Source organism: Streptomyces sp. NPDC051921 (assembly GCF_040680975.1).
GTDB lineage: Bacteria > Actinomycetota > Actinomycetes > Streptomycetales > Streptomycetaceae > Streptomyces.
On record NZ_JBFAXU010000012.1, the window covers coordinates 56,057 to 113,727 of the forward strand.

A 57,671-nucleotide genomic window follows, 5' to 3' on the forward strand; every position below is an offset into this window, starting at 1 on the left:
GGCCCACGAGCAGGGCGGCGAGCTCGTCCGCCCTGGGCGCGACGAAGTCCGGGCCGTCGGTCTGCCGGGTGTCCTTGCCGGTGGTCGTGACGGTGGTCATCCCGTCGTTCCCTTCCGCTCGTCCCCCCGGCTCCCCTGGTCCCCCTGGCCCCCTTGGCCCCCGTCGCTCCCCCGGTCTCTCTGGCTCCCCTGGCTTCCGTGGCTTCCGTGGCTCCTCTGGCTTCCGTGGCTTCCCTGGCTCCTCTGGCTTCCGTGGCTTCCCTGGCTCCTCTGGCTTCCGTGGCTTCCCTGGCTCCTCTGGCTCCCTTGGTCTCCCTCGCTCCTCCGGCTCCCCTTGCTCCTCTGACTCCCGTCGTTCCCGCCGTCCTGCCCGTCCCGCCCGCTCTCCCGCCCGCCGTCCGCCGGTCTGTCCGTCAGTGCCAGGAACACCTCGTCCAGGCTCGGCTGCCCCAGCGCGAAGTCGTCGACCGTGATCCCGGCCCGCGCCAGCTCCGCCAGCGCCCGCGCCGCCTGCTCGGAGGCGCCGAGCTCGGTGCCGTGGCCGTCGACGGTGGCGGTGAGCGCCACCGGGTCCGGGTCGAGCTGGACCGCCGCCCCGTCGAGGACGCCCGCCAGGACCCGCTCGGCCGCCGGGCGCTGTCCGGGGTCGCGGAGCCGTACGTGCACCGAGCCCGCGCCCACCGAGGACTTCAGCTCGCCCTTGGTGCCCTCCGCGATGACCCTGCCGTGGTCGATGACGGCGATACGGGAGGCCAGACGGTCGGCCTCGTCGAGGTACTGGGTGGTGAGCAGGACCGTCGTGCCCTGCCCGACGACCGCGCGGACGATGTCCCAGACCTGGTTCCGGCTGCGCGGGTCGAGGCCGGTCGTCGGCTCGTCGAGGAAGAGCAGGTCGGGGGTGTTGAGGATGGACGCGGCGATGTCGATGCGACGCCGCATGCCGCCCGAGTAGTTCTTGACCTGCCGGTCGGCCGCCTCCGCGAGGCCGAACGCCGCCAGCAGCTGCGCCGAGCGCTCCCGGGCGGCCGGGCGCCCGTGCCCGAGCAGCCGGCCCAGCAGGACCAGGTTCTCGGTGCCGGTGAGGTCCTCGTCGACGGACGCGTACTGGCCGGTCAGGCTGACTCGGCCGCGTACGGCGTCGGCGTCCTGGACGACGTCCTTCCCGAACACCCGGGCATGACCGCCGTCGGGTCTGAGGAGGGTCGCGAGCATCTTCACCGTCGTGGTCTTGCCGGCGCCGTTCGGGCCCAGGACCCCGTAGACGGTGCCCGCGGGAACACGCAGGTCGACGCCGTCCACGGCACGGTTCGTGCCGAAGACCTTGACCAGGCCCTCGGTCTCGATGGCGAGGTCGGTGGCGAGGTCGGTCATGCGCGTGTCCTCCCGGCGGGCGGGGTCGGGTCCGCTCCCACCAGTCTCCGACGGGTGGGAGCGCGGTGCCAGAGGAAGGCGCCGGAGCGACAGGGCCGGACGGACAGGGCCGGGGAGCCGCGGCAGCGCCGGGGCGTCGGGAGGAGGGCGGCTCCCCCGCGCGGCGGAGGCGGACCGGCCGTCACGCCGACGCGGCCGACCCGGCCGGCCGCGAGGCTGGGGCCATGCTGAAGACGAACGCTCTTCCCACCGTGCCCCGTTGGGCCGTGCTCGCCGCCCATGCCGTGCCGCTCGCCGTGCTGCCGTCGGGGCTGTGGCGGCTCGCGCTCGTCGCCGGACTGCCGGTCACCCAGGACGCCGGCGACGGCACGATCGGGCTCGGCGCATCCCTGTACGTGGTGTCCCTGAGCCTGGTCTCCGAGCTGCTCGCCTTCCTGACGCTGGGGCTCGTCCGCGCCTGGGGCGAGGTGTTCCCGCGGTGGATGCCGTTCCTCGGCGGACGCCGGGTGAACCCCGCCGCCGCGACCGCGGCCGCCCTCGCCGGAGTGGCCGGGCTGTGCGCGATCGCGGCGTGGGGTGTGTACGCCGAGTACGCCGGGCTCGGCCCGGGCATCCCGGCCTCACCGGCCCAGGAGGCCGTGCTCGTCGCCTGTTACGCGCCGCTGGTCCTCTGGCCGCCGCTGCTCGCGGCGGTGGCCGTCGCCTACCACCGCCGCCGCACCGGCCGCGGTCAGTACGGCGCGGGGTGCCCGACGGCGTCCTCGTGCGTGTAGAAGAGGTAGTAGGCGGCACCCCCGTTGACGCCGGCGACGATCAGACCCAGCACGACCGAGGAGTAGATGCTCGCGCCGGTGAGGCTGTAGAGGAAGCCGATCGCGATGCCGGCGAGAGCGCCCCAGGCGGCGGCGCGAAGCTCGCGCCACAGGTGCCGTCCAAACCGGTGCAGGGCCCACACGGAGACGGCGACGACGACGCCGCTGATGACGCCGACCCAGAAGTCGCCCCAGGTCGTCGTGGAGCCCTGGCGGGCGTTGGTCGCGGCGTAGAGGCCGTACGCGATGCCGAGGGTGACGGGCACCCCCCAGCCGTGCGTGCTGAACTGCCTGCGGGCGGGTACCGCTGCGTGTGCGGCCATGTCGGAGGCTCCTTTCCCGCGCCTTCAGGTGCACCCTCCAGGGCACACCCGGGCCGTACCCGCCGCAAGTGGATCAGTCGGGGTGCCGAGGATCACGCCTCACCCGTACGGCTCAGCAGAAGATTCGGAACCGAACAGGCGCTCAGACGATGAGGCCATGAGTCAGAACACCGCACCTCCGCGCAAGTCAACGCAGCGGGCGGCCGGCGGCGGCTGGGCCGCCGGCGGCACCCTCTTCGCCGGTGTCCTGATGCTGGTCACCGGCATCATGGACGTCTTCCAGGGCATCGCCGGCATCGCCGAGGACAACGTCTACGCCCGGGTCGGCGACTACGTGTACAGGTTCAACCTGACCACGTGGGGCGTGATCCACCTCTGCCTCGGCGTCGTCGTCGCCATCGCCGGCATCGGGATCCTGAAGGGCGCCGGGTGGGGCCGGATCGCGGGCATCTCGCTCGCCTCGCTCAACATCGTCGCCCAGTTCCTGTTCCTGCCGTACCAGCCGTGGTGGGCGCTGTTCTCGATGGCCGTGTCCGTCTTCGTCGTCTGGGCGCTCGCGTCGGACGACTCGTACGGGAGCGAGGGCGTATGACGCGCCGCCGCAGCCGCCGTGCCGCGTCCGTGGCCGCCGCCCTGCTCGCCGTCACCGCGTTCGGATCCGCCCTCACCGGGTGCGACGAGGCGCAGCAGGCGGCGGGGGACATCGTCTCGTCCGCCACCGCGGCGGCCGCCTCGGCCGCGCAGCAGAAGATGGACGAGGTCAAGGACGGGGCGACCGCCACCGCCGACGTCAAGGCGGGGCCGACCTCCGTCGACGGCGACCGGACGGTCGCCGAGATCACGGCGACCAACCCCAAGGACAAGAACGCCGACTACACGATCCTGGTCAACTTCCGTGACACGGAGGGCAATCTGCTCGACGCGGTCGTGCTGAACATCAACGGGGTCGAACCGGGGAAGTCCAAGTCCGGTACGGCCCGCAGCAACCGCTCGCTGTCCGGCGCCACGAAGGCGGAGATCTCCCAGGCGCTGCGCCACTGACGGCATCGGCGAGGGGAGCGACGACGGTGCCCTGCCCCCGGCCCCCTCGACCTGCGGGCCGGGCACCGATCGGCCACGCTGGAAGGCATGGACAACGACGAGATCCTCGAGAACATCGGCGCCCTCGTCGAGGAGGAGCGCGCCCTGCGGCAGCGCACGGGCGGCCTCCTGGACGAGGAGCGCTCCCGCCTCGCCGAGGTGGAGGTGCAGCTCGACCAGTGCTGGGACCTGCTGCGCCAGCGGCGCGCGAAGACCGAGTTCGGCGAGGACCCGGACACGGCGGCCCTCCGCCCCGCCGCGGAGGTGGAGAACTACCGCAGCTGACCGCAGCTGCCCCGGCCCCCGGCCCGCTCCCGCCGCCGGGCCACCACGGCCGGCGTCCCGGCCCGCAGCCGCCCGCCGGCACCGTGACCGGCCACGACGACCGCGACTGGCTCCGGCACCCGCAGCCCACCTGGGCAGCCACCGCCACCACGGGAGGCACCCCCGCCCCCGGCCTCCACCCCGCGCCTTCCCACGCCGCCCCCGCGGTCGTGCTCGCCCCGCCCCGCCCCGCCCGGCCCGCCCCACCGCCTACGTTGGTCGCATGGCGAAACGCCCCCGGTTGTCCCCGCCGTCCTGGCTCACCGCCGGGCTCCGGCCGCAGCCCACGCCCGTTCCGTGGCCCGCGGTGGTCCGTGCCGCCGTCGCGCTCGCCGCACCGCTCGCCGTCGGGCTGGCCACCGGCCACGTGGAGTACGGGGCGCTCGTGTCGATGGGGGCGCTGTCCGGGGTCATCGGGGACACGGCCGACGCCTACCGGATGCGGGTCCTCAACATCGCGGTGCCGCAGCTGTTCGGCGCGCTCGGCGTCACGCTGGGCACGCTCGTGTTCGGGCAGGGCTGGCTCGCGGTCGTCGTGCTCACGCTCGTCGCGCTCGTGTCGGGAATGATCTCGTCGATCGGCGCCGTCGCCTCCGTCTCCGGGCTGCTCCTGCTCCTCAACGCCGTCGTCGGTGCCGGCCTTCCCATGCCCGAGCCCTGGTGGAAGGCGCCGGTGCTGCTGACCCTCGGCGGAGTGGTCGTGCTCGTGCTGACCCTGCTCGGGTGGCCGCTGCGCGGTGCCCAGCCCGAGCGCGCGGCCGTCGCGGGGACCTACCGGGCGGTCGCCGAACTCTTCGAGGCCACCGGCTCCGACGCGTACGACGAACGCCGACAGGCCGTCACCGCCTCCCTCAACCAGGCGTACGACCTCGTGCTCGCCCGCCGCGCCCGCCACCACGGACGGGCGCCCACCCTGGTGCGCCTGCTGTCCCAGCTGAACGCGCTGATCCCCCTCGTGGAGGCCGCCCCGGCCGCCCATCTCGCCGCCCGCCGCTTCCACCGGCCGCTGCCGCCGCAGATCCCCGCCGCCGTCCGCGCGCTCGCCGACGCCGTGGAGGAGGACCGCACCGGCAAGCCCGACGTGGACCTCCCCGAGGCCCGCCGCCCGTCCGAGAAGGCGGTCGACGAGGCCGTGCGCCACGCCGCGACCGTCGTGCACGGGGCCGAGCCCCGCCCGTACAACGTCGACGACCGCCTCGGCCGCCCCGCCGCCCTGCGCGTGCGCGGCCGCCGCGCCGCCCGCGGCGTCCTGCTGTCCGGCGCCTCCTGGCGCTACGGCCTCCGCCTCGCCCTCTGCATCGGCCTCGCCCAGGCCCTCGTCTCGCTCGTCGCCGTACCCCGCTCGTACTGGGTCGCGCTCACCGTCACCTTCGTCCTGAAGCCGGACTTCGGCTCGGTGTTCTCCCGGGCCGTGCTCCGCGCCCTGGGCACCGCCGGGGGACTGCTGCTCGCCGCCCCGGTGCTCGCCGCGGTGCCGCGCGGCTGGTGGGACGTGCCGGTGATGATGGTGCTCGCGGCGCTCATCCCGGCCTTCTCGGCGAAGGGTTACGCCTTCCAGACCGCGGCCATCACCCCGGTCATCCTGCTCCTCTCCGACCTGCTGAACCACCAGGGTTTCCACCTGGTCCTGCCGCGCCTGTACGACTCCCTGATCGGCTGCGCGATCGCCCTGGTCGCCGGGTACCTGCTGTGGCCGGAGTCCTGGCACACGCGAGTCGCCGACCGGCTCGCCGACGCCGTCGCCGACACCGCCGGCTACCTCGACCTGGCCTTCGCGCCCGGCGCGGTCGGCGCCGACCCGGGGGCCCGGCACCGGGCCCGGCGCAAGCTGTACCGGGACATGTCGACCGTACGGTCGGAGTTCCAACGCGCCCTGACGGAGCCGCCGCCCGCCGGCGACCTGGCCGCCGCCTGGTGGCCCCTCGCCATCGCGGTGGAACGCGTCGTCGACGCCACCACCGCCGCCCGCATCCGCGTCGACCACGGCGCGCCCGCTCCCGAACCGGCCGAGGTCGCCGCCGTGGGACGGCAGTTGCGCGAGCTCGCCGACGGACTGCGGTCCAGCGACGTGCTCGTGGAGGTGCGCGTGGACCTCGGCGGCGACGAGGAGGGGGTGCTCGCCGCACTGCGGCAGGAGGTGCGGGCGGCCCGCGCGATCGCCTCGCCCTGAGCGTCGCCGAACCCCGCAGGGACGGCCCGGAACAGAGCGGGGACGGCCCGGAACCCACCGGGGAGGCCCCGAACCAACCGGGGATCCGCAAACCCGCCGGACATCCGCGAACCCCGCGGGGGATCCCGCGAACCCTGCGGGGAATCCCGAGGATCCAGAGAATCCAGAGAATCCAGAGCATCCCGAACGGGCATCCCGAACGGGTATCCCGCGGGGAAGTCCACGCGCACGCACGCTCGTAAACCTCGCCAATGGGGCGTACAGGAGCCTTTACCGGCGGTAGCGGAACCCAACCCTCCCACCGCCGTTACCGGAACCCACAGGTACGACTACGATGCGCACGAATTCACCGTGATCGGCGTCTCCTCCCTGCCACAAGCGCCCTGGCGGCACGGTCACTTCCCCCCCCCGCCCCGCACGCCCGCCTCCGCACGTCCCCCCACCTGTTCCTCTCCCTCCCCCGAGGACACCGCCATGCGCACGACTTCCGGCAGAGCATCCGGCAGACCTCCCGGCAGGGGCCTCCAGCCCAATGCCCTCGGTACGTTCGACACCATCGTGATGGCCGTGGCCGGCAGCGCTCCCGCGTACTCGCTCGCCGCCACCACCGCCGTGCTCTTCGGTGCGGTCGGCCTGGCCGGGCCGGCCGCGCTGCTCTACTGCGCGATACCCATGCTCGGCATCGTCCTCGCGTACGCCCGCCTGGGCCGCATCGACGTCAACGCGGGCGCCGGCTACTCGTGGGTGGGCCGCACCCTCCACCCGTTCCTCGGCTTCCTCTCCGGCTGGGCGCTGGTCTTCGCCGCCACCGTCTTCATGGTCGCCGGCTCGCTCCCCGCCGGGACCCTCACGCTCTCCCTCATCGCCCCCGAGCACGCCGACGACACCGCGCTGTCCTGCGCGGTCGGCGCCGGCTGGTTCCTGATGATGCTGCTCGTCGTCCTGGGCGGCGCGCGGCTGACCGTACGGGCCCAACTCCTCATGTCGGGCGCCGAGCTGTTCCTCATGGTGGTCTTCGTCCTGGGCGCGCTGATCCACCGCGGCGGCGCCACCGCCTTCGACTGGTCCTGGTTCGGATTCGGGCACTTCGGCGGCACCTCCGGCTTCGCATCCGGCGCGCTGATCGCCGCCTTCTACTACTGGGGCTGGGACGTCACCAGCAACCTCAGCGAGGAGACCCGCGACAGCCGCCGCACCGCCGGGCTCGCCGCCCTCGTCGGCATCGGCGTGGTGTTCCTGCTCTTCGAGGCGTTCACGGTGGCCGTCAACGTGCTGCTGAGCCCCGAACAGATCGAGAACGCCGGCGCGAACGTCCTCGCCGTGCTCGGGCAGGAGATCTGGCCGGGCGTCGGCGGCAAGCTGCTGATCCTCGCGGTGCTCCTGTCCACCGTCGCCACCCTGGAGACCACCCTCATCCAGGTCACCCGCTCGCTCTTCGCGATGGGCCGCGACCGCACCCTGCCGGCCGCCCTCGGCACCGTCCACCGCCGCTGGAACACCCCGTGGGTCGCGGTCCTCGCGGTCGGCGCCGCCGCGCTGGTCATGTTCGCGGCCTCGGCCGCCGCCGGATCGGTCGGCGAGGTCCTCGGCGACGCGGTCAGCGCGATCGGTCTGCAGATCGCCTTCTACTACGGCCTCGCGGGCATCGCCGCGGTCGTCGCGTACAAGAAGTTGCTGCTCGCCTCCGTACGGGACTTCGTCCTGGGCGGGGTGTGGCCGCTGCTGGGCTCGGCCTTCATGCTGTGGGTGTTCGTCGAGTCGCTCGGCGAGCTGTCGACTGCCTCCCGCGCGATCGGCCTCGGCGGCCTCGCCGTCGGCGTCGTGCCGATGCTCGTGTACTGGAAGAAGGGCAGCGCCTACTACCGCCCGGCCCGCCTCGACGCCGGCCGCGCGCTGGCCGCCGCCGAGCCCTACGCCTCGCCGGACTCGCCGCGCGCCCGGCGGGCGGACGAGTCGCTCGCCACCGACTTCTGATCCCGTACGAGCCGAACGAGCCCTGCACGCCCTGCACGCCCCACAAGCCCTGCACGTACCGCCGGATCCGCTGGTTCCCGCCGGTCCCGCCGGTCCCGCCGGTTCCATCGGTTCCATCGGTTCCATCGGTTCCATCGGTTCCATCGGTTCCGCTTACGAGGGAGGTACCCGGATGGCCGCTCTGCGCCGCCCGTCGCGTTCGGGCCGGTCCTCGCGCGTCGCGCGCTTCACCCCGGACTTCGACCCGGACTTCGGCGACCGCGCACTCACCGAGGCCCGGCACGACATGGTCATCGGCCGTTGGCAGGGCGTACGGGACCTGCTGGCGGCGACCGGTGACGACTGGTCGCGCCGGACCCACCGGCTGCGCCTCCTCTCGCACGCCGCCGCGGGCAGCTCGACCGTCGAGGCCTGGCGGGCGGCCGAGCCGGGCAACCCGGACGCGGCGGTGCTGCGGGCGGCGACCGAGGTGGTGCGGGTCTTCGACACGGCCATCGCGGCCGGCCGTGGCAGCGCCGTCGACCGGGGCCGGATCGACGCGTCCGTGGACGCCTGCCTCATGGCGGCGGACGCGGCGCCGGCGGACCCCATGCCGTGGGTCTCGCTGCTCTCGGTCGCCCGGCTGTACGAGGGTGGGGTACCGCGTCGCCAACTGCGGCACTGGTTCGACGAGTTGCGGCGCCGGGACCCGTACAACACCGAGGGCCACACGCAGGTGCTGCGCTACTGGTCGGCGCGCTGGCACGGCACGCACGGGGCCATGTACGACTTCGCGCGGGACGCGGCGGGCGTGGCGCCGCCCGGTTCGCCGCTGCCCATCCTCGTGCAGGTCGCGCGGGTCGAGGAGTACCGCTACATCGCCGACGGCGCGCTGGGCCGCGGCCCGGTGCGCGGCTTCGACCAGCACTGGAAGCACGAGCTCGCGGTGACGGAGCTGCGGCGTACCCACGCGCGCTGGATCGGCGGGCGCGAGCCGGGCGGTCCGGTGGCACCCGAAGAGGTGGCCGACCTCAACTACCTGGCCCACGCGGCGTGCTACGCGGGCCAGGTGGAGGTGGCGCGGGAACTGCTCGGACTCCTGGGCGCGCGAGCGGCCTGGGTGCCGTGGGTGTACACGGGCGAGCCGGAGGAGCAGTTCGTGAGGTTCCGGGAGGGGCTGGGGGTGGACTGACGTCCACCCCCGGCTGAGGAGCGGCTCCCGGCTCAGACGCCGATGTCGCGGCCGTCGGCGCGCCAGACGGAGACCACGGCCGGGCGGACGATCCTGCCCGGGCCGTCGGGCCACACGGAGGCCGGCTTCTCGACGGAGGCGCCGTCGATCTCGCCCGGGTGCTGAACAGCGACCAGGACGCGGCGGTCCTGGACGATCGGACCGCAGGTCTCGGCACCGCGCGGAACGGTCAGGAACTGCTTGAGCTCACCGCGCCGCTCGCCGCGCGTGGCGACACCGAACAGACCGTCGTGGGAGCCGAGCTGGTTGCCGTCCGTGGAGATCCACAGGTTGCCGTGCGGGTCGAAGGCGACGTTGTCCGGGCAGGAGATCGGGGAGACCTTGTCCTTCGGGAAGCCGGAGAAGTAGGTCGCCGGGTCGTTCGGGTCGCCCGCCACGAGGAACAGGCGCCAGGCGAAGCCGTCGGAGGACGGGTCGTCCCAGTGCTCGGCGAGCTCCAGGATCTGCCCGTGCTTGTTGAGGTTGCGCGGGTTGGCCTCGTCGGCGCCCGGGTTGGTGCCCTTGCCGCGGTTGGTGTTGTTGGTGAGCGCGACGTAGACGCGGCCGGTGCGGGGGGAGGGCTCGATGTCCTCGGGGCGGTCCATCTTCGTGGCGCCGACCTTGTCACCGGCGAGGCGCGTGAAGACGAACACCTCCTCGGCGGTCATGCCGGGGACGTGCGAGACGTTGCCGTCGGGGCCGGCCGTGGCGAGCGGGATCCACACGCCGGAGCCGTCGAACTCGCCGTCGGAGGGGTGCTTGCCGGTGCCGTCGATCTCGGCGGCCGGGCTGTCACCGGTCAGCTTGGCGACGTAGAGGGTGCCCTCGTCGAGCAGCGTGAGGTTGTGCGCGTGCGCGGCCCGCGACGAACCCTTCTTCATCCGCTTGCTCGACACGAACTTGTAGAAGTAGTCGAAGCGCTCGTCGTCACCCATGTAGACGACGGGCCGCCCGTCCTCGGTGAGGCGGGGCTGCGCGGCCTCGTGCTTGAAGCGGCCGAGTGCGGTGCGCTTGCGGGGGGTCGACTCCGGGTCGTACGGGTCGAGCTCGACGACCCAGCCGAAGCGGTGCGCCTCGTTGGGCTCCTGCTTGAGGTCGAAGCGCTTGTCGAAGCGCTCCCACTTGCGCTCGGTGGCGCCGGTGCCGATGCCGTAGCGCTTGTCGGTGGCGCTGGAGGCGTTGGCGAAGTACTGGTTGAAGTTCTCCTCGCCGTGGAGGGTGGTGCCCCACGGGGTGGTGCCGCCGGAGCAGTTGTTGAGCGTGCCGAGGACGATGCGGCCCTCGGGGTCGGCGGACGTCTTCACCAGGTCGCTGCCGGCGGCGGGGCCGGTGAGCTCGAACTCGCTGGTGGCGGTGAGGCGCCGGTTGAGGTGGTGGCGCGTGACGGCGGTCAGCTTGCCGGTGCGGTGCTCCTCCTGGACCACGACGACACCGAGGCCGTGCGCGGCCCAGGCGATCTCGACCTGCTCGCGGGTCGGGTTCTCGGGGTCGTAGCCCCGGAACATCAGGACCTCGTCGGTGTACTCGTGGTTGGCCACGAGCACCTGGCGGTGCGGCTCGCCGCGGAGCGGGAGGAGGGAGAGGAAGTCGTTGTTGTAGCCGAACTGGCCGGCCTGGGCGGCGGCGGTCTGCTTCTCCGGGTCGAAGGCCGGCGCGCCGCGGAGGATGGGCTCGCCCCAGCGGATCACGACGTTCTGGGCGTAGCCCTCGGGGACGGTGACCTGGTCGGCCGTGTTGGGCGCGACCGGGGTGAACCGGAGGCCGCGGGCACCGGTGGCCCTGGTCCCGCCGTGGCCCCCGTGGCCGCCGTGCGCCTCGGCGGCGGGCGCGTTGCCGAGGGCGACGGCACCGCCGGCGGCGGAGGCGACGGTGACGACGGCGGCCGCCCGCATGACGGAGCGACGCGAGAGCGCGCCGGCTATGACGTCGCCGACGTACTCGTTGGCGCTGGTGTTGGGCACCTCCTGGAAGCAGGCGTCACCGCACCGGAACCGGCACGTCATGGCGGAACGACCGCCTCCGTGTGAGTGGTTGCTCAGCATCGGCAGCAGTTTGCGCACTTCGTCCTCCATGGCTCGGCTCTGGTCCGCGGTGACGTTATGTGCACACCTCTGCACACTGGCGGCGATGGAGTGAACGCGCGATGAATGCACGGCAACCGGGGGCGCCCGGGTCGTAGGGCGCGGGGAGGGCGGCCGCTAACCTTACGTGTCCGCCCTGGCCAGGGATGAAGGACGCATACCGCACCCAACTCATGCGAAGGGGTTCGCCCATGGGTATTCGGAGCTTGCTGAACAAGGTATTCGGCCGCAACCGCGCGCACGACGCCGAGCCCGACGTCCCGGCAACCTCCGTCCCGGCCCAGGGGGCGGCGCCTGAGACGGAGACGACGACGGAGACGGAGACCACGGCGGGGCCGGAGGCCACGGCGGAGCCGGTCGAGGCGGCGGACGCGCCCGCCGCGGCGGAGGCGTCCGCGCCGACCGCGGACGCGGCTCCGTCCGAGCCGAAGGCCGCCGAGGAGACCGCCCCGGCGGAGACCGCCGCGGAGCGCGCGGCGGCGGACCTGGTGGCCGCGAGTTTCGACAACCCGCAGATCCCGGCCGCACGACGGGCTCCGTCGGAGACGGACGTCGCGGGTGCGGGTGCGGGTGCGGCTGACGCCGAGGCCGTGGCCGTGACCGAGAAGCCTCAGGCGGCCGCGTCCGAGACGGAGTCCGCGGCTGACGCCGAGGCCTCGCCGGAGCAGCCGCAGGCCGAGGCGGAGCCGGTCGCCGACGAGGCGGCCGACAGCCAGGCGGAGCCGGTCGCCGACGAGGCGGAGCAGCAGACGGACGGCGTCGAGCCGGCGGCCCAGGAGCTCGCCGCGGAGGCGTCCTCCGACAGCGCGGCTCCCGCCGAGCAGACGCCCGATGCCGACGACGCCGCGCCGCAGGCCGCCGAGGCCGAGACGGAGACCACCGCACCGCAGGCCGCCGAGGCCGAGGCGGAGGCCACCGCACCGCAGGCCGCCGAGGCCGAGGCGCCCGTCGAGGCGCCCGCGGAGCAGGAGCCCGCTCCGGCGGAGGACGCGACGAGCACCGAGACGGCGGCGGAGAGCGCCCCGGCCTCCGAGGACGCAACCGCCGCCACGGACACCGAGCCGCAGGCTGCCGCTGACACGACCGAGGAGCCGGCCGCAACCGAGGAGCCGAGCGCGCAGGCGCCGGACGACAGCGCGGCCGAGGCGGAGACCCCCGTCGCAGCGGCCGCGGAGACGGACCAGGAGCCGGAGGCGGCGGCCCCGGCCACCGTCGAGACCCCGACCCCGGCAACCGCCCCGGCCCCGGCCCCCGAGCCGGAGGCGGAGTCGGCAGCCCCGGCCGACGCGGACACCCCGGCCGACGCGGACACCCCGGCCGACGCGGACACCGCGGCCGGCGTGGAGACCCCGGCCGACGCGGACACCCCGGCCGACGCGGACACCGCGGCCGGCGTGGAGACCCCGGCCGGCCCGGCCCTCGCCCTCCCCCGCCTCAAGGCCGACGCCCCGCACCTCGTGGACGCCTACAAGGCGGCCGGCGCGGTCCTGAAGAAGCAGGGGCTGACGGGCGCGCGGGCGGCGGTGTACCTCGTGGTGGACCGCTCCGGGTCGATGCGGCCGTACTTCAAGGACGGCTCCGTGCAGCGCCTGGCGGAGCAGACGGTGGCACTCGCCGCGCACCTCTCCGAGGAGGCGGCCGTCACCGCCGTCTTCTTCTCGACGGAGATCGACGGCACGGCCGAGCTGCGTCCCGCCGACACCACCCCCGACCGCGTCGAGGAGATCAACGCGACCCTCGGCCGGATGGGCCGGACCAACTACGACCGCGCGGTCGAGGAGGTCCTCGCCCTGCACGGCAAGAGCGCGGACCCGGCCCTCCCCGCCCTGGTCGTCTTCCAGACGGACGGCGCTCCGGAGTCGAAGACGGCGGCGACCCAGGCACTGACGGAGGCGGCGGCCGACGGCAAGACCCCGGTGCACTGGCGCTTCACGGTGTGGGGCGAGGAGGACAACAAGGCCTTCGACTACCTCCGTAAGCTCGCGACCCCCCGCACGGGCGTCCACTTCGCCGGTCCGGCCCCGGTGGAGACCCCGCACGCGGCGTTCTACAAGGGCCTCCTCGCGGACTGGTCGCTGTAAGGACCCGCGCGAAGCCCAGGCACCACCACCTCCGGGGGCCCGGCACCGCACGCAGCACGCGCGCGGCCGGGCCCCCGGCGTGTGCGGGGCCCCCGCCCCGGCGGGGGCAGCGTCTCCCGGCCGTTAAAATTCGCACCATGGCGGCCACTGGATCCGAGAAGCAGGGCTCGAAGGCGTTCTACGTCTCGACCCCCATCTACTACGTCAACGACGCTCCTCACCTGGGCCACGCCTACACGACCGTCGCAGGCGACGTGCTCACCCGCTGGCACCGCCAGCGCGGTGAGAAGGTGTGGTACCTCACCGGCACGGACGAGCACGGTCAGAAGATCATGCGCACCGCGGAGGCGAACGGCGTCACGCCCCAGGAGTGGTGCGACAAGCTCGTCGAGGAGGCCTGGAAGCCCCTCTGGGAGCACCTGGACATCGCGAACGACGACTTCATCCGCACCACCCAGAAGCGTCACACCGACCGCGTCCAGGAGTTCGTGCAGGACCTGTACGACAAGGGCGAGATCTACAAGGGCGGCTACGAGGGCCCGTACTGCGTGGGTTGCGAGGAGTACAAGCTCCCGGGCGATCTCATCGAGGCCGAGGACGGCACGAAGCTGTGCCCGATCCACAAGAAGCCGGTGGAGATCCTCAAGGAGGAGAACTACTTCTTCAAGCTGAGCGAGTACGGCCCGAAGCTGCTGGAGTTCTACGAGGCGAACCCGGGCTTCGTCCAGCCCGAGTCGGCCCGCAACGAGGTCGTGAACTTCGTCAAGCAGGGTCTGCAGGACCTGTCGATCTCCCGCTCGACCTTCGACTGGGGCATCCCGATCCCGTGGGACGACAAGCACGTGATCTACGTGTGGGTCGACGCGCTCCTGAACTACGCGACGGCGGTCGGCTACAACGAGAACCCGGCGAAGTTCGAGGAGACCTTCCCGGCGAACGTGCACCTGGTCGGCAAGGACATCCTGCGGTTCCACGCGGTGATCTGGCCGGCGATGCTGATGGCGCAGGGCCTGCCGGTCCCGGGCCGGGTGGCGGCCAACGGCTGGCTGATGGTCGGCGGCGAGAAGATGTCGAAGTCGAACCTGACCGGCATCAAGCCGCAGGACCTGACCTCGCACTTCGGCGTGGACGCGTACCGCTGGTACTTCCTGCGGGCGATCGCCTTCGGCAGCGACGGCTCGTTCTCGTGGGAGGACTTCACCGCCCGCTACACGTCCGAGCTGGCCAACGACTACGGCAACCTCGCCTCGCGCGTGGCGGCGATGGTCGGCAAGTACTTCGGCGGCGAGCTGCCGGCGGCGACGGCGGACGGCGACGCGGAGAAGGCTGTCCACGAGGGCCTGGCGAAGGCCGTGGCGACGGCCGACGCGAAGATCGGCGAGGAGCTGGACTTCCAGGGCGGCATCCTGGCGATCTTCGACTTCGTGAAGCAGGTCAACGGCTACATCACGGAGCAGGAGCCGTGGAAGGTCGCGAAGGACGAGTCCGAGGAGGGCCGCGCCCGCCTCGCCACGATCCTGTACACGGCCGCCGAGTCCCTCCGCGCCGTCGCCGTGCTCCTGAACCCGATCATGCCGGAGACCTCGCAGGCCCTCTGGGAGTCCCTGGGCGCCGAGGCGTCCCTGGGCGCCCTGGCCGCCCAGCCGGTCCAGGACGCGGGCGAGTGGGGCAAGCTCCCCGCCGGCACGACGGTCACGAAGGGCGCGATCCTCTTCCCGCGCCTGGAGGACCCGAAGAAGGACTGACGCCCACCGGGCCGCGCACGAACCGAAGGCCGCCGCCCCTGCCCGGGGCGGCGGCCTTCGCCGTGCCCACGAGCCACGGGCAACCCGCACGGGTGAAGGCTCCGCATCCCCACCCCCTCGGCCGCCGGCATATGCCGGCGTCGCCACGTGGCGACAGCGACGAATCCGTCCGCGTGGACGGACGAACCCGTAGCGTGGGAGGCACCACCGATCCCGGAGGAGGCCGCCGTGGAGGCAGTCGAGCAGCGGACCCGCGCCATGACCCAGGAGCTCTTCGAGCCGCTCAAGCAATGGGTCGGCTGAACCGCCCATTTCCGACCGACTCGACGGCAGTTGCCGGCCGACCGGCATGACAGGAATCGGCCGTTTGTTCGTTGCTTGTGGGAATGATCGCATGGCAGCATGCGTGAGTGACTGACAACGGGGACGACATATCGAAGCCTCAACGGGTCTCCAGACTCGTTGATTTGGCGACCGCGTCGGTTCCGGCGACGCAGCCGACTACCGCATCCGAGACGGTCCAGGCGACATCGCAGACTCCGGCGGAGAAGGCGTCGGGCGGGGAGCCGGCGAAGGGGACCGAGGCGGCGCGCCGAGAGTTTGCGCGTTTGCTCGGCGAGTTCCGCCGTACCGCTGTGCTGGTGCCGTTCGACGAGTTCGGGAGCCTGTGGACTGCGGACTTCAACGGCGTGCGGTGGATCTGCGCGTTCTCGGACGAGGAGGCGCTGGCCCGGTTCGCCGCGGCACGGGGCGAGGCGGGCCGTGAGTGGACGTACCGGACGGTGCTGGGTGCGCGACTGCTTGACGTGATGGTGCCGATGCTGCCGGGACCGGGTGGGGTGGCCCTGGACGCGGGCAGTGCGGACGGGATGGTGTTTCCGCCGGTGGCGGGCATCGTCCCGGACGAGGTGGCAGTGGATCTCGGGGGAACGGGGAAGCAGTGAGCGGGAACGAACCGGAGCTCGTGGTGCCGCCGGCGGCACTGGCGGAGATAGCGAAGGGCATCGATCTGGCGCATGCCGAGCTGAAGGACCTCGGAATGATCGGCCAGGCGTCGATGGGGCGGGGCTTCTCCGAGCTGGCCCTGTCCGGGCTGGAGTTGGGCCACGGCGGCCTGACCTCGGAGTTCGAGACCTTCTGCAACCGCTGGGAGTGGGGCGTGCGGGCGTTGGCGATGCGGGGCAACGGCTTCGCCCAGGGGGTCGGCCTGTCGGCGGGCTCGTTCGCGGAGCAGGAGCAGTACGTCAAGGACACGTTCAAGATCGGTGTGAACTCGCTGAACGGCAATCCGCACCTGTCCGAGGACGAGGTCAAGCAGATGCGCTGGGAGACCATCCGCGACCAGAACACGTGGGACGGCGCGGACTGGAGCCCGGAATCGTTCTCCAAGGCCCACGACGAGGTCAAGCAGACCTGGAAGAACACCGGTTACGACGTGATGGACGCGGAGCTGGACTCGATGGAGCGCTCCGGGCTGATCGACCCGGCGGACCGCGACCTCGTGGACGCGAAGCTCAAGGAGAAGCTCGCCCCTGATCAGGCGACGATCGACCAGGCCGAGCAGCCGCGGTGGGGGGAGAGCCGCTGATGGTCGACTGGAAGGGGTGGGGCGACAAGATCGTCGACGGTGTCGACCGCGGGATCGACAAGGGCAAGGAGCTGGTCGGCGAGGGCGTCGACTACGTCACCGACAAGACCGGCGAGGCCCTCGACAAGGCCGGTGCGCACGACTGGGCGGACGCGGTCGAGGACTGGGGCGACGAAGCCGCCTCCTCGCTCGGTGCGGAGGTCGGCGAGCAGCAGCTCGGGCAGACCGAGCAGGCCGACGAGCTGGTCCACGGCAAGCCGGACAGGATCACGGCCGCGGTGAAGAACCTGCGGGACTTCCAGAAGGCCTTCGACCTGGTCGGCGGCGGCATGAAGAAGCTGGACTCCGCGCACTGGAAGGGCGCCGCGGCCGACACCTTCCGGGAGGAGTTCCAGACCCTGCCGACCGACTGGCTGCACGCGGCGGACGCGATGGAGAACGCGGCCAAGGCGCTGGAGACGTACGGGCACGCGGTCGTGAGCGCGCAGGGCAAGGCGCGTGAGGCGATCGCCCTGTACAAGGAGGGCGACAAGGACTCCAAGGAAGCGGCGGACGCCTACAAGAAGAAGGCCGACGCCTACGAAGCGGCCCGCCACAGCGACAGCCCGCTGCCCCATCCCGGGGACTTCTCCGACCCAGGCGACGCGAAGCGGAAGCGCGCCCAGGAAATCCTGAACGACGCCCGGAAGGCACGGAACGAGGCGGGGGAGACCGCGAAGAACGCGGTCCGCGCCGCACTCGCGCACGCGCCCAAGGAGCCGACGGGCCTGGAGAAGGCCAAGCTGGAGCTGGTGGACTACGGCGTGGGCCAGGGCTTCGAGCTGGCCCACTTCGGCGGCGGCATCGTCAAGGGCACGGCGGGCCTGCTCAACTTCGTCCGCTCGCTCGACCCGATGGACCCGTACAACCTGACCCACCCGGCGGAGTACTACAAGGGCGTCAACACCACCCTCGCCGGCCTCGTCTCCACCGCCGCCAACCCGGACCGTGCCCTGAAGAACGCCTGGGACGCGGCCAAGGGCGACCCCTCGGAGTTCCTCGGCCGCCTCGTCCCCGAGCTGATCGGCACGAAGGGCGCGGGCGGCCTGAAGTCACTGACGCGGCTCAAGCACCTGGACGACGTGCCCACGAAGCCGGGCGGCGCCAAGGGCCCGGCCCGCGACGCCCACACGGAAGACCCTCACGGCAAGGGCCAGGAGCCGAAGGAGAAGTGCGACTGCGGCGACCCCGTGGACATGGCCACGGGACGGGTCTTCCTGCCCCAGACGGACCTCGCCCTGCCGGGCACCCTGCCGGTGGTGCTCCGCCGGCACTACGAGTCCTCCTACCGTGCGGGCCGCTGGTTCGGGCCGTCGTGGGCGAGCACGATCGACCAGCGCCTGGAGATCGACGCGGAGGGCGTGCTCCTGCTCTGCGAGGACGGCAGCATCCTGGCCTACCCGCATCCGGCGCCCGGCGTCCCGGTGCTGCCGACCCACGGCACCCGCCGCTGGCGGCTGGACCGGGACACGTCGGACGGCACGTACACGGTCACAGACCCGGAGACGGGCGTAGTCCGCCACTTCGCCACTGTCGGCGACGGGGACGGAGACGAAGCCGCCCTCGTCCAGATCGACGACCGCAACGGCAACTGGATCACCCTGGGGTACGACGCGGAGGGTGCGCCCGCCGAGCTCGCCCACCACGGCGGGTACCGGGTCCGCCTGACCACGGACGGATCCCGGATCACGGCCCTGCACCTGGGCGACCAGGAGGTCCGGCGCTACGGCTACACCGACGGCCATCTGACCTCGGTCGCCGACTCCGCGGGCCGCCCGCTGTGCTTCGGCTACGACGAGCGGGGCCGGATGACGTCCTGGACCGACAGCAACGGGCACCGCTACGCCTACGTCTACGACGAGCGGGACCGCTGCGTGTCCCAGTCGGGCCGCGACGGCGTCATGGCCGGCCGCTTCACCTGGGGCGACGGCGAGACGACGTACACGGACGCACTCGGCCGGACGACCCGCTTCGAGGTGAACGACCAGGCGAGGATCACCGCCCAGACAGAGCCAGACGGTGGGGTCACCCGGTCCACGTACGACGCCCGAGGCCGTCTGCTGTCCCGTACGGATCCCTTGGGCCACACGACCCTCTTCGCCTACGACGAGGAGGGCCGGCTCACGACCGTCACCCGCCCCGACGGGCGGACCACGACCGCCGAATACGACACACTCGGGCTGCCGGTGAGGGTGCGGCGCCCGGACGGCACGACGGTCCGGCAGACGTACGACGAGCGCGGCAATCGCACATCGGCCACGAGCCCCTCTGGCGCGCGCACGGAGTTCAGCTACGACGACCGGGGACGGCTCACGACCGTCACGGACCCGCTCGGTGCGGTCGCCCGGGTCCGCACCGACGACGTGGGGCTTCCGATCGCGGTCACCGACCCGCTCGGTGCGACGACCTCGTACGGCTACGACGTCTTCGGCCGTACGGTCCGGGTCACCGACCCGCTGGGCGCGGAGACTCGGCTGGAATGGACGCCCGAAGGCCGGCTCAGCCGCCGGGTGAACCCGGACGGTGCCGTCGAGTCCTGGACGTACGACGGCGAGGGCAACTGTCTGACGCACACGGACGCCATCGGCGGCACCACGGTCTTCACTTACGGCGACTTCGACGTCCTCGCGACCCGCACCACCCCGGACGGGACGCGCTACTCCTTCACCCACGACGCGGCGCTCCAGCTGACGGGCGTCACGAACCCGCAGGGCCTGACCTGGGCATACGCCTACGACGCGGCGGGCCGAACGGCGTCCGAGACGGACTTCGACGGCCGGACCGTGACGTACGCGTACGACGCGGCGGGACGCTTGGAATCGCGGACCAACGGCGCCGGTGAAACGATCCGCTTCGAGCGGAACCCTCTCGGCCAGGTGCTCCGCAAGGACGCGGGCGGTGCGGTCACCACCTACGAGTACGACGTCTTCGACGAGCTGGCGATGGCGGTGAGCCCGGACGCGACGCTGACGCGTCTGCGGGACCGGTACGGCCACCTCATGTCGGAGACGATCAACGGACGGACGCTCGCGTTCTCCTACGACGAGGTGGGCCGGCGAACGGGCCGCACGACGCCGGGCGGGGCGGTGAGCGCGTGGTCCTACGACGCGGCGGGCCGCCGCACGGAGCTGACCACGTCCGGCCGGACGATGTCCTTCACGCACGACGCCGTGGGCCGCGAACTGACCCGCGCGGTCGGCGACTTCGCACAGTTGACCTCCGCCTTCGACGAGGCGGGCCGGCTGACCGCGCACAAGGTGACGAGCCGCGGTGGCCGGCGCCTGCAGCACCGGGCGTACCACTACCGCCCGGACGGAAACCTGGTCGGCATCGACGACCACCTCGCCGGCCCGCGCCGTTTCGACCTGGACGCGGCGGGCCGGGTGACGGCGGTACGCGCCGACCAGTGGACGGAGCGGTACGCATACGACGAGGCCGGCAACCAGACGGAAGCCGTGTGGCCCCGCGACACGGAGGCGACGGGCCCTCGCACCTACACCGGCACCCGCATCACCCGCGCGGGCGGCGTCCGCTACGAACACGACGCCCAAGGCCGGACCGTCCTCCGCCAGAAGACCCGCCTGTCGAGGAAGCCGGACACCTGGCACTACGCCTGGGACGCGGAGGACCGCCTGACGTCCGTCATCACGCCCGACGGCACCGAATGGCGCTACGTCTACGACCCGCTGGGCCGCCGCATCGCGAAGCACTCGCCCACGGAAACCATCCGCTTCACGTGGGACGGCACGACCCTGTGCGAACAGTCGACGGAAACCCTCACCCTCACCTGGGACCACGCGGGCCTGCGCCCCCTGGCCCAGACAGAACACCGCCACGACACCGACGAGATCCGCTTCTTCGCGATCGTCTCCGACCTGATCGGCACCCCGACCGAACTCGTCGACGAGACGGGCGAACTGGCCTGGCGCTCCCGCACCACCCTCTGGGGCACGACCTCCTGGACAAGGACGTCCACGGCGTACACCCCGCTCCGATTCCCGGGCCAGTACTTCGACCCGGAATCGGGCCTCCACTACAACTTCTTCCGCTACTACGACCCCGAATCGGCCCGCTACCTGACCCAGGACCCCCTGGGCCTGGCCCCCGCCCCGAACCCGGCGACGTACGTCCACAACCCACACACGTGGAGCGACCCGCTGGGGCTGGCGCCGTGCGAAGACCCGCCAACACACAAGAAGCTGGAGAGTCGTAGCGCCGCGTTCAGGGAAGCCAAGCGAGACCTGGGTATACCCATGTCCCAACAACCCTACGAACTGCGCAGAGTTCCTATGACGACACGAGACGGTCAGCAGATCATGACGGACGATCACCGTCCTGTGATCACACGTGAATACCTCTTCGAGCGGGAAGACGGAAGCCGAGTCATCATCCAGGACCACTCCTTTGGCCACTACTACGGAGAGGGCGGCGTCGGTGATCAAGGGCCACACCTCAACGTGAGACCCTTTGAGAACCCGCGCAACGGGCATGTGCCGGGAACGGCATTGCACTACGAGTATTGACAGGTGAGCTCTATGACGTGGGTTTCTCTGCTCGCGGACAGCGGTGGCCTCGACCGCATCTACGGCGGCCGTCCTCCTGCGCTCACCTCTGTCCGGCTGCACGCCGTGGAGGTCGGCCGCGAGGGCCCGTCTCTGAACCTGCGGTTCGACCTCGACGTGTACCCAGAACAGCCCCCGGCGAAATGGGCTGCGCAGGGGTACAACACCGTGCAGGTGACACTCTCCCTCGGTGGGCTGCGGGACGTGACGATGAACGGCTTCGGGACTGATCCGGTCGTCGACATCTCCGTCGAAGGGACTGACGGGGTGACCTTGGACATCCACTCGGACGAGGTCCAGTTGCACGCAGTAGCGGACGCTGCGTATGTCAGCCGGATCTCTGCCTATGCCTCCGCCGGCTGAGCAACCAACCCATCCCGCGGGGGGACTACGAGCGCGCGCTGCGGCTTTCCAACGAGTGAGAAAAAATCTTGAGAATAAGCGGCGAGTACAAAATGCCGTCCCCCTGGGGGCGACGTTGAACGCGAAAGACGAACCCGCCTCGCAAGGCAGAAGCAGACGGGCCAGGCAGGTGTTGCAGGGATTCGATCAGGTCGTCTGGTTCAGGTCACCAACGGAGCGACACCCGCTCGAAGGGCATCTCCAAGTGACCTTCTTGGCATGGCGCTTCGCGTATCCACGCGACGAATTCAAGGCACTTTTTGAGGAGGTGGTGCGTTCGGGACCCGAGAAGACAAAATGGGAGTTCAGGCCGGGGGAGAAGAACTGGATGATCGTCCCCGTTCGACTGATCGAGGAGTCCGGACCCGACACAGAACACTTCAATGAGGCCGTTGCCTCGATCTCGAAGAACGACCAAGCGTTCTGCGCCGACACGGCAGTGGATCTCGAAAGCATACTGAACGCCCTGGCAAAGGCCTCAGACCGCCTTCCCGAACGACCGACGCGGTCGGCGGACAGCTCTGAGGACTGAATCCGCATTTCCGCGCGGGCCCGGAGACGGGCCGCTGTCGACCCGATCCTAATGCTGACTACGAGCGCTCCATCAGGATCCCGACCCCCGGGAAGAACCTACTGGCTACCGACCGGGCACCAAGGGCCAGGCCCGGCTGGACGGGCAGCGGCCACGGCTGCCAGCCACGTCCGGTGGCTACCACCGCTTCTTCTCCAACGAGGGCTGGGAAAAATGAAAAATGAGCACGCGGAAGACTCCAGGTTGATCGAGTCTCTTAGATCGCACGGCTTGGAAGCGACCACCGGAGCAATTCCCCACGGTGCGCCAGATATCCAGAAGGCGATACTCGCTGTGACCGGAATCTACGTGCAACCGACGTCATCGATTCCCCACACAAATCCGGATGCGCGCGATCAGGTGGACTTTCGCTGGCACGCAGAGGCAGAGCGCATACGGATCTACGACCAGGACGCAGAGTTTCTGCTGCTCACCTCGAACCCTGGAAGTGAAAGGAGAGGCTGGCTCCGAGTGAGGGACACGATCCGGAATCGGCTCCCCTCTCGTCTTGCCGACTCAACTGGATTCCGCGAGTTCATCGCCGTTTCCGTGGACGGACGGTCACTTTGCGCAGTTTCGGTCGAAGATGATGACGACTGGATTGTCACCCACCGCTTCGAGTGACGCGGGCATCCAGATGACGTTCACAGTCCGCCCCGACCAAGGTGAACCCGGCGACTTCGACCTCGGGGACATCACCTGCGAAGGGGACTGCGCGTCCGTGGGGTCGGCGGGCCATGCCCCCGACCGAGGAATGATGATCTATCTGTCAGTCCCCCTGCTTCTCGACTCGCTTCGGCCTCTCATCACCGGGGAGAAGAAGGCTGTTTCGTTCGTGGGCACCGACACGTCGTTCGGGCTTGACTTCAAGCGCGATCGAAAGGGAGCCGTCCCGGTTTCCGCAAAGGGGACGTTGCTGGGGAACTGCACGGCCGAAGAGCTCGCGCAAGCGGTTCTCCAGGCCACGCGAGAGCTTGAGGGCAAGTCTCGTTCGACTCTTCCCCCAGGGGGCGGTGCACGAGGTGATCTCGCCGGCTCCCTGGAGAGGTTCCGCGCGTCGATCGAGTGATGGTCCCCAAGAAGTGCCAAGGGCTCGTCTGTGGAGGTTCCCCGCGCGGCAACTGTGCGAGGTCGGCGGAGACATGAGATGGATGCGCATCAGGAGGACTGAAGGGACTTCGGTTGGCACCTCACCCGACGGTGGCCAGTCGGTTTGGCCGGTGGACGTCTCGACGACATCCTCTCGCCTTTGCTGGAACAGCTCCCTGGCACGGTCCGTGCGCTGGAACGCGGCGAAGGCGCCTCTGTCGACCTGTGCGGGCAGGGCGGGAGGGGCGGCTCGGCTTCTCGCCGGCCGACGGGGCGGTAACGATCTGCTGCGCCTCCGGAACGGAGCTGGATCTCGCCGGTTCACCGGAGTTCGGAAAAGCGGGTTCCGGTGGCTCGGGTGGCCCCAAGTGCCAAGTACTAGAGGGGAAATGACCCCACCAAACCCACCCTTTCCCTCCCACGGCGACGCCGTCACCCATGCAGGTGAAATATGCCAACTGGGCTGGCGCCGGGCCCGGTTGCTTGATCTACGCTCAGCGCGACCGACACAACCGCAGACATGCGTCGGCCCTCGCCGGGACGGCAATCCCAGTGCGAGGGCCTGACCATCCAGGAAGCGAGACCTTCCCGATGGATAGCCAGAACACTAGCGTGCGCCCATACCCCCCGTCCCGTAACGGCGGCAAGAACCACCCTCACCGGCGTACGAGTGGCGGCGTCATCCACGAGAACACGCGCCACACCGAGCGCTTCACCATCATCGGCAACGACCTCCTCCAGCACGAGGAGTTGTCGGGGCTGGCCCGCGCCATCGGCGCGTACATCCAGTCGGTGCCCGCCGGCGCGCCCGTCGACATCAAGACCATGTCCCGGAAGATGCGCGAGGGCACCACCCGGACCGCCGCCGCCATGCGCGAGCTGGTGGCCTTCGGCTATCTGCGGCGGGAGCGCGTACGCCTGCCGAACGGGCGGATCGTGACGCGGACGGTGTTCTGCAACCAGCCGGGCCGCAGCAGGACCAACAACGCACCCCCGCAGCCGAAGCCAGATCGGAAGCCTGCGTCCCGGTCCGAGCCGCCGCGTCGCCGCGCCCTGCCCGCTGTGCCGCAGCCCGCGCATCCCGCCCCTGACCTGCTGCTGACCGCCGCGGAGCTCCTCGCCGGGCTCCGACTCCCAGATCCCCGACTCCTCCTCACCGCCGCCGAAACCGAGCACCTGGCCCCGGGCGTCGCCGCCTGGCTGGAGCGGGACGTCACCCCGGACGCCGTACGGCAGGCCCTGGCCTCAGATCTCTCGGACCCCCTGTGGCGCCCCGCAGCCCTCCTGGCCCACCGGCTGTCCGAACGGCTTCCGGCCCCGCCCCCGTTCCGAGCGCCCCGGCAGCACCCGCTCCAGACCTGCGACGGCTGCGAACGCCCTTTCCGGGCCGCCGCCCCCGGCCGCTGCAGAGACTGCCGCACCAGTGCGGAAGTCGGTCACTCACGCGAGTGAACCAGCCCGCCCTGCCATGACCGCACCACTAGGAAACCCATGGTCAGCTCACCCCATGAAGCGATGCACCGCATCTTCCAGCACGATCTCCACCTCTTCAGCCGCCTGTCCGAACTGCTCGGGTTACCCCTTCCCCCTCCGGTCGAGGTGACCGTCCTGCCCAACGACCTCACCGAAGCAAGCCCCGTCGAGCGTCGGGTGGACACCCTCCTGCGCCTCGACAGCGCGGAGGACGGGTCCCTCCTCCTCGCCATCGAGGCGCAGGGGAAAAAGGACCCGGCCAAGCCGGCGAGCTGGGCGTACTACACCGCGTACCTGTGGACGAAGTACCGGCTGCCGACAGCTCTGCTGGTCGTCTGCCAGGACCGGTCCACCGCCGACTGGGCCGGGCGTCCGGTGACCAGCGGGCCGCCGCACATAGAGCTCTGGAGGAACCTGGTGGCCGTGGACCTCTCCTTCTACAAGTCGGTCATCTCCGAGGAGATCCGGGACGAAGGCCGTGCTCAGGGCCGTGCCCAGGGCAGTGCCGACGCCATACTGATCGTCCTGGAGCAGCGCGGTCTCGACGTGTCCGACGACGCCCGTCAGCGCATCACCGGATGCGCCGACCCGGAGGTACTGCGCCGCTGGGTCGCCCGTGCCGTCACCGTCTCCTCCGCCGAGGAGATCTTCGCCGACGAGGACGAGTAGTCCGTTCCAGCACACACGAAAGGGGCCCGGAACCGTACGAGACGGTTCCGGGCCCCTCAGAGCCGAAGGCTCAAGCGCTCAGACGGTTCAGCCGCGCGCCGCGTCCGGGTGGACCGACTCGGTGATCGGGCGGTCCTCCGTGACCTTCTTCTCGACCGGCTTGCGGAGCTGGATGTTCAGCTCGCGCAGGCGGGACTCGTCGAGCTCGGTCGGGGCGCCCATCAGGAGGTCCTGGCCGTTGCCGTTGAGCGGGAAGGCGATGATCTCGCGGATGTTCGGCTCGTCGGCGAGGAGCATCACGATGCGGTCGACACCCGGGGCGATGCCACCGTGCGGCGGGGCGCCGAACTCGAAGGCGCGGAGCATGCCGGCGAACTCGGTCTCGACCGTCTCGCGCGAGTAGCCCGCGATCTCGAAGGCCTTGAACATGATCTCGGGCTCGTGGTTCCGGATCGCGCCGGAGGAGAGCTCGATGCCGTTGCAGACGATGTCGTACTGCCAGCCCAGGACGTCCAGCGGGTCCTTGGCCTCCAGGGCCTCCAGGCCGCCCTGCGGCATGGAGAAGGGGTTGTGCGAGAAGTCGATCTTGCCGGTCTCCTCGTCCTTCTCGTACATCGGGAAGTCGACGATCCACGCGAAGCGGAAGACGTTCTCCTCGAACTGGCCCGCGCGCTTGGCGGCCTCGACCCGGACCGGGCCCATGATCTTGGAGACCTCGTCGAACTCGCCGGCGCCGAAGAACACCGCGTGGCCGGGCTTCAGGCCCAGACGCTCGGTGAGGACCTTGACGTTCTCCTCGGTGAGGAACTTGGCGATCGGGCCGGTCAGCGCGTTCTCCTCGCCGACGCGGACCCAGGCGAGGCCCTTCGCGCCGAGGGAGACGGCGAAGTCGCCCAGGCCGTCGAAGAACTTGCGCGGCTGGTCACCGGTGTCCGGGACGGCGAGCGCGCGGACGTGCTTGCCGGCGAAGGCCTTGAACTCCGAGTTCTCGAAGACGTCGGTGATGTCGACGAGTTCGAGGTCGGTGCGCAGGTCCGGCTTGTCGTTGCCGTACTTGAGCATCGACTCGCGGAACGGGATCCGCGGGAACGGGGAGGTGACGTGGCGGCCGCCGCCGAACTCCTCGAAGAGCTCGGTCATCAGCTTCTCGATCGGCTGGAAGACGTCCTCCTGCTCGACGAAGCTCATCTCGACGTCGAGCTGGTAGAACTCGCCCGGCGAGCGGTCGGCGCGGGCGTCCTCGTCGCGGAAGCAGGGCGCGATCTGGAAGTAGCGGTCGAAGCCGGAGATCATCAGCAGCTGCTTGAACTGCTGCGGCGCCTGCGGCAGCGCGTAGAACTTGCCCGGGTTCAGACGGGACGGGACGACGAAGTCGCGGGCGCCCTCGGGGGAGGTCGCGGCGAGGATCGGGGTCGCCATCTCGTTGAAGCCGAGGGCCACCATCTTGGAGCGGATGGCGGCGATGACGGCCGAGCGCAGCATGATGTTGCGGTGCATGCGCTCGCGGCGCAGGTCGAGGAAGCGGTACTCCAGGCGCCGCTCCTCGTTGACGCCGTCGTCGGCGTTGATCGTGAACGGGATCTGCTTGGCGGCGCCGAGGACCTCGACGTCCGCGGCCTCGATCTCGATCTCGCCGGTGGCGAGCTCGGGGTTCACGTTGTCGGCACCGCGGGAGACGACCTTGCCGTCGACGCGGACGACCGTCTCCTTGGTCAGCTTGTCGAGGACCTCGGCCGCCGGCGTGCCGGGGCGGGCGACCAGCTGCGTGATGCCGTAGTGGTCGCGGAGATCGATGAAGAGGATGCCGCCCAGGTCGCGCCGATTGTGCAGCCAGCCGCTCAGCCGGACGTCGGTGCCGACGTCAGAGGCGCGGAGCTCGCCGCAGGTGTGGGACCTGTACCGATGCATCGTCGTTCATCCAGTTCTTCGGGATCCTTGGTGGATGCCGGACACACACGTCCAGCCGTCCCAGGGTACCGGCCCACCCAAGATCGCGATTCGAATACTCTCAGTGGCGACCTGCTGTCCGATATTCATAAAGTGGGGCAATGCGCACCGAGGACGTCCTGGCCGCGATCGCGACCGGCCTGTGGCGCTGGGACAACGCGTCCGGGGTGGTCACCCTCGACGCCGAGGCGGCCCGGCTGCTCGGGCTGCCCGCCGAACCCGTGCAGCTCACCGAGGCGGCCGTGCGCTCCCGCTTTCATCCGGTGGACTGGAACGAGATCGACGGGGTCGTCGCCCTCGCCGTCGCCGAGGGCACCCTCGCCGAGGCCCGGCTGCGGATCATGGACGGGCGCGGGCGGGTGCTCCGTACCGTACGGAGCAGGTCGAAGCCGCTGATCGAGGGGAACGACTACCAGCTGGTCGGCACCCTCCAGGAGGTCGCCGAGCCGCAGCCCGGCACCGCCGCCCGCACCCCCGTCACGGGCGACTGGCGCCGCTCCCGCGAGGCCTTCCTGCTCGACGCGGGGCGGGCGCTCGCCGAGGCGCGGTCGACGGCCGAGGTGCTGCGGGTGGCGGCGTCGCTGTCGATGCCGGGCTTCTCCCCGGACGGGCTCGCCGTCTTCGGCATGTCGGGCGAGCGGCTCACGGTCATCGGCCATCACGGGCACGGCGACGGCGACGAGGGCCCGTTCACCTCGATGACGCTGGACACCGACTATCCGGCGGCCGAGGTGGTGCGGACGGGGCGGGCGATCTACCTGCCGACCGCGGAGGAGTACGCGCGCCGCTTCCCGATGACCTGGCCGCTGGCCCAGCGTTTCGGCCGGCGCTCCTGGGCCTTCGTCCCGCTCGTGGTCGCCGGGCGCACGATGGGCGCGTGGATGGCCGCGTTCGAGCATCCGGTGGCGTTCACGCCGGACGAGCGGAGCGTCCTGACGACGGTCGCCCGGATGCTGGCGCAGGCCCTGGCCCGGGCCGGGGTGGCCGAGTCGGAGCGGGAGCTGTCGCTGGGCCTGCAGCGGACGATGATGCCGGTGCTCGGGCCGGGGATCCCGGGCATCGCGGTGGCCGCGCGGTACGTGCCCACGGGCGGCGGACTCCAGGTCGGCGGCGACTGGTACGACATGATCCGGCTGCCCGGAGGGGCGGGCGCGGGCAGGATCGCCCTGGTCATCGGCGACGTGCAGGGGCATGACGTCCGCGCGGCGGGGCTCATGGGCCAGCTGCGGATCGCGCTCCGGGCGTACGCCTCCGAGGGGCACCGCCCGGACGCCGTGCTGTCGCGGGCCTCGCGCTTCCTCTACGGCATCAACGACGGCGACGACGGCGACGAGGGCGACGGCGAGAAGGAGTACGGCGGGCCCCGGTTCGCCACCTGCCTCTATCTGGAGGTCGACCTGGACTCCGGCGTGGTGGAGATCGCGCGGGCCGGTCATCCGGACCCGGCGGTGCGGATGACCGACGGAACGGTCCTCCTCAGGCCCACGGCCGGCGGCCTGCCCCTCGGCATCGACCCCGACACCGACTACCCGACCACCCGGCTCACCCTGGAGCCCGGCGAGACCCTGATGATCTGCACCGACGGACTCCTGGAGACCGGCGGCCACGACCTCGACAGCGGCTGGGAACGGGTCAGGAAGCTCCTGGAGGCCGACGGCGGCGAGGACCTGGAGGCGCTCGCCGACCGCCTCGTCGAGGCCGTCCACGGCCCCGGCTCCCACCACACCACCGGTCCGCTCGCCGACCGCCGTGAGGACGACATCGCGGTCCTGCTCCTGTCCCGCCAGGGCACGGCCGTACGGGAGGCCCCGCGCCGCACGATGATGACCGTCGCCCAGGCCGAGCCGGAACGCATCGCCGCCGCCCGCGAGCAGGTACGGCAGCTGCTGCACGACTGGTCGGACGAGGACCAGGTCGACTCGGCGGTCCTGATGGTCTCCGAGATGGTCACCAACGTCCTCGTCCACACGGACGGCGACGCCCTGCTCGTGGCCGAGGTCCTGTGCCTGGAGGACGCCCGGCGGCTGCGCGTCGAGGTCGCCGACAGCAGCGACGAGCTCCCGCACAAGCGCCACCCGGGCGAGATGGCGTCCAGCGGACGCGGTCTGATCCTGATGGAGATGCTCGCGGACACCTGGGGCGTGGACCCGCAGGGCGAGGGCAAGGCGATCTGGTTCGAGCTGCACGAGCGGGCGGCGGGGAACGGGGGCTGCGGCTGACGGTCACCGCACCGCTCGGCCGGCCTTCCCACGCCCTTCCCGCGGCCTCCCGCGCCCGCGACGCCCCCGACCCCGCAGGTCCACGGATCGGGTCACCGGCCCGCCCGCCGGGCGGCTCCCCGGCCCCCGGCGGACACTGGTGGGGTACGGCCGCCGGGGGGACCACGGAGCCCGTCATGGATACGCACAAGGTCGGCAGCGACACCACCGTCATCAGCGACAGCCTCGACATCCCGGGCGTCGGCCACATCCCCGTCAACGCCTACGTCCTCACCGCCCGCGAACCCGTCGTGGTGGACACCGGGCTCTCGATCGCCGACCGGGACTTCGTCGCCGCGCTCGGCGGCGTGATCGACCCGGCCGACGTGCGCTGGATCTGGCTCACCCACCCCGACCGCGACCACACCGGCGGCATCTTCGACCTGCTCGACGCGGCCCCGGACGCGAAGGTGGTGACCACGTTCGTCGGCGCCGGGATCATGACCACCGAGCGCCCCCTGCCCATGGACCGGCTCTACTTCCTCAACCCCGCTCAGTCCCTCGACGTCGGCGACCGCGTCCTCGACGCCTTCCGGCCCCCGCTCTTCGACAACCCGGCCACCGTCGGCTTCTACGACGAGAGGACCCGCATCTGCTTCAGCTCCGACTGCTTCGGCGGGCCCATGCCGACCGCCGAACTCGCCGAGAGCGGCCACGCCAACGACCTCAAGCCGGAGGAACTGCGGGCCGCGCAGCTGCTGTGGGCGACGTTGGACAGCCCGTGGGTGCAGATCGTGGACCCGCTGAAGTACGGGATGTGGGTGGACCAGATCCGGGAGATGAACCCGGAGATCGTGCTGGGTACCCATCTCCCGCCGGCGGTACGGATGACCGGCCGCATGATCGAGACGATCACGATGGCCCCGGACGCCGACCCCTTCGTCGGCCCGGACCAGGCGGCCCTGGAGCAGATGCTGCGCTCCTTCGAGCCGGGCGGCCTGACGCCCGCCTAGGAGCTGTCCCCCGTCCCGTCCGGCAGGTCCGGCAGGACCGGAGCCACGCCCTCGCCGTACCGGCCGCGCAGCTCCCCCAGGACTCCGAAGAAGGCGGCGGTCAGCGGTACGGCGAGGAGCATGCCGAGGATGCCGGCGACGGACGCCCCGGCGGTGATGGCCAGCATGACCACCGCCGGGTGCATCTGCACGGTCCGGCTCTGCACCATCGGCTGGAGCACGTTGCCCTCGATGACCTGGACGGCGAGGACGACCCCGAGCACCCACAGGGCGATGACGAAGCCCCGGTCGGCGAGGGCGACGAGGACGGCGACGGCACCGGAGAGGAAGGCGCCGAGGTACGGGATGTAGGCCGTGACGAACACCAGCGCGGCGAGACCCACCGCGCCGGGCACCTGCAGGACCAGCAGGCCGATCCCGATGAGGACCGCGTCGACCAGGGCCACGAAGGTGGTGCCGCGCATGAAGCCCTCGACGGCCTCGAAGGCGCGCCGGCCCATGGCCTCCACCATGTCGCCGGTGGAGCGGGGAGCGAGCGAGCGCAGCACGTCGGCGGCGCGGTCGGAGTCCCGTAGGAAGAAGAAGATGAGGAGCAGGGCGAGGATGGCGGTGGCGAGTGCCTCGCCGACGACGCTGAGCCCGGAGATCACTCCGGAGGCGGCCGTCCCGCCGAACTTCTCCAGGAGCTTCTGGGCGTTCTTGGCGAGGTCGTCGAGGGACGTGCCGGCCGCGCCGAAGTGCTGGGCGATGTCGACGGCGGCCTGCCGCAGCGAGGCGACGATCTGGTCGCCGGTCTCGACGATCGCGGCGACCACGATGTACGTGGCGCCGCCGACGACCGCGAGCACGGCGAGGACGGTGAGCCCGGCGGCGAGCGACTTCTGCACCTTCATGCGGAGCAGGCGGCGGTAGAGGGGGCCGAGCAGCGCGGTGCCGAGGAGGGCGAGCAGGACGGGGGTGACGGCCGTCTTGAAGGCGACGCACAGCCAGACGAAGACCGCCGCGACGCCGGCGACCAGCAGCGCGACCACGCACCAGGCGGCCGTGCGGCGGACTCCTTCGGGGAGCAGCGGGCGGCCGGCGGCGGGGCGCTCGGCGGCGGGGCGGTCGGTGGACACGCCTCCACCGGACCACGCCGTACGGCGTGTCGTCGCGCGCTCGGCGCCGTACGAGTGACGCCTCGTCAGTGCGGGCCGGGGGTCGGTCGCGGCCCGCTCCCGTGACCCGCGTCACATTATGTAAGACCGTCCGGCTCCCCGGTGTCCTGTGACCGAGCCTGGGCCCGCACCCGGCCGGCGCCGGACGGACGGCGTGACCAGGTGTCAGCCGCGAAGGAGACAGCGAGACATGACCGGCCGAGCCATCGACCCGACCGACCGGACCGACCGGACCGACGACCCGACCGATGACCGGGCCGATGACCGGGCGGGCGACCGGGCCGGCGACGCGAGCGACCGCACCGAACCGACCGACCGGATCGAGCCCGTGGAACCGGCCGACCCGGCGACGGAGACCTTCGTCGCGCACCGCAACCTGCTCTTCACGGTCGCCTACGAGATGCTCGGCTCGGCCGCCGACGCCGAGGACGTGCTGCAGGAGACGTGGCTCCGCTGGGTGAAGGTCGACCTGGCGGGGGTGGCGGACCGGCGCGCGTACCTGGTCCGGATCACCACCCGGCAGGCGCTCAACCGGCTGCGCAGCCTGCAGCGCCGCAAGGAGGCGTACGTGGGGCAGTGGCTGCCCGAGCCGCTGCTGACCGCGCCGGACGTGGCCGAGGACGTCGAGCTGGCCGACAGCCTCTCGATGGCGATGATGCTCGTCCTCGAACGCCTCTCGCCGACCGAGCGCGCCGTCTTCGTGCTCCGCGAGGTCTTCGACGTCGGCTACGACGAGATCGCCGTGGCCGTCAGGAAGACGCCCGCCGCCGTCCACCAGATCGCCCACCGCGCCCGCAGACACGTCGAGGCCGGCCGTCCGCGCGGAGCGGTCTCCCCGGCCGCCGCCCGGGCCGCCGTGGAGTCGTTCCGGCGCGCGCTGGAGACCGGGGACCCGCAGGCCCTGCTGGACGTGCTCGCCCCGCAGGTCGTCCTGGTCAGCGACGGCGGCGGGGTGAAGCGGGCGGCGCTGCGACCCATCGTCGGCGCCGAGAACCTGGCCCGCTTCTACCTCGGCGGCTCGCAGAAGTTCGGCATCGCGGTCACCTCCGAGCCGACCGTGATCAACGGCCGGCCGGCCCTCGTGATGCACCGGGACGGCGAGCTCGACGGCGTCATGGCCTTCCGCGTCGAGGACGGCCTCATCACCGGGCTCTATTACGTCCGCAATCCCCAGAAGCTGACGCGGGTCGCGTCGGAGACCCCGCTCACCCTGCGCTGAACGTCCGCACCGCGTCACACCGGACCCGAGCACCGGACCCCGAGCACCGGACCCGAGCACCGAAACCCGAGCACCGGACCCGCGCACACCGAAACCCGAGCACCGGACCCGCGCACACCGAAACCCGAGCACGGACACGAGGAGACGACACCATGGCCGGACGGACGACGACCGGGCGGACGGCGGCAGCGGCCCAGGGGCGCGGCGCCGCGTTCCTGAGGATCTCGGTCGCCCTGCAGACGCTGTCCCTCTTCTTCCAGGCGACCACCGCCGGAGCGCTGCTGACCTCCGCGGTCGGCGAGACGCTGCACGGCGTCGGCGCACGGGTCATGTACGGCGCGTCGATGCTGTACGTGCTGGCCGCGGTGCTCGCGTGGCGGCCGGGCGGCGGATCGCCGCGCTCGGTCCTGTACGCGACCGGCTTCCTGGTGCTCGCCTCGGTCCAGGTCGTGCTGGGCATCGCGCACGTGCCGGCCGCGCACGTCCCGCTGGGCGTCCTGATGTTCGGCCTCAGCGTCCTGGACCTGGGCCGGCTGCTGACCGTGCGTCCGACGCCGGTCAGCAGCCTCCCGTAGCGACGGGCGTCCGGCCCTGCTACTCGCCCATCCCGTGCACCGCCGGGATGGTGCCGAGGCGGCCCGCCTGGAAGTCCTCGAAGGCCTGGCGGAGTTCGGCCTGGGTGTTCATGACGAACGGGCCGTAGTGCGCCATCGGCTCGCGGATCGGCCGGCCGCCCAGGAGGACGACCTCCAGGTCCGGGGTGTGCCCGTCCTGCTTCTCGTCGGCGCGGACGGTGAGCGCCCCTCCCTTGCCGAAGACGGCGGTCTGCCCGGTGTGGACGGGCCGCCGCTCCTGGCCGACCGTGCCGCGTCCGGCCAGGACGTACGCGAGGCCGTTGAAGTCCTCGCGCCACGGCAGCTCGATCTCGGCCCCGGGGCGCAGGGTGGCGTGGAGCATCGTGATCGGGGTGTGGGTGATGCCCGGCCCCTGGTGCCCGTCGAGCTCGCCGGCGATGACGCGGAGCAGCGCGCCGCCGTCGGGCGTGGTGAGCAGCTGGACCTGGCCGCCGCGGATGTCCTGGTAGCGGGGCGCCATCATCTTGTCGGAGGCGGGCAGGTTCACCCACAGCTGGAGGCCGTGGAAGAGGCCGCCGCTGACGACGAGGTGCTCCGGCGGGGCCTCGATGTGGAGGAGGCCGGAGCCCGCGGTCATCCACTGGGTGTCGCCGTTGGTGATGGTGCCGCCACCGCCGTTGGAGTCCTTGTGGTCGAAGATCCCGTCGATGATGTACGTGACGGTCTCGAAGCCGCGGTGGGGGTGCCAGGGCGTGCCCTTGGGCTCGCCGGGGGCGTACTCCACCTCGCCCATCTGGTCCATCATGATGAACGGGTCGAGGTACTGGTAGTTGATGCCGGCGAAGGCCCGGCGCACCGGGAAGCCCTCGCCTTCGAAGCCCTGGGGTGCCGTGGTCACGGCGAGCACGGGGCGGGCGACGGCGTCGGCGGGCGCGGCCACGCGGGGCAGGGTGAGCGGGTTCTCGACAGTCACAGCAGGCATCGGGGGGACCTCCTTGTGCGACCAGGTTAGTTGAATTCTGAACTTCCTGCCACCCGGAACGCGGAACGCCCGGGAGGAATTCCTCCCGGGCGCTCTCCCTGTGCCTCCAGCCTGCGTCAGCCGTACATCCGCCGCATCGCGTAGTCGACCATCTGCTCCACGGCCTTCGCGTCGAACACCATCCGGTGGTCGCCCTCCATGTCGAGGACGAAGCCGTAGCCGGTCGGCAGCAGGTCGATCACCTCGGCGCCGGTGATCACGAAGTACTTGGACTCCTTGCCCGCGTACCGCCGCAGCTCCTTGAGCGAGGTGAACATCGGGATCACCGGCTGCTGGGTGTTGTGCAGGGCCAGGAAGCCCGGGTTGTCACCGCGCGGGCAGTAGACCTTCGAGGTCGCGAAGATCTGCTGGAAGTCCTCCGCGGCGAGCGTGCCGGTCGTGAAGGCCCGCACGGCGTCGGCGAGCGAGGGCGGCGACGGCTCGGGGTAGAGCGGCGGCTGCTGGGCGTAGCCGCCCTGCATGCCGCCGGCCTGCATGCCCGGCTGCATGCCGGGGTGCATGCCGCCCGGCATCCCCTGCTGCGGAGGCGGGCCGTACTGCTGCTGGGCACCCGGATTCTGCTCGTAGCCGTACATGCGGGCCAGCCTATCGAGGCCCGGGCGGGGGCTGCGGCCCGCGTCACAGATGTCCGGATAGGGGTTGCCTTTATTACCGGTGGGTAGCATCATCGTAGAGAGCGTGAGCTACTCACGGGTAGTAGTACGTCTACGAGGACATCCCCTCCCCGATCCTTACGGAGCCGTCGCCATGGGGCACTACAAGTCGAATCTCCGCGACATCGAGTTCAACCTCTTCGAGGTGCTCGGCCGCGACAAGGTGTACGGCACCGGTCCGTTCGAGGAGATGGACGTCGAGACCGCCAAGAGCATCCTCGACGAGATCCGCCGCCTCGCCGAGAACGAGCTGGCCGAGTCCTTCGCCGACGCCGACCGCAACCCGCCGGTCTTCGACCCCGAGACCAACACCGCCCCGGTCCCGGCCTCCTTCAAGAACTCGTACAACGCCTTCATGGAGTCCGAGTACTGGCGCCTGGGCATCCCGGAGGAGATCGGCGGCACCGTCTCCCCGCGCTCGCTCATCTGGGCCTACGCGGAGCTGCTGCTCGGCTCGAACCCGGCCATCTGGATGTACTCCTCCGGCCCGGCGTTCGCCGGCATCCTCTTCCACGAGGGCAACGAGGCGCAGAAGAAGGTCGCGCAGATCGCCGTCGAGAAGCGCTGGGGCTCCACCATGGTGCTCACCGAGCCCGACGCGGGCTCGGACGTCGGCGCCGGCCGCACCAAGGCCGTCCAGCAGGAGGACGGCTCCTGGCACATCGAGGGCGTCAAGCGCTTCATCACGTCCGGTGAGCACGACATGGAGGAGAACATCCTCCACTACGTCCTCGCCCGCCCCGAGGGTGCCGGCCCCGGCACCAAGGGCCTCTCCCTCTTCCTCGTCCCGAAGTACGAGTTCGACTGGGAGACCGGCGAGCTCGGCGCCCGCAACGGCGTCTACGCCACCAACGTCGAGCACAAGATGGGCCTCAAGGCCTCCAACACGTGCGAGATGACCTTCGGCGACAAGCACCCCGCCAAGGGCTGGCTGATCGGCGACAAGCACGACGGCATCCGCCAGATGTTCCTCATCATCGAGTTCGCCCGGATGATGGTCGGCACGAAGGCGATCTCAACCCTCTCCACGGGCTACCTCAACGCCCTGGAGTACGCCAAGGAGCGCGTCCAGGGCACCGACCTGGCGAACTTCATGGACAAGAACGCCCCCAAGGTCACCATCACGCACCACCCCGACGTCCGCCGCTCGCTGATGACGCAGAAGGCGTACGCCGAGGGCATGCGCTCCCTCGTCCTCTACACGGCCTCCGTCCAGGACGCGATCCAGCTCAAGGAGGCGGCGGGCGAGGACGCCAAGGCCCTGCACGGCCTGAACGACCTGCTCCTCCCGATCGTCAAGGGCTACGGCTCCGAGAAGGGCTACGAGCAGCTCGCCCAGTCGCTGCAGACCTTCGGCGGCTCCGGCTTCCTGCAGGAGTACCCGATCGAGCAGTACATCCGGGACTCCAAGATCGACACCCTCTACGAGGGCACCACGGCCATCCAGGGCCAGGACTTCTTCTTCCGCAAGATCGTCCGCGACCAGGGCGCCTCCCTGAACGCGCTGGCCGAGGAGATCAAGAAGTTCCTCGCGGTCGAGACCGGCGGCGAGGAGCTGGCCGGCGCCCGCGACGCGCTCGCCAAGGCGGCCGTCGACCTGGAGGGCATCGTCGGCGCGATGCTCACCGACCTCACCGCCACCGGCGAGGACCTCAAGAACATCTACAAGGTGGGCCTCAACACCACCCGCCTGCTCATGGCGTCCGGCGACGTCGTCATCGGCTACCTGCTCCTCAAGGGCGCGGCCGTGGCCGCCGAGAAGCTGGCCGCCGGCGCCTCCGGCAAGGACGTCGCCTTCTACCAGGGCAAGATCGCGGCCGCGAAGTTCTTCGCCGCCACCGTCCTGCCGGGCGTCTCCACCGAGCGCCTCCTCGCCGAAGGCGTGGATGGCTCGCTGATGGACCTGGACGAGGCCGCGTTCTAAGTACCGCACAGGTACGCGCCACGTCCGCATCAGGAACGGCTCGCTCCCGGGGAGGGGAGCGGGCCGTTCCCTCTTTGTCGGCCGCTTCGCGCGGCCGTCCGCCGCTTCACGCGGTTGTCCACAGGCGTTGTCCACAGGTGTTCGACGCCCACACGTCCGTATTCCGAGATCTGCGTAAGGTGAGGCCATGAGTAGCGCACCCGTCCGCTTCGACCGCGGCCACACCGATGACCTCATGACCTTCCTGACGGCCTCGCCGACGCCGTACCACGTGGTGGCCGACGCGGCCGAGCGACTGGAGAAGGCGGGCTTCCGCAAGGTCGAGGAGACCGCCGCCTGGGACGGCACGACCGGCGGGAAGTACGTGATCCGCGGCGGCGCGATCATCGCCTGGTTCGTGCCCGAGGGCGCCTCCCCGCACACCCCCTTCCGGATCGTCGGCGCCCACACCGACTCCCCGAACCTGCGGGTCAAGCCGCAGCCGGACTTCGGCCGCGAGGGCTGGCGCCAGGTCGCCGTCGAGATCTACGGCGGACCGCTGCTCAACAGCTGGCTCGACCGGGACCTCGGCCTGGCCGGCCGGCTCACCCTGCGCGACGGCTCCCACCACCTGGTGAACGTGGACCGGCCGCTGCTGCGCGTGCCGCAGCTCGCCATCCACCTGGACCGCCAGGTCAACGAGGGCATGAAGCTGGAGCGCCAGCGCCACATGCAGCCGATCTGGGGCCTCGGCGACGTCCACGAAGGCGACCTGATCGCCTTCCTCGCCGCGGAGGCCGGACTCGACGCCGACGACGTCGCCGGCTGGGACCTCATGGTGCACGCCGTCGAGGCCCCCGCCTACCTGGGCCGCGACCGCGAGCTGCTGGCCGGCCCGCGCATGGACAACCTGATCTCCGTGCACGCCTGCGTCGCCGCCCTCGCCGCCACGGCCGCGCACGGCGACGACCTGCCGTACATCCCCGTCCTCGCCGCCTTCGACCACGAGGAGAACGGCTCCGAGGCCGACACCGGCGCCCAGGGCCCGCTCCTCGGCACCGTCCTGGAGCGCTCCGTCTACGCCCGCGGCGGCGGCTACGAGGACAAGGCCCGCGCCCTCGCCGGCTCGATCTGCCTCTCCTCCGACGTCGGCCACGCCGTGCACCCCAACTACGGCGAGCGGCACGACCCGACGCACCACCCCCGCCCCAACGGCGGCCCCATCCTCAAGGTGAACGTCAACCAGCGCTACGCCACCGACGGCAGCGGCCGCGCCGTCTTCGCCGCCGCCTGCGAGAAGGCCGGCGTGCCGTGGCAGTCGTTCGTCTCCAACAACGACATGCCCTGCGGCACCACGATCGGCCCGATCACCGCCGCCCGGCACGGCATCACGACCGTCGACATCGGCGTCGCCTGCCTGTCCATGCACAGCGCCCGCGAGCTGTGCGGCTCCGACGACCCGCACCACCTCGCCAACGCGCTGCTCGCCTTCCTCGAGGGCTAGCCGTTGCCCGCCGCCCCGGCCGGACGGCCCGCGCTCACACCGGACCTGACGGGGGCGGAACTCCTGCGCTGGTACTGGACCCTCGCGGAGCTCACGGTCCTCGCCCGCGCGATGGGCCTCTCCGCCGGCGGCGGCAAGACGGCCGTCACGGAGCGGCTCGCGGCCGCCCTCGACGGCCGCCCGCTGCCCCCCGCCCCGCCCCGCCGACGAACGGCCGGGGCGGGCGGTCAGCTCACCGCGCCGGTCGACGGGCAGACCGTCCTACCCGAGGGCCAGCGCTGCAGCCAGGTACTGCGCGCCTGGTTCCAGGCCGAGCTGGGCCCGTCGTTCCACTTCGACGCGTACATGCGCGCGTACATCGCGGACAACGCCGGCCGCACCCTCGCCGACGCCGCCCGCCACTGGCGGGAGACCCGCGGCGAAGCGGCCCACCCGCAGGAGATCGGCGCCCAGTTCGAACTCAACCGCTTCCTGCGGGACTGGCACGCCGCCCACCCGGCGGGCGCCCGGACCGAAGCGCTCGCGGCCTGGCACACCCACCGCTCCCGCCCGCGCGACTGACGAAATCCCTTGATCGACACTCCCCGGCCTCACGTACGATCAAAGCCCGGGGCGCGTCCCTTCGACCAGCCGTTCTCGCACGTCGGCGCGCCCCGCGAACACGTCCGGGGGGACGCACGCATGAAGCGCACGAAGCGCAGCCTTTCCATCGCCCTGTCCACAGCCGTGGTGCTGGGGGCACTCGCGGTGCCGGGGACCGCGATCGCGGCCGAAGGACCGACCGTCCGCACCGTCTCCGACCACGACAAGCAGTTCGGCCGTCTCTTCGTCGACGACCTCACGACGGACAGCGACGTCACCGGCATGACCGCCGTCGTGCACGCGCCCGGCGACGACACCACCCTCGCCACCGTCCACGACTTCACCCTCGCCGCGGGCGACACCAGGTCCGGCGACTGGATCACCGCCGACGAGGTCCGGCTCACCACCGCCGGCACGTACGCCGTCGACCTCCTCCTCAAGGAGGCGGACGGCGACGAGACGACGCTGAAGAACGCCGGCACCTACGCCTACACGGCCAAGAGGTACTTCGACGGGTTCGGCGTCGACCGGCCGCATCCGACGATCGACGACATGAAGGTCACCGCCGGCGGCCGGCTCATGGAGTGGCAGCCGGTGACCCACACGCGCACCCCGGTCTCCGGCGGCTACGTGACCGTGGACAACGGCTGGTACCGGGAGAGCCTGCGGACGGACGCGGACGGGCGCTTCTCCCACTGGTACATCGCGGACCGCAGGCCCGCGACCGTCCGGGCGTCCAGCGGCGGCGTCCCCACCGAGGCCGTCCAGGTCGCACCCCGGGGACTGCCCGCCCGCGTCACGCTCGACAAGAGCGACTTCAGCGGCGTGTACGGCACCGAGACCACGGTCACCGGCACGGTCGAGTACCTCGTCGACGGCACGTGGAAGCCCGCCCAGTACGCCGATGTGGACATCGTCGACGCGTCCGGGGCGTACCACGGCGGCGACGGTGGCACGGACGAGAACGGCCGCTTCGACGCCACGACGAGGATCCCGTTCGCGGGCACCGGGCTCGTGCTGAACGTCAGCTACGGCGACTGGTTCTCCAACCGGCCCACGGCCCCGCTCACCTTCCGCACCACCGCGGTGAGCGACATCCGGCAGTTCACCGCCCAGCTGGGCTTCGACTCCCAGCTGACCGTGTCGGGGCTCCTGGACGTCCAGGGCGCCCCTCGACCGCACAACGCACTCGACATCCAGGTGTCGCCGAACGGCAGGGACGGCTGGAAGAAGCTCAGGACGGTCACGCTCACCAGCGGCGACACCTACTTCCGGGGGACCTTCCCGGCCCCGGCGAGCGGCTACTACCGCGCGGTCTACTCCGGCTCCGCCACCGTCAAGGGCACGGTGGGCCCGGTCGTGGCGGCGAGCCGCACCCGGACCCTGATCACGTCGTTCAAGGTCCCGGCGACAGTACGGAAGGGCAGCACGATCGGCGTCTCCGGCAGACTCCTGCACGCCGTGCCGAACTACCGCCCCTATGCCGGCCGGCCTGTGATGATCTTCTTCGTCCCGAAGGCCCGGCCGAAGGAGTCGTACCTGCTCGGCCAGGTGAAGACGGCGGCCGACGGTTCCTTCAAGGCGAACTACAAGGAGCGCGGGGACGGGTGGATCGTCGCCCACCACATCCACCACGACCCCACCCACCTGTGGACGCAGAGCCCCAAGGTCTTCGTCGACGTCAAGTGACACCTGCGGAAACGGCCCGAGCGGGCCCCCGGCTGTCGGGGGCCCGCTCGGCGCGTTCCTGCGGACCGGGCGTCAGGCGCCCGCGCCCGCCTCGTCCATCCCCGCCAGGATCAGCGGCAGGCGGGCCACGCCGCCGTCGGTGACGCGGACCGGGACCCCCCAGTCCTGCTGGTGGACGTGGCAGGCCGGGTACTCGTTGGCCGGGTCGTCGTCGCAGGAGGCGGCCATCGCCGAGACGTGCAGGACGCCCTCGGCCAGGTCCGGGTTCAGGTCCAGGTCGCGGAAGAGGTCCGTGCCCTTGCCCTCACCGGCCAGCAACAGCTCGGGCGGCGTCGAGGAGACCAGGAGCCGCGTCGAGGGACCGTAGCGCTCGTCGAGCTTCTGGCCCGTCGGGGCCTGGAAGACCACGTCGAGGCGGAGCCGGCCCGGAGCCACCTCGGTCGCCTCGCGCTGGGTGCGGTGGGCGACCGACTCGACCTGTACGGCCTCCTCGGGCAGGCGCAGCCGGGTCAGCCGGTGCCGGGCCGACTCGACGACCACGACGTCCTCGCCGACGACCACCGCGTCGCTGGGCTCGCGCAGATCGGTGGCGAGGGTGGTGACCTCGCCGCTCACCGGATCGAAGCGGCGCAGGGCGTGGTTGTACGTGTCGGACACCGCGACCGAGCCGTCGGGCAGCGCGGTCACGCCGAGCGGGTGCTGGAACAGTGCCTGGTCGGCGGCGCCGTCCCGGTGCCCGAAGTCGAAGAGCCCGGTACCGACGGCGGTGCGGACGACGTACCCCTCGCCCTCGCCCTCCCCCTCGACCTCGACGAAGCGCAGGGCACTGGTCTCGGAGTCGGCGATCCACAGCCGGTCGGCGGTGGCGGCGAGCCCGGAGGGCTGCGCGAACCAGGCCTCGGCGGCCGGGCCGTCGACCAGACCCTCGTTGGTGGTGCCGGCCGCGACCTCGACGGTCCGCGTCTCCGGGTCGTACGTCCAGATCTGGTGGACGCCGGCCATGGCGATCCACACCTTGCCCCGCCACCAGGCCACGTCCCACGGCGAGGACAGGTCGACCTCCAGGGCCGGGCCCGACGTGGGGGAGCCCTGCCACCACTGGCTGCCGGTGCCGGCGATCCGCTCGATCGCCCCGGTGTCCGGGTCGAGCCGCTTCAGCGCGTGGTTCACGGTGTCGGCGACGACGACCGTGCCGTCCGGCAGCAGCGCGAGCCCCTGCGGCTCGCGGAACTCGCCCTCCCCGCCGATCCGCCGCACCACGGTCTCGCCGTCCGCGGCCAGCTCGACGAGCTGGTGCCGGGTGGTGTCGGAGACCAGCAGGTTCCCGGACGGCAGCAGCACCGTCTTCCCGGGGAACCGCAGGTCGGTCGCCACGGGCTCCGGCGCCACGTACGGCCCGTCCCCGCGCCGCAGCGTGCCCTTCGCCTCGTGCTCGGCCTCCAGCTCCTCGACGAGCGTCCGGATCGCGTTGGCGTGCCCCTCACCGGCGTGCTGGGCGACGACGTACCCCTCGGGGTCGATGACGACGAGCGTGGGCCAGGCCCGCACGGCGTACTGCTTCCACGTCGCGAGCTCGGGGTCGTCCAGCACGGGGTGGTGCACCTCGTACCGCTCGACCGCATCGACGACGGCCTGGTGCTCGGCCTCGTGCACGAACTTGGGCGAGTGCACCCCGACGATCACCAGGGTGTCGCGATGCTTCTCCTCCAGCTCACGCAGCTCGTCGAGGACGTGCAGGCAGTTGATGCAGCAGAAGGTCCAAAAATCAATGACAACGCACTTACCTCGCAGGTCAGCGAGGGTGAGTTCCTTGCCGCCGGTGTTCAGCCAGCCGCCCTTGCCGATCAGCTCGGGGGCACGGACACGGGCACGGCGGGGCGCGGGCGCAGGCGCGGGGGTGGGCGCCGGGGCAGCATCGTTCATGTTTCAAGCTTGCCATCCGCCCATGAACCGCGGATCACGCCCGTACGACACCGCCGGAGGTCCAGCGACGCACTCCGCTCGCACACGACCGGCTGGACGGACCTGCTTCCCTGGGTGAGTCTCCGCTCGGACGGGAAGGCATTCCCCCATGAAATACCTGGTACGGGACAAGATCTTCGCCATCGGCGACGACTACTGGATCGAGGACGAGCGGGGCCGGCATGCCTTCCTCGTCGACGGGAAGGCGCTGCGCCTGCGCGACACCCTGGAGTTGAAGGACCCCGCCGGGCGGGTCCTGGTGACGCTGCGGCAGAAGATGTTCAGTCTGCGGGACGCGATGACGATCGAGCGGGACGAGCGTCCGCTCGCCACGATCCGCCGCAAGCGGCTCTCCCTCTTGCGGAACCACTTCCGGGTCACCCTGGTCGACGGCACCGAGCTGGACGTGAGCGGGCGGATCCTGGACCGGGAGTTCACCGTGGAGTACGACGGTGAACTCCTCGCCCACATCTCGCGGCAGTGGTTCCACGTCCGCGACACGTACGCCGTGAACGTGGTCCGCGAGGACGCCGACTCCGCCCTGCTCATCGCGGTCGCGGTGTGCGTGATCCGGATGGCCGAGCGGGAGCGCGAGGACTGAAGCCGGTCTCCCGTCCGGAGAGCCGCGCGACGCCGGCCGGGCGGGAACGGGCCGGCGCGGCGCGGTGTGCGGGCGGGCGGGCTACAGGGCCTTGGTCAGGGCCTGGTCCAGGTCCGTCCACAGGTCCTCGACGTGCTCGATGCCGACCGACAGCCGGACGGTGCCGGGGGCGATGCCCGCCGCCGCGAGGGCCTGCTCGTCGAGCTGGCGGTGGGAGGTCGAGGCCGGGTGCATGACCAGGGTCTTCACATCGCCGAGGGAGACGCTGAGGGAGGCCACGCGGACCGCCTCGACGAAGGCGCGGCCGGCCTCGCGGCCGCCCGCGAGGTCGAGCGAGACGACCCCGCCGGCCCCGTTCGGCAGGAGGCGGGCCGCCACCTCGTGGTCCGGGTGGCCCGCGACCGCGGGGTGGCGGACGGCGGCCACCGCCGGATGGGCGGCGAGCCGCCCGGCGAGCTCGGCGGCGCTCGCGCTCTGCCGCTCGATGCGCAGCGGCAGGGTCTGCAGGCCGCGCAGGGTCAGCCAGGCGGCGAACGGGTCGGTCACCGCGCCCAGTTCCACCGCGTGGTGGCGGATGCGGCGGTGCATGTCGACGTCCTTGAAGACGGCGATGCCACCGAGGACGTCGGCGTGGCCGGCGAGGTACTTGGTCGCGGAGTGCACGACGATGTCGGCGCCGTGCTCGATCGGCCGGCACAGCAGCGGCGAGGCGAAGGTGTTGTCGACCACCGTGGGGACGTCGGCCTCGCGGGCGGCGGCGATCAGCGCGGGCAGGTCGGAGACGCGGGTGGTGGGGTTGGCGATGGTCTCCAGGTAGAGCAGCCGGGTCTCGGGGCGCAGCGCGGCGCGCACCTCGTCCGCGTCGGTGCCGGAGACGTACGTGACCTCGACGCCCCAGCGCGCGGCGAGGTCGGTGAGGACGGCGTAGGTGCCGCCGTACAGGCAGCGCTGGGCGACGACGTGCCCGCCGGTGGAGAGCAGACCGAGCAGGACGCTGTTGATGGCGCCCATCCCGGAGGCGTACGAGTGGGCGTCGGCGCCGCCCTCCAGGCGGGCGACGGCGGTCTCCAGGGCGCGGACGGTGGGGTTGCCCATGCGGCTGTAGAGGAAGGCGTCGGGCGACTCGAAGGCCTCGGCGAGCGCGTCGGCGCTCTCGAAGGCGAAGACGTGGCCCTGGTGGAGGGGCACGCCGAGCGGCCGGCTGCCGCGGATCTCCGGCTGCGGGGAGTGCACGGCGAGGGTCTCGGGACGGGACGTTTCGGGGAGGAGGTCGGCGCTCATGACGTTCAGTCTGGGGACGGCGGGCTTGCGTCCACAGAACCAATCCCGGCAGATTGGTCTGCCGATGGATCCAATGGCACCCTCCGTGGACGAGCTGGTCGCCTGGCTCGGCCGCTGGTCGGCCGGGCGGGGCCCGCTGTACCTCCTGCTCGCCGCCCGCGTACGGCAGTTGATCGACGAGGGCCTGCTGCCGCCGGGGGCGCCGCTGCCTCCCGACCGGCGGCTGGCGACCGCGCTCTCGGTCGGCCGCACGACGGTCGTCGCCGCCTACGACACCCTGCGCCAGGAAGGGCGGGTGGTGCGCCGGCAGGGCAGCGGTACGCGGGTGGCGCCGGCCGCGCTCGCCCCGCCGGGGCCGCGGGTGACGGAGACGTCCAATCCGATGTTCCTGCACCTCCTCGAACCCTCCGACGGTGTCCTGCTGTTGAGCTGCGCCGCCCCGCCGTCGCCGCCGCGCGCGCTGGCCGAGGCGTACGCCGGTCTCGTGCTGCCGACGGACGACCTCGGCTACCACCCGGCCGGCCTCCCGGCCCTGCGGGCGGCGGTCGCGCGGCGCTACGAGGAGCGGGGCGTGCCGACGGACCCGGCGCAGGTGCTGGTCACCACGGGCGCCCAGCAGGGGATCGGGCTGCTCACCCGGCTCCTGGTGGCGCCGGGCGACGGGGTCCTCGTGGAGGCGCCGAGCTATCCGGGGGCCCTCGACCTGTTCCGGGAGGCGGCGGCGGTGCCGTACCCGGTGGCGGTGGGGCCGGACGGGCTGGACGTGGCGGCGGCGATCGCGGTGATGGAGCGTCACCGTCCCTCCCTGGCCTACGTGATCCCGCACCTGCACAACCCGACCGGCACCGTCCTGCCGCCGCTGCTGGGGCGGCGTCTGGTCGCGGCGGCGGAGTCGTACGGGGTGCCGCTCGTCGACGACGAGGTGTTGAGCGAGCTGCGCTTCGACGGGACCGCCGCCGGCGCGGGGCCGCCGCCGCTGTCCGCGTACGGTGCCGAGGTCATCGGCGTCGGCTCGCTCAGCAAGGCGGTCTGGGGCGGCCTGCGGATCGGGTGGGTGCGCGGTCCGGCCGCGCTGATCGCGCGGCTCGCCCGTCTGAAGGCCCTGCACGACCTGGGCAGTGACGTGCCGGGGCAGCTGGTGGCGGCCCGGCTCCTCGGTTCCTTCGCCTCGCTCGTCGCGGCCCGGGTGGCGGAACTGCGAGCCGGCCACGACCTGCTGCGGGCCGAACTCGCCCGTCGGCTCCCCTCCTGGGACTGCCCGCCGGCCGCGGGCGGCCAGACCCTGTGGGTCCGGCTCCCGGACGGCGACGGGGTGTCCTTCGCCCAGGTCGCGCTGCGGCACGGGGTGGCGGTGCTGCCCGGCTCCACCATGGACGCGCTGGGCGGCAGCGCCGGGATGCTGCGGCTGCACTTCCTGCTGCGGCCCGACACCCTCGTGGAGGCGGTGCGGAGGCTGGCCACGGCCTGGGCGGAGTACGCACCGGGCGGGCGGCGAGGACCGGGGGACCCGCCGGAGGAACCGTCGGGGGACCGGCCGGGAGACAGGGGGCCGGAACGGCCGGGAGACAGGGGGGCGGAACGGCCGGGGGAACGACCGGGAGACCGGCCGGCGGGACGGTCGGGGGACCCGGTCGGCCACGGTCCCCGCGATGTTCCCGCCGCTGCCGTGTCTCCCCCGCCTTCCTCCGCTCCCCCGCCTCCCTCCGCTCCCGCAGCCCTGAACGCCATCGCCGTCTGAGCCGTCTGAGCTGTCAGAGCCGTCTCGGCCGTCCGAGCTGTCAGAGCCATCTGGCCGCTGGCGCGCCGTCCGAGCCGTCGGCGTCCGAGCCGTCGGCGTCCGAGCCGTCGGCGTCCGAGCCTCCGAAGGAGTCACTGTCGTGCACACCACCGTCACGCCGTTCGCCCTCGTCCCGTGGAAGGAGGGGAAGCGGCCCGACGTGCGCTCCGGCTGGCGCGGCGCCTCGCCCGAGTTCGGCGAGATCGTGCTGACCTGCCCGTTGCCCAGGACCGTCCCGGAGACGGTGGTCTCGGAGGCGCGCGGCGGGTGGATACCGACGGCCACGTTCGAGGCGCGCGGGATCCACGCGGAGAACCTGCGGCTGCCCACCCTGAACCGGGCGACCCTGCGGGTCGGCGACCGGGTGGCGTACATGACCCGGAACCGGTGGGGCGCGACGCTGGAGCAGCGCGCCCTGCTGCTGCGGTGCGCGGGCGACCGCTACCGCCTGGCCGCCCTCGACGCCCGCGGCTACGTCCTGACCCGCGTCGCCGACGCCGAGGACCCGGGCGTCGCGGTCACCGTGCGCGAGTCCGGGCGCGGCAAGGGGCGCCGCCTGTCGGTCCACGCAGACGGGCGCGTGGAGGGCGGCGACCTCGCGCTCGCGCTGGTCTTCGCGGGCGTGGACCGCTCGGCCCTGACCCGGGTCGGGGCCGTGCGGTCCGGGGTGCGCCGGGTGACGGAGCTGTGGGCGGAGGCGAACTCCTAGCCGTCGGCGAGGGACGCCTACGGGCGGCCCAGGACGCGGTCCTTCAGCGCGGGGAACTGCTCGCGGGTGGTGGTGACCTTCGCCGGGTCGAGGTCGACCCGCAGGATCTCCTCGCCGGGGCCGGCCTCTGCCAGGACCTCGCCCCAGGGGTCGACGACGATCGAGTGTCCGGCCTGTTCGACGCCCGCGTGGGTGCCGGCGGTGCCGCAGGCGAGGACGTACGCCTGGTTCTCGACGGCCCTCGCCCGGGCGAGCAGGGTCCAGTGGGCGCGGCGGCGGGCCGGCCAGCCGGCCGGGATCACGAAGGCCTGGGCGCCGGCGTCCACGAGCCCGCGGAAGAGTTCGGGGAAGCGCAGGTCGTAGCAGGTGGCGACGCCGACGGTGAGCTGCGGCAGGTCGACGGTGACGAGGTCCTCGCCGGCCGCCATCATCACGGCCTCGCCCTTGTCGAAGCCGAAGCGGTGGATCTTGCGGTAGCTCGCGGCGAGCTCGCCGTCGGGGGAGAAGACCAGGGAGGTGTTGTAGAGGGCGCCCGAGACGGCCTCGACGATCGAGCCCGCGTGCAGCCACACCTCGGCGTCGCGCGCGGCGGCGGACATGGCCTGGTAGGTGGCGCCCTTCAGGGGCTCGGATTCGGCGGCGAACGCCTCGTAGGCGAAGGCGCCCATGGGCCAGAGCTCGGGCAGGACCACGAGCTCGGCGGCGCCCCGCTCCTCCCGTACCAGGCGGGCCACGCGGGCCCGTCGGTCCTCGACCGGTTCGTCCGGGTCTACCGCGATCTGGATCAGCGAGGCGCGCACACTACCACCGTCCTGGCATTCGAGCCGTCAACACCGGCCTACGATCGTCACACGAAAGCACTGCCGGGGTGCCTTCGGGCAGCGTAACTTAGCGACCGAGCCTCCCCCGCAGTCATGTTTCGGCCGCCGGAACACGCAGACAGAACTCCATACAGTCGCCCGCCAGCCCGCCCAGCCCAGCCCGCGCACCGCAGAACCGCCGAGGGGTCCCGTGACCGTCCATCCCAGCCTCCAGAACTACGCCGACGCCTGGACCCACTCCATCGAGGCGATAGCCGAGCTGGTGCAGCCGCTCGTCGAGGGCGAGTGGAACCGCGCCACGCCGTGCCCGGGCTGGTCGGTGCGCGACATCGTCTCCCATGTCATCGGCATGGAGACCGAGATGCTCGGCGACCCGCGTCCGATCCACAGCCTGCCCCGCGATCTGTACCACGTGCGCACGGACTTCGCCCGCTACATGGAGATGCAGGTCGACGTGCGGCGGCACCACACGGCGCCGGAGATGACCGCGGAGCTGGAGTACGTCCTGATCCGCCGCGCCCGGCAGCTGCGCAACGAGAACCGGCAGCCGGACGCGCTGATCCGGGCCCCCCTGGGCGCCGAACAGACCCTGGAACTGGCCTACCGGATGCGCGCCTTCGACTGCTGGGTGCACGAGCAGGACCTGCGCGCCACGCTCGGCGTCCCCGGAAACCTGGACTCCCCCGGTGCCCACGTGACGCGTGACGTGCTCCTGGAGGCGCTGCCGCACGTGGTGGCCAAGGAGGCGGGGGCGCCCGCGAATTCGGCGTTCGTCTTCGACGTCAGCGGCCCGGTGGAGTTCCTGCGCACGGTCCGGGTGGACGCCCAGGGCAACGGCTCGATCGACGGAGCCCCCTCGCTCGGGCCCGCGGTGACGCTGGCGACGGACTGGGAGACGTACGTCCGCCTGGCCTGCGGCCGGGTCCGGCCGGCCGATGTGGCCGACCGGGTCAAGACGGAGGGCGACGAGGACCTGGCGCGGGCGATCCTGGCGAACTTCGCGGTGACGCCGAACTGATCCCTCGGGCCCGCGCGTGCACGGCCGCCGCTCCTCAGGCCCGCGCGTGCACGGCCGCCGCTCCTCAGGCCGGCACGTGCACGGCCTCCACCCGGCTGGCCACCAGCCGCTCACGCTCCCGGCGGGCGGTGCGTGCCTTGAGGCGGAGGATCTGGACGACGCCCAGGGCCTCCAGGACGAAGACGGAGGAGAACGCGATCCGGTAGTCGTCGCCGGTCGCGTCGAGGAGCACGCCGACGGCGAAGAGCGTCGTCATGGAGGCCACGAAGCCGCCCATGTTGACGATGCCCGAGGCGGTGCCCTGGCGCTCGGGCGGGTTGGCGGGGCGGGCGAAGTCGAAGCCGATCATCGAGGCCGGCCCGCAGGCGCCGAGGACCGTGCAGAGGGTGATGAGCAGCCACATGGGTGCCCGGTCGCCCGGGTGTGCGAGGGTGGCGGCCCACAGCAGGGCGGTGGCGGCGACCGTGCCGAGCGCGAGCGGGGCTCGGGCGGCGTGGTGGCGGGCGATGATCTGCCCGTACGCGAGGCCGACGGCCATGTTGGAGAGCACGACGAGGGTGAGCAGTTCGCCGGCCGTGCCGCGGTCGAGGCCCTGGTCCTCGACGAGGAACGGCAGTCCCCACAGCAGCAGGAAGACCATCGCGGGGAACTGCGTGGTGAAGTGCACCCACATGCCGAGCCGGGTGCCGGGCTCCCGCCACGACTCGGCGATCTGCCGGCGGACGAAGGCGGCCCCGGCGTGGGTGACGGGCTCGGGTTCGTACCCCTCGGGGTGGTCCTTGAGGAAGAGCAGCAGGAGCACGAGGACGAGAGCCCCCGCGAGCGAGCTGCCGACGAAGGTGGCGGTCCAGCCGAGGTCGTGCAGGGCGCGGGAGAGGAAGATCGTCGAGACGAGGTTCCCGGCCATCCCGAAGAGCGCGGCGACCTGCGCGATCAGCGGTCCGCGGCGGGCGGGGAACCAGCGGGTGCCCAGCCGCAGCACGCTGATGAACGTCATCGCGTCGCCGCAGCCGAGCAGGGCGCGGGAGGCCAGCGCCGTGCCGTACGAGGGGGAGAGCGCGAAGCCCAGCTGCCCGAGCGTGAACAGCAGGACCCCGATGGTCAGCACGCGCTTGGTGCCGAGCCGGTCGACCATGAGGCCGACGGGTATCTGCATGCCCGCGTACACGAGCAGCTGAAGTATGGAGAACGTGGACAGGGCCGACGCGTTGACCTCGAAGCGTTCGGCCGCGTCGAGCCCGGCGACGCCGAGCGAGGTCCGGAAGATGACGGCGACGAAGTAGACGGCGACGCCGACGCCCCAGACGAGCGCGGCCCGGCGGCCGCCCGGCGGGTCCCCCGGCAGGCTGACGGCGGAGCCGTATCCGTCCCGGCTCAACGCTCCTCACCCCGGACCAGGACCTTGACCCAGCTGAGGTGCTGGCGCACGCAGTGCGCGGCGCCCTCGACGTCACCGGCCTTGATGCGGTCCAGGATCTCGGCGTGCTCGGTGATGTTCTTGGCGATGCGGTCGGGCTGCGACTGCATGACCGCCACGCCCATCCGCAGCTGCCGGTCCCTCAGCTGGTCGTAGAGCCGGGCCAGGATCTGGTTCCCGGCGTGCTGCACGATCTCGGCGTGGAAGCACCGGTCGGTGACGGCCACCTCGGCCAGGTCCCCGGCCTCGGCCCGGCGTTTCTGCTCCTCCAGGAGCTCCTCGAGCCGCGCGACCAGCGCCGGCGTCGCGGGCACGGCACGCCGTACGGCGAACTCCTCGACGAGCAGCCGGGTCTCGACGACGTCCGCGATCTCCTGCGCGGACACGGCGAGCACCAGGGCGCCCTTCTTGGGATAGAGCTTGAGCAGCCCCTCCATCTCCAGCTTGAGCAGCGCCTCCCGCACGGGCGTCCGCGACACCCCGACGGCCTCGGCGAGCTCGCCCTCGGTGAGCAGGGTGCCGCCTTCGTAGCGGCGGTCGAGTACGGCCTGCTTGACGTGCAGGTAGACGCGGTCGGCGGCCGGGGGCTGCTTGCCGGGAAGCTGCTGGGCGGGAGGCTGCTGGGCGGGGGCGGCTGGCATGGACACAGCTTAGATACAACAGGGGTGCAACAGACAGGCCCGTCCGCGATGCGGACGGGCCTGTCCCTCCGTCAGCCGCGGGAGCTGCCCGCGTAGGTGTGCTGGTCGGCCGAGGGCGCCGGGCGGTCGGCCGCGGGGCCGGGAACCCGTGCGGTGGCGTCACCGCCCTCCGTGGCCGCAGCGCGCTCGCCGATCCCGTGGCTCTTTCCGCGTTTGCCGCTCCTGCCGAGGCGCAGGTCCTTCAGCTTCATCATCGGGTGTTCGACGAGGTGCCAGGAGGCCATGGCGAGCAGCACGGTGAAGGCGAAGGTCAGGGCGAGATAGGCGCCCATGCCCCAGCGGGTCCAGCCGATCAGGGCGAGGGTCTGCTGGACGAGGAAGCCGTAGATGTAGATGCCGTACGAGTAGTCGTGGCGGGCGCCGACCCGGCGGAAGACCGCCGGCAGCCGGATGGCGAGCCAGACGAGGACGTACGCGAAGGCCGGGATGCCGACCGTGAACAGGTAGCCGTAGTGGAGGCTGCCCAGGAGGACGGCGAGGGCCGCGAGGCCCAGCGGGTCGCTGACCGGCACGCGCTCCTTGTAGAGCTCGATGACGGCCCCGAGGGCGAAGGCGAAGCCGAGGTAGATGAGGAAGGCGGGGCTGACCGGGCCGAACGGCGGCAGCTGAAGGGCCGGCAGGGCGTAGGCGTCGTACGGGCCGGCCCAGAACGGGTCCGTCATCGCCTGGCGTACCACGAGCCAGCCGAGGACCGCGGTGAGCACGAGGACGGCCCGGCGGGCCCGCGCCAGGATCCCGACGACGGCGAGGGCGGCCACGGCGAGGTAGCAGAGGAACTCGTAGCGCAGGCTCCACAGTGCGCCGTTGAACGCGGTGTTGTGGACCAGACCGGCCGAGCGGGCGTCCGTCATGATCTGGGATATGTCGTACTGGTTCGTGGAGACTGCCCAGTTCGCCCGGAAATAGTCGAGCGGGCCGTGCGGGCCGCCGAAGCCCTCCAGCGTGGAGTGGAGGTGCCGGTAGAGCAGCGGCGCCACCGCGAACGCGGCGACGGCCAGGCACATCCAGAACCCGGGGAAGATCCGCAGGGCGCGGTGCCAGAGGAAGCGGCCGAGCGACAGCCGCATGCCGCTGCGGGTGACGAGGATCCCGGAGAGGACGAAGAAGCCGTAGACCGAGAGCTTGCCCAGGTCGGTCTGGCCGCCGCTGAAGGAGTGGAGGTACTCCTTGCCGCCGTATCCGAGGATGCGGGCGTGCGACACGACCACCGCCGAAGCCAGGGCCAGACGCAGAAAGCCGAGACTGTTGTGACGGCCTTTGAGCAGTTCGGCGACGGTGCCCTGGGACCATCGCAGCGCGAAACCGCGATGCATGAAGAGTTCCTTAGCTTTTGATGAGCGTCCTATCTTCAGTCCGCGGGCAAACGCCTGTCCAATTTGCCATTGATCATCACCTGTCGATCACGCAATGATCGGCACAGAGAAAAACGCCCGGTCGGGACATGGCGTCCCGACCGGGCGTTTCACGTGAAACACCGCACCGCGGCTGTCAGGCCCAGGTGATGAGCCGCTTCGGCTGTTCCAGGATCGCGGCCACGTCGGCCAGGAACTTGGAGCCGAGTTCACCGTCGACCAGGCGGTGGTCGAAGGAGAGGGCCAGGGTGGTGACCTGGCGCGGCTTCACCTTGCCCTTGTGGACCCACGGCTGGAGCTTGATCGCGCCGACCGCGAGGATCGCGGACTCGCCCGGGTTGAGGATCGGCGTACCGGTGTCGACGCCGAAGACGCCGACGTTGGTGATGGTGAAGGTGCCGCCCTGCATCGCGGCCGGGGTCGTCTTGCCCTCGCGGGCCGTGGCCACCAGCTCGCTCAGGGACCGCGACAGCTCCGGCAGGGTCTGGGCGTGCGCGTCCTTGATGTTCGGCACGATCAGACCACGCGGGGTGGCCGCGGCGATGCCCAGGTTCACGTAGTGCTTGAGCACGATCTCCTGGGCGGCCTCGTCCCAGGCCGCGTTGATGTCCGGGTTGCGCTTGGCCGCGACCAGGACCGCCTTGGCGATGAGCAGCAGCGGGTTCACCCGCAGGCCCGCCATGTCCTTGTCGGTCTTGAGCTCCTCGACCAGCTTCATCGTGCGCGTGATGTCGAAGGTGACGAACTCGGTGACGTGCGGCGCGGTGAAGGCCGAGCCGACCATCGCCGCCGCCGTGGCCTTCCGTACGCCCTTGATGGGGATACGGGTCTCCCGGGCGTCCGACGAGACGGCGGGCACCGGGGCCGGCACGGCAGCCGCCGCGGCGGGAGCGGGGGCCTCGGTCACCGGGGCCGTCTCGACCACCGGCTCGGGCGCCGGGGCCGCCGCGCGGTGCACGTCCTCGCGGGTGATGATGCCGTCCGGGCCGGTCGGGGTGACCGTCGCCAGGTCGACGCCGAGGTCCTTGGCCAGCTTGCGCACCGGGGGCTTGGCCAGCGGGCGGCCGGCCACGGGACCGTGGCCGTTCAGCTGCTCGGGGACCACCGGAACCACCGGCGCGGGCGCGGCGGGCTCGGCGGGCGCGGCGACCTGGGCCGGTGCGGCCGTCGCCGCCTTGCGGGCACGCCGCTTGGTGGAGCTCGCGGAGACCCCGTAGCCGACGAGGACCGGCTGGCGGCCCTGCGGCTCGGCCTCGGCGACCGGCTCGGCGGCCGGCTGGGCGGCCGTCTCCGGGGTCGCTACGGCGGTGGGAGCCGCCGGGGCCTCGGGAGCGGCGCCGCCGCCCACGTTCACCGAGATGATGACCTGGCCGACGTCGACCGTGGTGCCCTCGGGGAAGAGCAGCTCGTGGACCGTCCCGTCGAACGGGATGGGCAGCTCCACGGCCGCCTTCGCCGTCTCGACCTCGCAGACGACCTGCCCGTCGGTGACGGTGTCACCGGGCTGGACGTACCACTTGAGGATCTCGGCCTCGGTCAGGCCCTCGCCCACGTCGGGCATCTTGAATTCGCGGATCGTCACGGTGCTCTCCTCAGTACGCCAGCGAGCGGTCGACGGCGTCGAGCACGCGGTCCAGGCCCGGCAGGTACTCCTCCTCCAGGCGCGCCGGCGGGTACGGCGCGTGGTAGCCGCCGACCCGCAGGACGGGGGCCTCCAGGTGGTAGAAGCAGCGCTCGGTGATCCGGGCGGCGATCTCCGCGCCGGAGCCGAAGAACACCGGCGCCTCGTGGACGACGACCAGGCGGCGGGTCTTCTCGACCGAGGCCTGGATGGTGTCGAAGTCCAGCGGGGAGATCGAGCGCAGGTCCACGACCTCGATCGACTTGCCCTCCTCGGCGGCGGCCGCGGCCACCTCCAGGCAGGTCTTCACCATCGGGCCGTAGGCGACGAGGGTGAGGTCCGTGCCCTCCTTGGCGACCCGGGCCTTGTGCAGCTCGCCCGGGATGGCCTCGGTGTCGACCTCGCCCTTGTCCCAGTAGCGGCGCTTGGGCTCGAAGAAGATGACCGGGTCGTCGCTCTGGATCGCCTGCTGGAGCATCCAGTAGGCGTCGTTGGAGTTCGCCGGGGTGACGACCTTGAGGCCGGCGACGTGCGCGAAGAGCGACTCGGGGGACTCCGAGTGGTGCTCGACGGCGCCGATGCCGCCGCCGTACGGGATGCGGATGACGATCGGCATCTTGACCGTGCCGAGCGACCGGGCCCGCATCTTCGCCAGCTGGGAGACGATCTGGTCGTACGCCGGGAAGACGAAGCCGTCGAACTGGATCTCCACGACCGGCCGGTAGCCGCGCAGCGCGAGACCGATCGCGGTGCCGACGATGCCGGACTCGGCCAGCGGGGTGTCGATGACCCGGTCCTCGCCGAAGTCCTTCTGCAGACCGTCGGTGATCCGGAAGACACCGCCGAGCTTGCCGACGTCCAGGCCCATGATCAGGACCTTGGGGTCGGTCTCCAGGGCCTTGCGGAGCGACTCGTTGAGCGCCTTCGCGAGGGGAAGCTTCTGAACAGCCATGATTACTCGGCCTCTCCGCCCTCGAAGGACGCCTGGTAGGCGGCGAACTGCGCGCGCTCCTCGTCGACGAGCGCGTGCCCGTCCGCGTACACGTTGTCGAAGATCGCCATGTGCTCCGGGACGGGCATGGCGCGGACGACCTCGCGGACGTGCTTGCCCAGCGCCTCGCTCTCCGTCTCCAGCTCCTCGAAGAAGGCGGCGTCGGCGTGGCCCTCGCGCTCCATGTACGCCTTGAGGCGCAGGATCGGGTCCTTGGCCTCCCACTCCTCGCGCTCCGCGTCGCGGCGGTAGCGGGTCGGGTCGTCGGAGGTGGTGTGGGCGGCCATCCGGTAGGTGTACGCCTCGATGAGCGTCGGGCCCTCGCCGCGGCGGGCGCGCTCGAGCGCCGACCGGGTCACGGCCAGGCACGCGAGGACGTCGTTGCCGTCGACGCGGACGCCGGGGAAGCCGAAGCCGCGGGCGCGCTGGTAGAGCGGGACGCGGGTCTGCTTCTCGATGGGCTCGGAGATGGCCCACTGGTTGTTCTGGCAGAAGAACACGACCGGGGCGTTGTAGACCGCGGAGAAGACGAACGACTCGTTGACGTCGCCCTGGCTGGAGGCGCCGTCGCCGAAGTACGCGATCACGGCGGAGTCCGCGCCGTCCTTGGCGATGCCCATGGCGTAGCCGGTGGCGTGCAGGGTCTGCGAGCCGAGGACGATCGTGTAGAGGTGGAAGTTGTTGCTGTTGGGGTCCCAGCCACCGTTGTTCACGCCGCGGAACATGCCGAGGAGGTTGGTGGGGTCGACCCCGCGGCACCAGGCGACGGCGTGCTCACGGTAGGTGGGGAAGACGTAGTCGTCGTCCCTCAGCGCGCGGCCGGAGCCGATCTGGGCGGCCTCCTGGCCCAGCAGCGAGGCCCACAGGCCGAGCTCGCCCTGACGCTGCAGGGCGGTGGCCTCCGCGTCGAAGCGGCGGCTGAGGACCATGTCGCGGTAGAGGCCGCGCAGCTCCTCGGCGCTCAGGTCGATGTCGTACTCGGGGTGCTGGACGCGCTCCCCTTCGGGCGTCAGCAGCTGTACGAGCTCGGGCTCGGCGCTCTGCGCCGCTGCCTTCTTCGCGCTCGCGGCGCTGGTTGTGCGCTTGGCGCCGCTGCTGCGTCGCGTCGTCTTGCGCGCGGCAGTGCTCTCCACGGTCACGTGCGTGCTCCTCCGTCGGTCCAGCCTCCGGGTTCGCCTGAGGCCAGTGCGGCTCCGCCTTCTCCGTACCCTTCGCACGGGGTGGGTGCGACGCGGCCGGGGTCGGCGTGACAGGTGATCCGGCAAGCGTCGTCATAGGCACGTTACCCACAGTGCGGCATTCCTGCGAAACCCCACTTGACCTGCGATTTTGCTTGGATTTCCAAGTAAATCGAGAAAACGGGTATTCGCCGCTGGTCAGCGCATGGGACAGCGGCCCGACGCCCTCGTCGGAACACCCGGCACGTTATCCCGGGCACCCCGGGCGCGGGAAGAGCCAATATGTGAGACTGGCTGGGTGCGCGAAGAAGGAAAAATCCGGGTATTTCTGCTGGACGACCACGAAGTCGTGCGGCGCGGCGTCCACGAGCTGCTCTCCGTGGAGGACGACATCGAGGTGGTCGGCGAGGCCGGCACCGCCGCGGATGCCCTGGTCAGGATCCCCGCGACCCGCCCCGACGTGGCCGTGCTCGACGTCCGGCTCCCGGACGGGAGCGGGGTGGAGGTGTGCCGCGAGGTCCGCTCCCAGGACGATGCGATCAAGTGCCTGATGCTCACCTCGTACGCGGACGACGAAGCCCTCTTCGACGCGATCATGGCCGGGGCCTCGGGATACGTCCTCAAGGCCATCCGGGGCAACGAGCTCCTCAACGCCGTCCGGGACGTCGCCGCGGGCAAGTCGCTGCTCGACCCGGTGGCCACCGCGCGGGTCCTGGAGCGCCTGCGGGACGGCAACGGCCCGAAGGGCGACGACCGGCTCGCCCATCTCACCGAGCAGGAGCGCAAGATCCTCGATCTGATCGGCGAGGGCCTGACCAACCGGGCCATCGGCGAGCGACTCCACCTTGCGGAGAAGACCATCAAGAACTACGTCTCCAGCCTGCTGTCGAAGCTGGGCATGGAGCGGCGTTCCCAGGCCGCCGCGTACGTGGCGAGAATGCAGGCCGAGCGCCACTGAGCCCGTCCCCGCCCGGCCGCACCCGATCGGGCCCGGCCGGGCCGGACGGCCCGCATTCGGGACCTACGTCCCCGCGAACCGGGGCAGGGGCCCCTTTCCCGACACGGTGCCGGTGGCGGAGAGTGGAAGCCATGTCCACCGAGGAGATCCGCGCCATCGAGCTGCTGGACCGCGTGTCGTACGGGCGCGTGGCCACGAGCATGCGGGCGATGCCGTTCGTCGCCCCGGCCCGCCACAT

At 71.6% G+C, this 57,671-nt stretch carries 49 protein-coding genes and 1 pseudogene (2 of these 50 running past the window's edge); 33 read left to right on the forward strand and 17 right to left on the reverse strand.

Translation table 11 applies throughout. From position 1 onward, the window contains the following. Together AB0M16_RS17615 and AB0M16_RS17620 are read right to left on the reverse strand one after the other, a co-directional pair. Window positions 1-100, reverse strand: partial view of an ABC transporter permease gene (locus AB0M16_RS17615; protein ID WP_365343730.1) — the 5' end (the start) only. Its footprint begins 770 nt before the window's first position; only the first 100 of its 870 coding nucleotides appear in the window; its start codon is at window positions 98-100; the stop codon falls past the left edge of the window. A 305-nt stretch (window positions 101-405) separates the two neighbouring features. Beyond that, window positions 406-1,371, reverse strand: a pseudogene (locus tag AB0M16_RS17620) (ATP-binding cassette domain-containing protein); the annotation flags it as partial. 224 nt (window positions 1,372-1,595) lie between these two features. Between AB0M16_RS17620 and AB0M16_RS17625 the strand changes: the two are divergent. Beyond that, a complete protein-coding gene (locus AB0M16_RS17625) occupies window positions 1,596-2,144 on the forward strand; it encodes a hypothetical protein (protein ID WP_365343732.1) in 549 nt (182 codons plus the stop codon). On the opposite strand, the gene AB0M16_RS17630 is transcribed toward AB0M16_RS17625, so the two are convergent. Then, window positions 2,102-2,506 (reverse strand): hypothetical protein, encoded by a 405-nt coding sequence (locus AB0M16_RS17630; protein WP_365343734.1) that lies wholly within the window; start codon window positions 2,504-2,506, stop codon window positions 2,102-2,104. The genes AB0M16_RS17625 and AB0M16_RS17630 overlap by 43 nt on opposite strands. Window positions 2,507-2,663: 157 nt before the next feature. Here AB0M16_RS17630 and AB0M16_RS17635 point away from each other — a divergent pair, with 157 nt between their 5' ends. The 6 genes from AB0M16_RS17635 to AB0M16_RS17660 all read left to right on the forward strand — a co-directional run bounded on the left by AB0M16_RS17635 (window position 2,664) and on the right by AB0M16_RS17660 (window position 9,225). Further along, window positions 2,664-3,098: a hypothetical protein gene (locus AB0M16_RS17635; protein ID WP_365343736.1), complete on the forward strand. Its 435-nt coding sequence runs from the start codon at window positions 2,664-2,666 to the stop codon at window positions 3,096-3,098. Next, a complete protein-coding gene (locus tag AB0M16_RS17640; protein WP_365343739.1) occupies window positions 3,095-3,547 on the forward strand; it encodes a hypothetical protein in 453 nt (150 codons plus the stop codon). The genes AB0M16_RS17635 and AB0M16_RS17640 overlap by 4 nt, the downstream gene beginning before the upstream one ends. A gap of 87 nt (window positions 3,548-3,634) precedes the next feature. Then, on the forward strand, window positions 3,635-3,871 hold the full coding sequence (locus AB0M16_RS17645; protein ID WP_365343741.1) for a DUF2630 family protein: 237 nt from the start codon (window positions 3,635-3,637) through the stop codon (window positions 3,869-3,871). Window positions 3,872-4,133: 262 nt separating this feature from the next. Then, window positions 4,134-6,080 carry an FUSC family protein gene (locus tag AB0M16_RS17650; protein ID WP_365343743.1) on the forward strand — a complete coding sequence of 649 codons (1,947 nt, stop codon included), beginning with the start codon at window positions 4,134-4,136 and terminating at the stop codon, window positions 6,078-6,080. A gap of 474 nt (window positions 6,081-6,554) precedes the next feature. Continuing rightward, the gene (locus AB0M16_RS17655) at window positions 6,555-8,054 is read left to right on the forward strand and encodes an APC family permease (protein WP_365343746.1); all 1,500 of its coding nucleotides are present in this window, start codon (window positions 6,555-6,557) and stop codon (window positions 8,052-8,054) included. A gap of 172 nt (window positions 8,055-8,226) precedes the next feature. Then, window positions 8,227-9,225, forward strand: coding sequence for a hypothetical protein (locus AB0M16_RS17660; protein ID WP_365343748.1), 999 nt, complete (start codon window positions 8,227-8,229; stop codon window positions 9,223-9,225). A 32-nt stretch (window positions 9,226-9,257) separates the two neighbouring features. Here the strand turns inward: AB0M16_RS17660 and AB0M16_RS17665 are convergent, their stop codons facing one another. Continuing rightward, window positions 9,258-11,324 carry a PhoX family protein gene (locus AB0M16_RS17665; protein ID WP_365344004.1) on the reverse strand — a complete coding sequence of 689 codons (2,067 nt, stop codon included), beginning with the start codon at window positions 11,322-11,324 and terminating at the stop codon, window positions 9,258-9,260. A gap of 227 nt (window positions 11,325-11,551) precedes the next feature. On the opposite strand from AB0M16_RS17665, the gene AB0M16_RS17670 reads away from it, so the two are divergent. The 12 genes from AB0M16_RS17670 (at window position 11,552) to AB0M16_RS17725 (ending at window position 25,564) form a co-directional block, all read left to right on the forward strand. Continuing rightward, window positions 11,552-13,426 carry a VWA domain-containing protein gene (locus AB0M16_RS17670; RefSeq protein ID WP_365343750.1) on the forward strand — a complete coding sequence of 625 codons (1,875 nt, stop codon included), beginning with the start codon at window positions 11,552-11,554 and terminating at the stop codon, window positions 13,424-13,426. A gap of 137 nt (window positions 13,427-13,563) precedes the next feature. Beyond that, a complete protein-coding gene (metG, locus tag AB0M16_RS17675; protein WP_365343753.1) occupies window positions 13,564-15,171 on the forward strand; it encodes a methionine--tRNA ligase in 1,608 nt (535 codons plus the stop codon). A 147-nt stretch (window positions 15,172-15,318) separates the two neighbouring features. Continuing rightward, window positions 15,319-15,474, forward strand: a complete 156-nt coding sequence (locus AB0M16_RS17680; RefSeq protein WP_365343755.1) for a hypothetical protein — start codon at window positions 15,319-15,321, stop codon at window positions 15,472-15,474. A gap of 107 nt (window positions 15,475-15,581) precedes the next feature. Then, window positions 15,582-16,115 (forward strand): SseB family protein, encoded by a 534-nt coding sequence (locus tag AB0M16_RS17685; protein WP_365343757.1) that lies wholly within the window; start codon window positions 15,582-15,584, stop codon window positions 16,113-16,115. Continuing rightward, entirely contained in the window at window positions 16,112-16,759 is a 648-nt protein-coding gene (locus AB0M16_RS17690; RefSeq protein WP_365343759.1) for a hypothetical protein, read from the forward strand. Before AB0M16_RS17685 ends, AB0M16_RS17690 begins: the two co-directional genes overlap by 4 nt. After that, on the forward strand, window positions 16,759-21,321 hold the full coding sequence (locus tag AB0M16_RS17695; RefSeq protein WP_365343761.1) for a putative T7SS-secreted protein: 4,563 nt from the start codon (window positions 16,759-16,761) through the stop codon (window positions 21,319-21,321). Before AB0M16_RS17690 ends, AB0M16_RS17695 begins: the two co-directional genes overlap by 1 nt. Before the next feature lie 12 nt (window positions 21,322-21,333). Then, window positions 21,334-21,723 (forward strand): Imm50 family immunity protein, encoded by a 390-nt coding sequence (locus AB0M16_RS17700; RefSeq protein WP_365343763.1) that lies wholly within the window; start codon window positions 21,334-21,336, stop codon window positions 21,721-21,723. 244 nt (window positions 21,724-21,967) lie between these two features. After that, entirely contained in the window at window positions 21,968-22,294 is a 327-nt protein-coding gene (locus tag AB0M16_RS17705; protein ID WP_365343765.1) for a hypothetical protein, read from the forward strand. 333 nt (window positions 22,295-22,627) lie between these two features. Next, window positions 22,628-22,957, forward strand: coding sequence for a hypothetical protein (locus tag AB0M16_RS17710; RefSeq protein WP_365343767.1), 330 nt, complete (start codon window positions 22,628-22,630; stop codon window positions 22,955-22,957). 13 nt (window positions 22,958-22,970) lie between these two features. Continuing rightward, window positions 22,971-23,402 carry a hypothetical protein gene (locus tag AB0M16_RS17715; RefSeq protein ID WP_365343769.1) on the forward strand — a complete coding sequence of 144 codons (432 nt, stop codon included), beginning with the start codon at window positions 22,971-22,973 and terminating at the stop codon, window positions 23,400-23,402. A gap of 611 nt (window positions 23,403-24,013) precedes the next feature. Beyond that, complete coding sequence (locus AB0M16_RS17720) at window positions 24,014-24,874, forward strand: helix-turn-helix domain-containing protein (protein WP_365343771.1); 861 nt, start codon at window positions 24,014-24,016, stop codon at window positions 24,872-24,874. A gap of 39 nt (window positions 24,875-24,913) precedes the next feature. Next, complete coding sequence (locus AB0M16_RS17725) at window positions 24,914-25,564, forward strand: hypothetical protein (RefSeq protein ID WP_365343773.1); 651 nt, start codon at window positions 24,914-24,916, stop codon at window positions 25,562-25,564. Window positions 25,565-25,651: 87 nt separating this feature from the next. Here AB0M16_RS17725 and aspS read toward each other — a convergent pair whose 3' ends face one another. Next, window positions 25,652-27,472 carry an aspartate--tRNA ligase gene (aspS, locus tag AB0M16_RS17730; RefSeq protein WP_365343775.1) on the reverse strand — a complete coding sequence of 607 codons (1,821 nt, stop codon included), beginning with the start codon at window positions 27,470-27,472 and terminating at the stop codon, window positions 25,652-25,654. 140 nt (window positions 27,473-27,612) lie between these two features. Between aspS and AB0M16_RS17735 the strand changes: the two genes are divergently transcribed. After that, window positions 27,613-29,730 carry a SpoIIE family protein phosphatase gene (locus AB0M16_RS17735; protein ID WP_365343777.1) on the forward strand — a complete coding sequence of 706 codons (2,118 nt, stop codon included), beginning with the start codon at window positions 27,613-27,615 and terminating at the stop codon, window positions 29,728-29,730. 176 nt (window positions 29,731-29,906) lie between these two features. Next, window positions 29,907-30,722 (forward strand): MBL fold metallo-hydrolase, encoded by an 816-nt coding sequence (locus AB0M16_RS17740; protein WP_365343779.1) that lies wholly within the window; start codon window positions 29,907-29,909, stop codon window positions 30,720-30,722. Here AB0M16_RS17740 and AB0M16_RS17745 read toward each other — a convergent pair. Beyond that, window positions 30,719-31,840 (reverse strand): AI-2E family transporter, encoded by a 1,122-nt coding sequence (locus AB0M16_RS17745; protein WP_365343781.1) that lies wholly within the window; start codon window positions 31,838-31,840, stop codon window positions 30,719-30,721. The genes AB0M16_RS17740 and AB0M16_RS17745 overlap by 4 nt on opposite strands. Window positions 31,841-32,069: 229 nt before the next feature. Here AB0M16_RS17745 and AB0M16_RS17750 point away from each other — a divergent pair, with 229 nt between their 5' ends. Beyond that, window positions 32,070-33,098 carry an RNA polymerase sigma-70 factor gene (locus AB0M16_RS17750; RefSeq protein WP_365343783.1) on the forward strand — a complete coding sequence of 343 codons (1,029 nt, stop codon included), beginning with the start codon at window positions 32,070-32,072 and terminating at the stop codon, window positions 33,096-33,098. Between the two features lie 152 nt (window positions 33,099-33,250). Next, window positions 33,251-33,673 (forward strand): hypothetical protein, encoded by a 423-nt coding sequence (locus AB0M16_RS17755; protein WP_365343785.1) that lies wholly within the window; start codon window positions 33,251-33,253, stop codon window positions 33,671-33,673. 19 nt (window positions 33,674-33,692) lie between these two features. Here AB0M16_RS17755 and AB0M16_RS17760 read toward each other — a convergent pair whose 3' ends face one another. Both AB0M16_RS17760 and AB0M16_RS17765 read right to left on the reverse strand, forming a co-directional pair. Further along, on the reverse strand, window positions 33,693-34,655 hold the full coding sequence (locus tag AB0M16_RS17760) for a pirin family protein (RefSeq protein WP_365343787.1): 963 nt from the start codon (window positions 34,653-34,655) through the stop codon (window positions 33,693-33,695). A 116-nt stretch (window positions 34,656-34,771) separates the two neighbouring features. Continuing rightward, window positions 34,772-35,290 carry an SseB family protein gene (locus AB0M16_RS17765; protein WP_365343789.1) on the reverse strand — a complete coding sequence of 173 codons (519 nt, stop codon included), beginning with the start codon at window positions 35,288-35,290 and terminating at the stop codon, window positions 34,772-34,774. Between the two features lie 172 nt (window positions 35,291-35,462). On the opposite strand from AB0M16_RS17765, the gene AB0M16_RS17770 reads away from it, so the two are divergent. The 4 genes from AB0M16_RS17770 (at window position 35,463) to AB0M16_RS17785 (ending at window position 41,046) form a co-directional block, all read left to right on the forward strand. After that, window positions 35,463-37,292 carry an acyl-CoA dehydrogenase gene (locus AB0M16_RS17770; protein WP_365343791.1) on the forward strand — a complete coding sequence of 610 codons (1,830 nt, stop codon included), beginning with the start codon at window positions 35,463-35,465 and terminating at the stop codon, window positions 37,290-37,292. A gap of 187 nt (window positions 37,293-37,479) precedes the next feature. Next, complete coding sequence (locus AB0M16_RS17775) at window positions 37,480-38,775, forward strand: M18 family aminopeptidase (protein ID WP_365343793.1); 1,296 nt, start codon at window positions 37,480-37,482, stop codon at window positions 38,773-38,775. 3 nt (window positions 38,776-38,778) lie between these two features. Further along, window positions 38,779-39,336 (forward strand): DUF6434 domain-containing protein, encoded by a 558-nt coding sequence (locus tag AB0M16_RS17780; protein ID WP_365343795.1) that lies wholly within the window; start codon window positions 38,779-38,781, stop codon window positions 39,334-39,336. A gap of 120 nt (window positions 39,337-39,456) precedes the next feature. Beyond that, complete coding sequence (locus AB0M16_RS17785) at window positions 39,457-41,046, forward strand: hypothetical protein (RefSeq protein WP_365343797.1); 1,590 nt, start codon at window positions 39,457-39,459, stop codon at window positions 41,044-41,046. Window positions 41,047-41,118: 72 nt separating this feature from the next. On the opposite strand, the gene AB0M16_RS17790 is transcribed toward AB0M16_RS17785, so the two are convergent. After that, window positions 41,119-42,969 (reverse strand): NHL domain-containing thioredoxin family protein, encoded by a 1,851-nt coding sequence (locus AB0M16_RS17790; RefSeq protein ID WP_365343799.1) that lies wholly within the window; start codon window positions 42,967-42,969, stop codon window positions 41,119-41,121. 148 nt (window positions 42,970-43,117) lie between these two features. On the opposite strand from AB0M16_RS17790, the gene AB0M16_RS17795 reads away from it, so the two are divergent. Beyond that, on the forward strand, window positions 43,118-43,609 hold the full coding sequence (locus AB0M16_RS17795; RefSeq protein ID WP_365343801.1) for an LURP-one-related family protein: 492 nt from the start codon (window positions 43,118-43,120) through the stop codon (window positions 43,607-43,609). 81 nt (window positions 43,610-43,690) lie between these two features. Here the strand turns inward: AB0M16_RS17795 and AB0M16_RS17800 are convergent, their stop codons facing one another. After that, entirely contained in the window at window positions 43,691-44,890 is a 1,200-nt protein-coding gene (locus tag AB0M16_RS17800) for an aminotransferase class I/II-fold pyridoxal phosphate-dependent enzyme (RefSeq protein ID WP_365343803.1), read from the reverse strand. Between the two features lie 73 nt (window positions 44,891-44,963). On the opposite strand from AB0M16_RS17800, the gene AB0M16_RS17805 reads away from it, so the two are divergent. Together AB0M16_RS17805 and AB0M16_RS17810 are read left to right on the forward strand one after the other, a co-directional pair. Next, window positions 44,964-46,628, forward strand: a complete 1,665-nt coding sequence (locus AB0M16_RS17805) for a PLP-dependent aminotransferase family protein (protein WP_365343805.1) — start codon at window positions 44,964-44,966, stop codon at window positions 46,626-46,628. A 139-nt stretch (window positions 46,629-46,767) separates the two neighbouring features. Continuing rightward, window positions 46,768-47,376: a hypothetical protein gene (locus AB0M16_RS17810; RefSeq protein WP_365343807.1), complete on the forward strand. Its 609-nt coding sequence runs from the start codon at window positions 46,768-46,770 to the stop codon at window positions 47,374-47,376. A gap of 17 nt (window positions 47,377-47,393) precedes the next feature. Here AB0M16_RS17810 and AB0M16_RS17815 read toward each other — a convergent pair whose 3' ends face one another. Then, a complete protein-coding gene (locus tag AB0M16_RS17815; protein WP_365343809.1) occupies window positions 47,394-48,176 on the reverse strand; it encodes a carbon-nitrogen family hydrolase in 783 nt (260 codons plus the stop codon). Between the two features lie 211 nt (window positions 48,177-48,387). Here AB0M16_RS17815 and AB0M16_RS17820 point away from each other — a divergent pair, with 211 nt between their 5' ends. Further along, window positions 48,388-49,215 (forward strand): maleylpyruvate isomerase family mycothiol-dependent enzyme, encoded by an 828-nt coding sequence (locus AB0M16_RS17820; protein WP_365343811.1) that lies wholly within the window; start codon window positions 48,388-48,390, stop codon window positions 49,213-49,215. 64 nt (window positions 49,216-49,279) lie between these two features. Here AB0M16_RS17820 and AB0M16_RS17825 read toward each other — a convergent pair whose 3' ends face one another. The 6 genes from AB0M16_RS17825 to pdhA all read right to left on the reverse strand — a co-directional run bounded on the left by AB0M16_RS17825 (window position 49,280) and on the right by pdhA (window position 56,436). Further along, on the reverse strand, window positions 49,280-50,593 hold the full coding sequence (locus tag AB0M16_RS17825; RefSeq protein WP_365343813.1) for an MFS transporter: 1,314 nt from the start codon (window positions 50,591-50,593) through the stop codon (window positions 49,280-49,282). After that, window positions 50,590-51,273 (reverse strand): GntR family transcriptional regulator, encoded by a 684-nt coding sequence (locus tag AB0M16_RS17830; RefSeq protein ID WP_365343815.1) that lies wholly within the window; start codon window positions 51,271-51,273, stop codon window positions 50,590-50,592. Before AB0M16_RS17830 ends, AB0M16_RS17825 begins: the two co-directional genes overlap by 4 nt. Window positions 51,274-51,344: 71 nt before the next feature. After that, entirely contained in the window at window positions 51,345-52,646 is a 1,302-nt protein-coding gene (locus AB0M16_RS17835; RefSeq protein ID WP_365343817.1) for an acyltransferase, read from the reverse strand. 175 nt (window positions 52,647-52,821) lie between these two features. Beyond that, window positions 52,822-54,246, reverse strand: coding sequence for a dihydrolipoamide acetyltransferase family protein (locus AB0M16_RS17840; RefSeq protein WP_365344006.1), 1,425 nt, complete (start codon window positions 54,244-54,246; stop codon window positions 52,822-52,824). Window positions 54,247-54,277: 31 nt separating this feature from the next. Beyond that, window positions 54,278-55,258, reverse strand: coding sequence for an alpha-ketoacid dehydrogenase subunit beta (locus tag AB0M16_RS17845; protein WP_365343819.1), 981 nt, complete (start codon window positions 55,256-55,258; stop codon window positions 54,278-54,280). Window positions 55,259-55,260: 2 nt separating this feature from the next. Further along, the gene (gene pdhA / locus AB0M16_RS17850; protein WP_365343821.1) at window positions 55,261-56,436 is read right to left on the reverse strand and encodes a pyruvate dehydrogenase (acetyl-transferring) E1 component subunit alpha; all 1,176 of its coding nucleotides are present in this window, start codon (window positions 56,434-56,436) and stop codon (window positions 55,261-55,263) included. Window positions 56,437-56,773: 337 nt separating this feature from the next. Between pdhA and AB0M16_RS17855 the strand changes: the two genes are divergently transcribed. Next, a complete protein-coding gene (locus AB0M16_RS17855) occupies window positions 56,774-57,433 on the forward strand; it encodes a response regulator transcription factor (protein ID WP_365343823.1) in 660 nt (219 codons plus the stop codon). 131 nt (window positions 57,434-57,564) lie between these two features. Then, window positions 57,565-57,671 carry the 5' portion of a pyridoxamine 5'-phosphate oxidase family protein gene (locus AB0M16_RS17860; RefSeq protein WP_365343825.1) on the forward strand. 370 nt of this gene lie beyond the right edge of the window, so 107 of the gene's 477 nt are visible here — the first part of the coding sequence; the start codon lies at window positions 57,565-57,567; the stop codon falls past the right edge of the window.

Bases quoted from the DNA above. Each gene is read 5' to 3' on its own strand.
- AB0M16_RS17625 (WP_365343732.1), top strand. From the start codon at position 1,596: ATGCTGAAGACGAACGCTCTTCCCACCGTGCCCCGTTGGGCCGTGCTC.
- AB0M16_RS17630 (WP_365343734.1), bottom strand. From the start codon at position 2,506: ATGGCCGCACACGCAGCGGTACCCGCCCGCAGGCAGTTCAGCACGCAC.
- AB0M16_RS17635 (WP_365343736.1), top strand. From the start codon at position 2,664: ATGAGTCAGAACACCGCACCTCCGCGCAAGTCAACGCAGCGGGCGGCC.
- AB0M16_RS17640 (WP_365343739.1), top strand. From the start codon at position 3,095: ATGACGCGCCGCCGCAGCCGCCGTGCCGCGTCCGTGGCCGCCGCCCTG.
- AB0M16_RS17645 (WP_365343741.1), top strand. From the start codon at position 3,635: ATGGACAACGACGAGATCCTCGAGAACATCGGCGCCCTCGTCGAGGAG.
- AB0M16_RS17650 (WP_365343743.1), top strand. From the start codon at position 4,134: ATGGCGAAACGCCCCCGGTTGTCCCCGCCGTCCTGGCTCACCGCCGGG.
- AB0M16_RS17655 (WP_365343746.1), top strand. From the start codon at position 6,555: ATGCGCACGACTTCCGGCAGAGCATCCGGCAGACCTCCCGGCAGGGGC.
- AB0M16_RS17660 (WP_365343748.1), top strand. From the start codon at position 8,227: ATGGCCGCTCTGCGCCGCCCGTCGCGTTCGGGCCGGTCCTCGCGCGTC.
- metG (WP_365343753.1), top strand. From the start codon at position 13,564: ATGGCGGCCACTGGATCCGAGAAGCAGGGCTCGAAGGCGTTCTACGTC.
- AB0M16_RS17695 (WP_365343761.1), top strand. From the start codon at position 16,759: ATGGTCGACTGGAAGGGGTGGGGCGACAAGATCGTCGACGGTGTCGAC.
- AB0M16_RS17700 (WP_365343763.1), top strand. From the start codon at position 21,334: ATGACGTGGGTTTCTCTGCTCGCGGACAGCGGTGGCCTCGACCGCATC.
- AB0M16_RS17715 (WP_365343769.1), top strand. From the start codon at position 22,971: ATGACGTTCACAGTCCGCCCCGACCAAGGTGAACCCGGCGACTTCGAC.
- AB0M16_RS17720 (WP_365343771.1), top strand. From the start codon at position 24,014: ATGGATAGCCAGAACACTAGCGTGCGCCCATACCCCCCGTCCCGTAAC.
- AB0M16_RS17725 (WP_365343773.1), top strand. From the start codon at position 24,914: ATGGTCAGCTCACCCCATGAAGCGATGCACCGCATCTTCCAGCACGAT.
- aspS (WP_365343775.1), bottom strand. From the start codon at position 27,472: ATGCATCGGTACAGGTCCCACACCTGCGGCGAGCTCCGCGCCTCTGAC.
- AB0M16_RS17735 (WP_365343777.1), top strand. From the start codon at position 27,613: ATGCGCACCGAGGACGTCCTGGCCGCGATCGCGACCGGCCTGTGGCGC.
- AB0M16_RS17740 (WP_365343779.1), top strand. From the start codon at position 29,907: ATGGATACGCACAAGGTCGGCAGCGACACCACCGTCATCAGCGACAGC.
- AB0M16_RS17750 (WP_365343783.1), top strand. From the start codon at position 32,070: ATGACCGGCCGAGCCATCGACCCGACCGACCGGACCGACCGGACCGAC.
- AB0M16_RS17755 (WP_365343785.1), top strand. From the start codon at position 33,251: ATGGCCGGACGGACGACGACCGGGCGGACGGCGGCAGCGGCCCAGGGG.
- AB0M16_RS17760 (WP_365343787.1), bottom strand. From the start codon at position 34,655: ATGCCTGCTGTGACTGTCGAGAACCCGCTCACCCTGCCCCGCGTGGCC.
- AB0M16_RS17765 (WP_365343789.1), bottom strand. From the start codon at position 35,290: ATGTACGGCTACGAGCAGAATCCGGGTGCCCAGCAGCAGTACGGCCCG.
- AB0M16_RS17770 (WP_365343791.1), top strand. From the start codon at position 35,463: ATGGGGCACTACAAGTCGAATCTCCGCGACATCGAGTTCAACCTCTTC.
- AB0M16_RS17775 (WP_365343793.1), top strand. From the start codon at position 37,480: ATGAGTAGCGCACCCGTCCGCTTCGACCGCGGCCACACCGATGACCTC.
- AB0M16_RS17785 (WP_365343797.1), top strand. From the start codon at position 39,457: ATGAAGCGCACGAAGCGCAGCCTTTCCATCGCCCTGTCCACAGCCGTG.
- AB0M16_RS17790 (WP_365343799.1), bottom strand. From the start codon at position 42,969: ATGAACGATGCTGCCCCGGCGCCCACCCCCGCGCCTGCGCCCGCGCCC.
- AB0M16_RS17795 (WP_365343801.1), top strand. From the start codon at position 43,118: ATGAAATACCTGGTACGGGACAAGATCTTCGCCATCGGCGACGACTAC.
- AB0M16_RS17800 (WP_365343803.1), bottom strand. From the start codon at position 44,890: ATGAGCGCCGACCTCCTCCCCGAAACGTCCCGTCCCGAGACCCTCGCC.
- AB0M16_RS17805 (WP_365343805.1), top strand. From the start codon at position 44,964: ATGGCACCCTCCGTGGACGAGCTGGTCGCCTGGCTCGGCCGCTGGTCG.
- AB0M16_RS17830 (WP_365343815.1), bottom strand. From the start codon at position 51,273: ATGCCAGCCGCCCCCGCCCAGCAGCCTCCCGCCCAGCAGCTTCCCGGC.
- AB0M16_RS17835 (WP_365343817.1), bottom strand. From the start codon at position 52,646: ATGCATCGCGGTTTCGCGCTGCGATGGTCCCAGGGCACCGTCGCCGAA.
- AB0M16_RS17840 (WP_365344006.1), bottom strand. From the start codon at position 54,246: ATGCCCGACGTGGGCGAGGGCCTGACCGAGGCCGAGATCCTCAAGTGG.
- AB0M16_RS17845 (WP_365343819.1), bottom strand. From the start codon at position 55,258: ATGGCTGTTCAGAAGCTTCCCCTCGCGAAGGCGCTCAACGAGTCGCTC.